Annotated in this window: 39 protein-coding genes and 1 pseudogene (1 of these 40 running past the window's edge); 32 read left to right on the top strand and 8 right to left on the bottom strand. The window is 67.4% G+C overall.

The features are described from left to right. The 16 genes from hpnI to U4Z64_RS26350 form a co-directional block, all read left to right on the top strand. Window positions 1-392 carry the end of a bacteriohopanetetrol glucosamine biosynthesis glycosyltransferase HpnI gene (gene hpnI, locus U4Z64_RS26425; protein WP_321812226.1) on the top strand. It extends 784 nt beyond the left edge of the window, so only the last 392 of its 1176 coding nucleotides appear in the window; its start codon lies beyond the left edge, outside the window; the stop codon is at window positions 390-392. Between the two features lie 167 nt (window positions 393-559). Then, window positions 560-2002 (top strand): hopanoid biosynthesis associated radical SAM protein HpnJ, encoded by a 1443-nt coding sequence (gene hpnJ / locus U4Z64_RS26420; RefSeq protein ID WP_308234889.1) that lies wholly within the window; start codon window positions 560-562, stop codon window positions 2000-2002. Between the two features lie 3 nt (window positions 2003-2005). Continuing rightward, window positions 2006-2890 carry a hopanoid biosynthesis-associated protein HpnK gene (hpnK, locus tag U4Z64_RS26415; protein ID WP_321798495.1) on the top strand — a complete coding sequence of 295 codons (885 nt, stop codon included), beginning with the start codon at window positions 2006-2008 and terminating at the stop codon, window positions 2888-2890. Continuing rightward, complete coding sequence (locus U4Z64_RS26410; protein ID WP_044849119.1) at window positions 2887-3927, top strand: lysylphosphatidylglycerol synthase domain-containing protein; 1041 nt, start codon at window positions 2887-2889, stop codon at window positions 3925-3927. Before hpnK ends, U4Z64_RS26410 begins: the two co-directional genes overlap by 4 nt. Window positions 3928-4015: 88 nt before the next feature. Next, a complete protein-coding gene (locus tag U4Z64_RS26405) occupies window positions 4016-4573 on the top strand; it encodes a lipoprotein (RefSeq protein ID WP_044849120.1) in 558 nt (185 codons plus the stop codon). 266 nt (window positions 4574-4839) lie between these two features. Further along, window positions 4840-5529: an ABC transporter permease gene (locus U4Z64_RS26400; protein WP_044849121.1), complete on the top strand. Its 690-nt coding sequence runs from the start codon at window positions 4840-4842 to the stop codon at window positions 5527-5529. Beyond that, on the top strand, window positions 5526-6239 hold the full coding sequence (locus U4Z64_RS26395) for an ABC transporter permease (RefSeq protein WP_044849122.1): 714 nt from the start codon (window positions 5526-5528) through the stop codon (window positions 6237-6239). Before U4Z64_RS26400 ends, U4Z64_RS26395 begins: the two co-directional genes overlap by 4 nt. A 20-nt stretch (window positions 6240-6259) precedes the next feature. Further along, window positions 6260-7060, top strand: coding sequence for an ABC transporter ATP-binding protein (locus U4Z64_RS26390; protein ID WP_321821511.1), 801 nt, complete (start codon window positions 6260-6262; stop codon window positions 7058-7060). A gap of 19 nt (window positions 7061-7079) precedes the next feature. Continuing rightward, window positions 7080-8123 carry a GlxA family transcriptional regulator gene (locus tag U4Z64_RS26385; protein WP_059815947.1) on the top strand — a complete coding sequence of 348 codons (1044 nt, stop codon included), beginning with the start codon at window positions 7080-7082 and terminating at the stop codon, window positions 8121-8123. Window positions 8124-9078: 955 nt separating this feature from the next. Continuing rightward, a complete protein-coding gene (locus U4Z64_RS26380) occupies window positions 9079-10311 on the top strand; it encodes an aspartate aminotransferase family protein (RefSeq protein WP_044849125.1) in 1233 nt (410 codons plus the stop codon). Between the two features lie 30 nt (window positions 10312-10341). Then, entirely contained in the window at window positions 10342-11394 is a 1053-nt protein-coding gene (gene aruF, locus U4Z64_RS26375) for an arginine/ornithine succinyltransferase subunit alpha (protein WP_044849126.1), read from the top strand. After that, complete coding sequence (gene astA / locus U4Z64_RS26370; RefSeq protein ID WP_321821510.1) at window positions 11391-12422, top strand: arginine N-succinyltransferase; 1032 nt, start codon at window positions 11391-11393, stop codon at window positions 12420-12422. The genes aruF and astA overlap by 4 nt, the downstream gene beginning before the upstream one ends. A gap of 7 nt (window positions 12423-12429) precedes the next feature. Then, window positions 12430-13893, top strand: coding sequence for a succinylglutamate-semialdehyde dehydrogenase (astD, locus tag U4Z64_RS26365; protein WP_321812228.1), 1464 nt, complete (start codon window positions 12430-12432; stop codon window positions 13891-13893). Between the two features lie 14 nt (window positions 13894-13907). After that, the gene (gene astB / locus U4Z64_RS26360; protein WP_044849129.1) at window positions 13908-15248 is read left to right on the top strand and encodes an N-succinylarginine dihydrolase; all 1341 of its coding nucleotides are present in this window, start codon (window positions 13908-13910) and stop codon (window positions 15246-15248) included. Next, on the top strand, window positions 15232-16281 hold the full coding sequence (astE, locus tag U4Z64_RS26355) for a succinylglutamate desuccinylase (RefSeq protein WP_321821509.1): 1050 nt from the start codon (window positions 15232-15234) through the stop codon (window positions 16279-16281). The genes astB and astE overlap by 17 nt, the downstream gene beginning before the upstream one ends. A 357-nt stretch (window positions 16282-16638) precedes the next feature. Beyond that, window positions 16639-17433 (top strand): ABC transporter substrate-binding protein, encoded by a 795-nt coding sequence (locus tag U4Z64_RS26350; RefSeq protein ID WP_044849131.1) that lies wholly within the window; start codon window positions 16639-16641, stop codon window positions 17431-17433. A 78-nt stretch (window positions 17434-17511) separates the two neighbouring features. Here U4Z64_RS26350 and U4Z64_RS26345 read toward each other — a convergent pair whose 3' ends face one another. Next, window positions 17512-19026 (bottom strand): HDOD domain-containing protein, encoded by a 1515-nt coding sequence (locus U4Z64_RS26345; protein ID WP_321821508.1) that lies wholly within the window; start codon window positions 19024-19026, stop codon window positions 17512-17514. Between the two features lie 27 nt (window positions 19027-19053). Beyond that, the gene (gene cdpA, locus U4Z64_RS26340; RefSeq protein ID WP_193759872.1) at window positions 19054-20793 is read right to left on the bottom strand and encodes a cyclic di-GMP phosphodiesterase CdpA; all 1740 of its coding nucleotides are present in this window, start codon (window positions 20791-20793) and stop codon (window positions 19054-19056) included. A 279-nt stretch (window positions 20794-21072) separates the two neighbouring features. On the opposite strand from cdpA, the gene U4Z64_RS26335 reads away from it, so the two are divergent. Beyond that, window positions 21073-21624 carry a peroxiredoxin gene (locus U4Z64_RS26335; RefSeq protein ID WP_321798511.1) on the top strand — a complete coding sequence of 184 codons (552 nt, stop codon included), beginning with the start codon at window positions 21073-21075 and terminating at the stop codon, window positions 21622-21624. A 107-nt stretch (window positions 21625-21731) separates the two neighbouring features. Here the strand turns inward: U4Z64_RS26335 and U4Z64_RS26330 are convergent, their stop codons facing one another. Next, window positions 21732-22361 (bottom strand): SDR family oxidoreductase, encoded by a 630-nt coding sequence (locus U4Z64_RS26330; RefSeq protein ID WP_124487395.1) that lies wholly within the window; start codon window positions 22359-22361, stop codon window positions 21732-21734. 252 nt (window positions 22362-22613) lie between these two features. Between U4Z64_RS26330 and U4Z64_RS26325 the strand changes: the two genes are divergently transcribed. Then, entirely contained in the window at window positions 22614-24134 is a 1521-nt protein-coding gene (locus U4Z64_RS26325) for an NYN domain-containing protein (protein WP_321821507.1), read from the top strand. 94 nt (window positions 24135-24228) lie between these two features. On the opposite strand, the gene U4Z64_RS26320 is transcribed toward U4Z64_RS26325, so the two are convergent. After that, the gene (locus U4Z64_RS26320) at window positions 24229-24612 is read right to left on the bottom strand and encodes a VOC family protein (RefSeq protein WP_415750597.1); all 384 of its coding nucleotides are present in this window, start codon (window positions 24610-24612) and stop codon (window positions 24229-24231) included. A gap of 276 nt (window positions 24613-24888) precedes the next feature. Between U4Z64_RS26320 and U4Z64_RS26315 the strand changes: the two genes are divergently transcribed. The 4 genes from U4Z64_RS26315 to U4Z64_RS26300 all read left to right on the top strand — a co-directional run bounded on the left by U4Z64_RS26315 (window position 24889) and on the right by U4Z64_RS26300 (window position 29694). Further along, entirely contained in the window at window positions 24889-25329 is a 441-nt protein-coding gene (locus U4Z64_RS26315; protein WP_321821505.1) for a (2Fe-2S)-binding protein, read from the top strand. After that, entirely contained in the window at window positions 25313-27517 is a 2205-nt protein-coding gene (locus U4Z64_RS26310; protein WP_321821504.1) for a xanthine dehydrogenase family protein molybdopterin-binding subunit, read from the top strand. The genes U4Z64_RS26315 and U4Z64_RS26310 overlap by 17 nt, the downstream gene beginning before the upstream one ends. Before the next feature lie 88 nt (window positions 27518-27605). Next, window positions 27606-28700, top strand: a complete 1095-nt coding sequence (locus tag U4Z64_RS26305) for a porin (protein ID WP_321821503.1) — start codon at window positions 27606-27608, stop codon at window positions 28698-28700. Window positions 28701-28731: 31 nt separating this feature from the next. Beyond that, window positions 28732-29694 (top strand): AraC family transcriptional regulator, encoded by a 963-nt coding sequence (locus U4Z64_RS26300; protein WP_321798525.1) that lies wholly within the window; start codon window positions 28732-28734, stop codon window positions 29692-29694. 69 nt (window positions 29695-29763) lie between these two features. Here U4Z64_RS26300 and U4Z64_RS26295 read toward each other — a convergent pair whose 3' ends face one another. The 4 genes from U4Z64_RS26295 to U4Z64_RS26280 form a co-directional block, all read right to left on the bottom strand. Further along, complete coding sequence (locus tag U4Z64_RS26295) at window positions 29764-33072, bottom strand: efflux RND transporter permease subunit (protein WP_321821502.1); 3309 nt, start codon at window positions 33070-33072, stop codon at window positions 29764-29766. 104 nt (window positions 33073-33176) lie between these two features. Next, window positions 33177-36290 (bottom strand): MdtB/MuxB family multidrug efflux RND transporter permease subunit, encoded by a 3114-nt coding sequence (locus tag U4Z64_RS26290; protein ID WP_321798529.1) that lies wholly within the window; start codon window positions 36288-36290, stop codon window positions 33177-33179. A 15-nt stretch (window positions 36291-36305) separates the two neighbouring features. After that, the gene (locus U4Z64_RS26285; protein ID WP_321821501.1) at window positions 36306-37673 is read right to left on the bottom strand and encodes an MdtA/MuxA family multidrug efflux RND transporter periplasmic adaptor subunit; all 1368 of its coding nucleotides are present in this window, start codon (window positions 37671-37673) and stop codon (window positions 36306-36308) included. 285 nt (window positions 37674-37958) lie between these two features. Then, window positions 37959-38783, bottom strand: coding sequence for an IclR family transcriptional regulator (locus tag U4Z64_RS26280; protein ID WP_124571054.1), 825 nt, complete (start codon window positions 38781-38783; stop codon window positions 37959-37961). A 729-nt stretch (window positions 38784-39512) separates the two neighbouring features. Here U4Z64_RS26280 and U4Z64_RS26275 point away from each other — a divergent pair. The 10 genes and pseudogenes from U4Z64_RS26275 to U4Z64_RS26230 all read left to right on the top strand — a co-directional run. Continuing rightward, complete coding sequence (locus tag U4Z64_RS26275; RefSeq protein WP_321812235.1) at window positions 39513-41081, top strand: multicopper oxidase family protein; 1569 nt, start codon at window positions 39513-39515, stop codon at window positions 41079-41081. A 43-nt stretch (window positions 41082-41124) separates the two neighbouring features. Continuing rightward, window positions 41125-42699 carry a multicopper oxidase family protein gene (locus U4Z64_RS26270; RefSeq protein ID WP_124487496.1) on the top strand — a complete coding sequence of 525 codons (1575 nt, stop codon included), beginning with the start codon at window positions 41125-41127 and terminating at the stop codon, window positions 42697-42699. 17 nt (window positions 42700-42716) lie between these two features. Then, on the top strand, window positions 42717-51005 hold the full coding sequence (locus tag U4Z64_RS26265) for an Ig-like domain-containing protein (protein ID WP_321821500.1): 8289 nt from the start codon (window positions 42717-42719) through the stop codon (window positions 51003-51005). A gap of 10 nt (window positions 51006-51015) precedes the next feature. After that, window positions 51016-51522, top strand: coding sequence for a hypothetical protein (locus U4Z64_RS26260; RefSeq protein ID WP_124571053.1), 507 nt, complete (start codon window positions 51016-51018; stop codon window positions 51520-51522). Between the two features lie 42 nt (window positions 51523-51564). Further along, complete coding sequence (locus U4Z64_RS26255; RefSeq protein ID WP_415750596.1) at window positions 51565-52389, top strand: outer membrane lipoprotein-sorting protein; 825 nt, start codon at window positions 51565-51567, stop codon at window positions 52387-52389. A gap of 27 nt (window positions 52390-52416) precedes the next feature. Continuing rightward, entirely contained in the window at window positions 52417-53235 is an 819-nt protein-coding gene (locus U4Z64_RS26250) for a hypothetical protein (RefSeq protein WP_321821499.1), read from the top strand. Further along, the gene (locus tag U4Z64_RS26245) at window positions 53232-54941 is read left to right on the top strand and encodes a c-type cytochrome (RefSeq protein WP_321821498.1); all 1710 of its coding nucleotides are present in this window, start codon (window positions 53232-53234) and stop codon (window positions 54939-54941) included. The genes U4Z64_RS26250 and U4Z64_RS26245 overlap by 4 nt, the downstream gene beginning before the upstream one ends. A 149-nt stretch (window positions 54942-55090) precedes the next feature. After that, a complete protein-coding gene (locus U4Z64_RS26240) occupies window positions 55091-56476 on the top strand; it encodes a cytochrome C (RefSeq protein WP_321812240.1) in 1386 nt (461 codons plus the stop codon). A 43-nt stretch (window positions 56477-56519) separates the two neighbouring features. Further along, window positions 56520-57200, top strand: coding sequence for a c-type cytochrome (locus U4Z64_RS26235; protein ID WP_321821497.1), 681 nt, complete (start codon window positions 56520-56522; stop codon window positions 57198-57200). Window positions 57201-57383: 183 nt separating this feature from the next. Next, window positions 57384-57671: pseudogene (locus U4Z64_RS26230) on the top strand (c-type cytochrome biogenesis protein CcsB); the annotation flags it as partial.

Raw genomic sequence — 57671 nt, 5'->3', positions numbered from 1 at the left:
GGCCGCTCTGGCACCGCGAGACGCGCTGGCTGCGCACGATCCGCTCGCTGAACCCGGCCGGCTTCGCGTTCCTGTTCATCACGTTTACCGCGCCGTGGCTCGCGATCGGCGCGGCGCTCGCGCTGCGTCTCGACGGCACCGTCGCCGGCACGCTGGCGGGTGGCGCGGCCGTGGTGGGCGCGTTCGGGCGGCTGGTGCTGCACGCGCGCGGCGAGGACGGCTGGCGCGCGTTCTGGCGCGACCTGCCGCTCGTCGCGGTGCGCGACACGCTGCTCGCGCTCGAATGGCTCGCGGCCGTGTTCGGCACGCACGTCGTGTGGCGCGGCGCGCGGATGACGGTCGTCGGCGGCGAACGCGCGACGGTGATCGTGGAGGGCGGGGACGGCCGCTGACGTACGTTCCCCGAAGGGAACCGGCGATGCGCCCGGTCCCGATCGAATCCGGCCCGAGGGCCGAGACGCGCCGCGCGGCCACGCCGCGCGACGCGACATGACAGAGAGGCGGGCGCCGGCAGGGCGGCCCGCGGTTGATTGACTGAATCGTTGAAACGAATCGAACTATGCAGGCTACCGGAGCATTCATGAAAACGCTGTTCTTGCAGGCCCCTTCGTATGACGGCTTCGACGGCGGAGCCGGCTCGCGCTATCAGGCGAAGCGCGAAATCCGTTCCTTCTGGTACCCGACGTGGCTCGCGCAGCCGGCCGCGCTCGTGCCGGGCAGCCGCGTCGTCGACGCGCCGGCCGACGGCCTGTCGGTCGAGGAAACGCTGAAGATCGCCAACGACTACGATCTCGTGATCATCCACACGAGCACGCCGTCGTTCCCGACCGACGCGATGTTCGCGCAGGATCTGAAGAAGATGAAGCCGTCGATGCTGGTCGGCATGGTGGGCGCGAAGGTGATGGTCGATCCGCACAACTCGCTCACGGCGAGCGACGCGATCGACTTCGTGTGCCGCGAGGAATTCGACTACACCTGCAAGGAAATCGCCGAAGGCAAGCCGTTCCCCGAGATCAAGGGCTTGAGCTGGCGCGCGAAGGACGGCTCGATCGAGCACAACGAAGCGCGTCCGATCCTCGAGAACATGGACGAACTGCCGTTCGTCGCGCCCGTCTACAAGCGCGACCTGAAGATCGACAACTACTTCATCGGCTACCTGAACTACCCGTACGTGTCGATCTACACGGGCCGCGGCTGCAAGTCGCGCTGCACGTTCTGCCTGTGGCCGCAGACGGTCAGCGGCCATCGCTACCGCACGCGCTCGGTCGAGAACGTGCTCGCGGAAGCGAAGTGGATCCGCGACAACATGCCGGAAGTGAAGGAACTGATGTTCGACGACGACACCTTCACCGACGACCTGCCGCGTGCCGAAGCGATCGCCATCGGCCTGGGCAAGCTCGGCATGACGTGGTCGTGCAACGCGAAGGCGAACGTGCCGTACAAGTCGCTGAAGATCATGAAGGAAAACGGCCTGCGCCTGCTGCTGGTCGGCTTCGAATCCGGCGACGACCAGATCCTCGTGAACATCAAGAAGGGCGTGCGCACCGATTTCGCGCGCCGCTTCAGCGCGGACTGCAAGAAGCTCGGCATCAAGATCCACGGCACCTTCATCCTCGGCCTGCCGGGCGAGACGCAGGACACCATCAAGAAGACGATCGAGTACGCGAAGGAAATCAATCCGCACACGATCCAGGTGTCGCTCGCCGCGCCGTATCCGGGCACGACGCTTTACAAGCAGGCCGTCGAGAACGGCTGGATGGAAGAGAACAAGACCATCAACCTGGTCAGCAAGGAAGGCGTGCAGCTCGCGGCGATCGGCTATCCGCACCTGTCGCGCGACGAGATCTATCACCATCTCGAGCAGTTCTATCGCCAGTTCTACTTCCGTCCGTCGAAGATCTGGGAGATCGTCCGCGAGATGCTGACGAGCTGGGACATGATGAAGCGTCGCTTGCGCGAAGGCGTCGAGTTCTTCCGCTTCCTGCGCGCGCACGAGGCCTGATTCGTGGCGACGCAGCGGGCGGCGCGGGCGCTGATCTTCACCGCGGACGACTTCGGGCTGCATCCGCGCGTCAACGCGGCGGTCGAGCGCGCGCATCGCGACGGCGTGCTGAACGCCGCGAGCCTGATGGTCGGTGCGCCCGCGGCGCAGGATGCGATCGAACGCGCGCGGCGCCTGCCGTCGCTCGCGGTCGGCCTGCATCTCGTCCTCGCGGACGGGCCGGCCACGCTGCCCGCGCATGACATACCCGCGCTCGTCGGCCCCGACGGGCGCTTCGGCGACGCGATGGCGAAGGATGGCTGCCGCTTCTTCTTCCTGCCGCACGTGCGTGCGCAGCTGCGCCGCGAGATCCGCGCGCAGTTCGACGCGTTCGCGGCGAGCGGCCTGCCGCTCGACCACGTGAACGCGCACAAGCATTTCCACCTGCATCCGACCGTGCTGTCGATGATCATCGAGATCGGCCGCGACTACGGGCTGCGTGCGGTGCGGCTGCCGTACGAAACGCGCGCGCCCGCGCTGCTCAAGCCGTGGATCGCGCTGGTGCGTGCCCGGCTCGACCGTGCGGGGCTCGCGCACAACGACTACGTGGTCGGGATCGAGCATACGGGCGCGATGGACGAGGCCGTGCTGCTCGACGCGCTCGCGGCATTGCCGCCCGGGGTCGGCGAGATTTACTGTCATCCGGCGGAAGCCGGCGACGGCCCGATCACGCCGACGATGGCCGCTTACCGGCCGGTCGACGAACTGGATGCGCTGCTGTCGCCGCGCGTCGCGGCCGCGCTGAAGGCCGCGGGCGTCGCGACCGGCGGTTTTGCCGACGTGTTCGGCCAGCCGGCGGCGCGGCGCGGCACGCGCGCGTCGCGCGAAGCGGGGGCGCAGCCGTCATGACCAAGTGGATCAAATGGCTCGGCTGGCCGATCGGCATCGGGATCCTGCTCGCGCTCGGGCTGCACGAAGGCATCGGCGACGTGACGCGGATGCTCGAGCGCGCCGGCTTCGCGCTGCTGTGGCTCGTGCCGTTCCATGCGCTGCCGCTGCTGCTCGACGCGTATGCGTGGCACCAGCTGCTCGACCGGCGCGCGTCGCTGTCGTTCCTGTGGTGGGTCGCGACCGTGCGTGAAGCGGTGAACCGGCTGCTGCCGGTGGTCGGGATCGGCGGCGAGTTGGTCGGGATCCGGATGGCGCGCTGGCAGGTGCCCGACGCGAGCCGCGTGACCGCGTCGGTGATCGTCGAGGTGCTGGTGACGATCGTCGTCCAGTATGCGTTCGCGGCGCTCGGCCTCGTGCTGCTGCTCGCGACGACGCACGACATGGGCGGCGGCACGATCGGCCTCGCGCTGCTGCTGACGCTGCCGCTGCCGGTGCTCGGCGTCGTGCTGATGCGGCGCGGCGGGATCTTCCATGCGATCGAGCGGTTCGCGGGGCGTCTGCTCGGCGATTCGCACCGGTTGCTGCAGGGCGTCGACGGCCGCCGCCTCGACGGCGACATCGACGCGCTGATGTCGCGCACGCCGCTGCTGTTCAGTGCGTTCTTCTGGCAGCTGTCCGGCTACGTGCTCGGCGCGCTCGAAATCTACTGGGCGCTCGCGCTGCTCGGTCATCCGGTCTCGATCGGCGGCGCGATCGCGATCGAGGCGATGACGCAGGCCGTGCGGCATGCGGCGTTCATGGTGCCGGGCGGTCTCGGCGTGCAGGAGGCGACCGTCGTGCTGCTCGCGCAGATGTTCGGCGTCGATCGCGAGACGGCGCTGTCGCTCGCGCTGGTCAAGCGCGGCCGCGAGGTGCTGTTCGGCTGTCTCGCGCTCGGGTCGTGGCAACTGGCCGAGCTGGTGCGCACGCGCCGCCGGATCAAGGCGGTGCCGGCCGGGCCGCGCGCCCCGCAAGCGGGCCGCGAGGCCCAGGTGCAAACCGAAACGACGCATTGATCACGAGACGGGCCGCGCGGTCCGTCTCGCGCTTTTGGCGTTGCGCGGGTATCCTTGCCGCGTGTTTTCTCGACGCGCATTTCTTCCGATGATCTTCCGTTTCCGGCTGCTTCCCGTCACGATGCTGGCCGCCGCGCTGGCGCTGACCGGCTGCGACGACAAGCAAGGCAATCTCGACGTGCAACGTATCAGGGACTTCTTCAACGCGATCAAGCCGGCGCCGCTGCTGCTCAAGGGGCTGAAGGCCGGCGTCTCGACCGAAGCCGACGTGCGCGCCACGATGGGCAAGCCCGAGACCGAGCGCGCGTTCACCGACGGCTCGAAGCGCCTCGAATACCCGCGTGGCCCGATGGGCAACCAGACCTGGTTCGTCGACCTCGACCCGGGCGGGTATTACACGGGCGCGACGCAGGTGCTGACCGCCGAGAACTTCGCGAAGGTGCGCCCGGGGATGACCGAGGACGAGGTGCGGCGCCTGCTCGGCAAGCCGGGCGACGTCGCGCAGTACCCGCTGAAGCCCGAGACCGTATGGAGCTGGCGCTGGCTCGAGGACGGCGTCAACACCGACGCGTTCTTCAACGTCCATTTCGGCCCGGACGGGCTTGTCTATACGACTTCGCGCTCCGACATCCTGAAAGGGCGCTGAACCCGCGTCCGGCGCTATATCGAAAAAGCGACCGGAAAATTGCAAAAAGTCCGCTTCCCTGCGTGTCATCCGACTGTCAGGAAGCGGCTTTTTTCCTTTTGAAACAGCGCGGTAGGCCGTGCCTGCAAATGGTGGGACGAATTGCTGCGACGCAGCAATCGCGCGCACGGTGATTTGAGGCAAACAATTTCGCTTGCGACTATCCGCGTCAGCCCGGCGCCGGACAGTGATGCGCGCCGGTGTTCACATCAACACTGGAGACGCGCGTGTTCCTTTACGGCTTTGGTCCTGTCCTCTGGGCCGGCACCGTGCAGACCATCGAGCTGTCGGTGCTGTCGCTCGCCGCTGCGGTGGCGCTGGGGCTGATCGGCGCGGTGGCGAAGCTGTCGCACAACCGGGTGCTGCGAGCGGTCGCGACCGGTTATACGACGCTGATCCGCTCGGTGCCCGATCTCGTCCTGATGCTGCTGTTGTTCTACAGCATCCAGATCTGGCTGAACCAGTTCACCGACCTCGTCGGCTGGGACCAGATCGACATCGACCCGTTCGTCGCCGGCGTGCTGACGCTCGGCTTCATCTACGGCGCATACTTCACCGAGACGTTCCGCGGTGCGTTCCTGTCGGTGCCGCGCGGCCAGCTCGAGGCCGGCTCGGCGTACGGGATGAGCGGGCTGCGCGTGTTCGTGCGGATCATGTTTCCGCAGATGATGCGCTTCGCGCTGCCTGGCATCGGCAACAACTGGCAGGTGCTCGTGAAGGCGACCGCGCTGGTGTCGATCATCGGCCTCGCCGACGTCGTGAAGGCGGCGCAGGACGCGGGCAAGAGCACGTTCAACATGTTCTTCTTCATCCTCGTTGCGGCGCTGATCTACCTCGCGATCACGACCGTTTCCAACCTCGTGCTGATCCAGCTCGAGAAACGTTATTCCACGGGCGTGCGCCACGCAGAATTATGATCGAGATCCTCCAGGAATTCGGCCAGGCGTTCCTTTACTGGGACGGCCAGCGCCTCTCCGGCCTTGCGGTGACGCTGTGGCTGCTCGTCGCGTCGATTTCGCTCGGCTTCGTGTGCGCGGTGCCGCTCGCGGTCGCACGCGTGTCGAAGAAGAAGTGGCTGTCGATGCCGGTGCGGTTCTACACGTACGTGTTCCGCGGCACGCCGCTCTACGTGCAGCTGCTGTTGCTGTACACGGGCATGTACAGCCTCGAGTTCGTGCGCTCGCACTCGCTGCTCGACGCGTTCTTCCGCAGCGGCTTCAACTGCGCGATCCTCGCGTTCGCGCTGAACACCTGCGCGTACACGACCGAGATCTTCGCGGGTGCGATTCGTGCGATTCCGCACGGCGAGGTCGAGGCGGCGCGTGCGTACGGGATGTCGCCGTTCACGATGTATCGCCGGGTGATCCTGCCGTCGGCGCTGCGCCGTGCGCTGCCGCTGTACAGCAACGAGGTGATCCTGATGCTGCACGCGACCACCGTTGCATTCACGGCGACCGTGCCCGACATCCTGAAGGTCGCGCGTGACGCCAATTCCGCGACCTACATGGCGTTCCAGTCGTTCGGGATCGCCGCACTGATCTATCTTGCGGTATCGTTCGCACTCGTCGCGGCATTTCGCCGGGCGGAGCGCCACTGGCTCGCGTATCTCGCGGCCGGCCGTCATTGATTTCATTCGAGGAGAGCCAGTTGGCCGAGATCACTCAAACGAGCGCGTCCGCTTCCGTCAAGCTTGCCGCGGTCGACATTCACAAGCGCTATGGCGACAACGAGGTGCTCAAGGGCGTGTCGCTGAACGCGAAGGCCGGCGACGTCATCAGCATCATCGGCGCCAGCGGTTCCGGCAAGAGCACGTTCCTGCGCTGCATCAATTTTCTCGAGCGGCCGAATGCGGGGCAGATCGTCGTCGACGGCGAGGCCGTGCGCACGAAGACCGACCGCGCCGGTGCGCTCGAGGTGGCCGATCACAAGCAGCTGCAGCGCATCCGCACCAAGCTCGCGATGGTGTTCCAGCACTTCAATCTGTGGGCGCACATGAACGTGCTCGAGAACGTGATGGAAGCGCCGGTGCACGTGCTCGGCATTGCGAAGAAGGAAGCCGAGGAGCGTGCGCGCGAGTACCTGGAGAAGGTCGGTTTGCCGCCGCGCGTCGAGAAGCAGTATCCGTCGCATTTGTCGGGTGGCCAGCAGCAGCGTGTCGCGATCGCGCGGGCGCTGGCGATGCATCCGGACGTGATGCTGTTCGACGAGCCGACGTCGGCGCTCGATCCGGAGCTCGTCGGTGAGGTACTGAAGGTGATGCAGAAGCTGGCCGAGGAAGGCCGCACGATGATCGTCGTCACGCACGAGATGGGTTTCGCGCGCAACGTGTCGAATCACGTGATGTTCCTGCATCAGGGGCGGACCGAGGAAGAGGGTGATCCGAAGGAGGTGCTGGTGCGTCCGCAGAGCGAGCGTCTGAAGCAGTTCCTGTCGGGTAGCCTCAAGTAACGCGAAGGGCGTTTCATACGTGGTACCGGTGTCTCGTCCCGCAGGCGCCACCCGCACGACGCAGGTGGCGATCGTTGCATTGCCGCCCGTGTCGATGTCGGGTGTGGGTCCGATCGTCGATGCGTTGCATCTCGCGAACGAGATCGACGGGCGCTTGCTGTATCGCTGGCAGGTGTGTTCGTGGGACGGGCGGCCGGTGCCGCTCGCCGGCGGCGCGCAGTGGCATGCCGATGCGGCGTTCAACGATGCGATCGCGTGCGACTGGCTGATTGTCGTGTCGGAGCGGTTTCAGCAGTTTGCCGACTATCGGTTGTTTCTCGCGAGTCTCGCGCGGGTCGGGCAGCGCACGCCGGTCGTCACGGGGATTCACCACGGCGTGTGGTGGCTTGCGATGGCCGGGCAGCTTTCCGGATATCGCGTGAGCGTGAACTGGGAGACGTATCAGCAGTTCGCCGAACAGTTCGAGCGCTCGATCGTCACGCAGCAGATCTTCGAGATCGATCGCGATCGGGCGACCTGTGCGGGCGGGCAGGCGACCGTCGATTTCATGCTGGCCATGATCGGCCGGGAACACGGGGCGGATCTGGGTGAGCGCATTGCCGATGCGCTCGGGGCCGGCACGCTGCGCAGCGGCGAGGAGCGGCAGCGGATTCCTTTTGTGACCGCGCCCGGTGAGCGGCATCCTCGGCTGAACGATGCGTTGCTTTTGATGGAAGCCAATGTCGAGGATCCTTTGACGACCGATGAGATCGCCGGGCTCGTCGGCGTGTCGCGGCGGCAGCTGGAGCGGCTCTTTCGGCAGTATCTCGGGGCGATGCCCTCCAAGTATTACCTCAATCTCCGGTTGCTCAAGGCTCGCACGCAGTTGCAGCGGACCAGCAAGTCGGTCGTTCAGGTCAGCCTCGCCTGTGGGTTTTCTTCTGCTGCGCACTTTTCCAATGCGTATCGCGAAAGGTTTGGGGTCACGCCTCGGGAGGATCGGAGAGCCTGGCTCGAGAAGCAGACCGGCGGTGGTAGTGAACCTCGCGGGGGCGCGCTTGTTGAGCGGGGGGCTAAGGATTGATTCTGTTTTTTTGATGGTGCGCTTGCGTTTGACGTGAAGCACCTGCGATCGTGTCGGTCTATCAGCGTCGCCCCTGCGCGGGGCGGCGGTTACTTTTCTTTGTCTTGCCAAAGAAAAGTAACCAAAAGAAAGGCGCTCGGATAACGCATGACTTCCCGGTGCCATGGCCACCGGAGTGGCCCTCGCCTAAGTGTCCGCGCCAGTCGGGAACCCGGAGTGGTTCGAGCAATGGTTCTGACACCACTCCCTACGCAACGGAGCGGTATACCGCCCGCTAGCTCCATCCTCGCTATGCTCGGCTGCAAGGTTCTTCGGCCGCAATTCATCCGCCCGCGCCACACATGGACACCCACTGATCAGTTCCCCAAATCAGTGGGGTGCCGCTGCACCGCAACGACGATTTCAATTTATTGAATTCATGCCCCACCCGCCGCAATTGTGGAAGCCAATCAATCGACAGCTTTCAAAGCGGGGCGTGTGGACCTGTCGACCGAGCGAAGCGAGGGCGGAGCTAGCGGGCGGTATACCACTCCGCGGGGTGGTGAGTGGTGTCAGAACCATTGCTCGAACCACTCCGGGTTCCCGACTGGCGCGGACACTTAGGCGAGGGCCACTTGGTTGACTACGGCACCGGGAAGTCATGCGTTATCCGGGCGCCTTTCTTTCGGTTACTTTTCTTTGGCAAGACAAAGAAAAGTAACCGCCGCCCCGCGCAGGGGCGACGCTAATAGACCGACACGATCGCAGGTGCTTCACGACAAACGGCGAGCGCACCGCCAAAAAACCGCGAAAACAGCAACCGAGCACAAAACGTTACGCCCCCCGCCGGGGAGAGGCAAAATAAAGCGCCCTATCCGCTTCCGATAGAACCCGTCGCAATTCCGCAAGACGCTTGCGTCACCCTTACCTAAACTTGATCCTGTTGAACCCTCTTACGAAACCGAAAGGAACGACCATGACGACCTCGACCGTGACCCGCCAGACATTCGACGAAGTGATGGTGCCGGTATTCTCCCCCGCGCCGTTCGTGCCGGACCGTGCAGAGGGCTCGCGCGTGTGGGACACGGCCGGCCGCGAATACGTGGATTTCGCCTGCGGCATCGCCGTCACGTCGCTCGGCCACGGCCACCCGGAACTGCTGAAGGTCCTGGACGAACAAGGCCGCAAGCTCTGGCACATCGGCAACGGCTACACGAACGAGCCGGTGCTGCGCCTCGCGAAGCGCCTCGAAGCGCTGACCTTCGCCGACCGTGCATTCTTCGCGAACTCGGGCGCGGAAGCGAACGAAGCCGCCCTCAAACTCGCACGCCGCGTCGCATTCGACCGCCACGGCGCCGACAAATACGAAATCGTGTCGTTCGTCCAGTCGTTCCACGGCCGCACGTTCTTCACGGTCAGCGTCGGCGGCCAGCCGAAATACTCGGAAGGCTTCGGTCCGGTGCCGGAAGGCATCAAGCACCTGCCGTTCAACGACATCGAAGCGGCCAAGGCCGCGATCGGCCCGCAAACCTGCGCGGTGATCGTCGAGCCGGTGCAGGGCGAAGGCGGCGTGATCCCGGCCGATCCGGCCTTCCTGAAGGCACTGCGCGAAGCGTGCGACGCCAACGACGCAGTGCTGATCTTCGACGAAGTGCAGACGGGCGTCGGCCGCACGGGCCAGTTCTACGCATACATGGACACGGGCGTCACGCCGGACATCCTCACGACCGCGAAGGCACTCGGCAACGGTTTCCCGATCGGCGCGATGCTGACGACGAACGAACTGGCCGCCCACTTCAAGGTCGGCGTGCACGGCACGACGTACGGCGGCAACCCGCTCGCGTCGGCGATCGCGGACAAGGTCGTCGAGCTGATCGGCGACCCGGCGCTGCTCGAAGGCGTGCGCGAACGCAGCGTGCGCCTGAAGGGCGCGCTGGAACGCATCAACGCACGCTTCGGCATCTTCAAGGACATCCGCGGCAAGGGCCTGCTGGTCGGCGCGGAACTCACCGCCGCATTCGACGGCCGCGCGAAGGACTTCGTCACCGCCGCCGCCGAGAACGGCCTGATCATGCTGATCGCGGGCCCGAACGTGCTGCGCTTCGTGCCGTCGCTCGTGATCCCGTTCGACCTGCTCGACGAAGGCGTGAAGCGCTTCGAGAAGGCAGTCGAGCAGGTGCTCGCGGCCCAGGAAGCCACCGCGCGCTGATCGGCGCGCCCATCGCAGACAGGAACGACGATGCTATTTGTTCGCCCCGGCAAACTCACGGATCTCGATGCGCTCGCGCACATGGCGCGCACCGCGCAGCCGGTCCTGCACTCGCTGCCGCACGATCGCGCGGCGCTCGAAGCGCGCGTGGCGCTCTCCGAGGATTCGTTTCGCGCGGACGTCGACTTCGCCGGCGAGGAGTTCTACCTCTTCGTGCTCGAGGATTCGTCGACGGGCAAGCTGCTCGGCACGGCGAGCATCGTGGCCGCGGCCGGCTACTCGGAACCGTTCTACGCATTCCGCAACGATGCACTGATCCACGCGTCGCGCGAGCTGCACGTGAACCGCAAGATCCATGCGCTCACGATGTCGCACGAGCTGACCGGCAAGAGCCGGCTGGCGGGCTTCTACGTCGATCCGTCGCTGCGCGGCGACGCGGCCGCGCACCTGATCTCGCGTGCGCGGATGATGTACATCGCCGCGAACCGCCGCCGCTTCACGCCGGAAGTGTTCACGCTGCTGCTCGGCGTGAGCGACAGCACGGGCGCATCGCCGTTCTGGGAAGCGGTGGGCCGCAAGTTCTTCGGCCGCAACTTCACCGACGTCGACATCGCGTCGGGCGGCCGCAGCCGCACGTTCATCGCGGAAGTGATGCCGGCGTATCCGCTCTACGTGCCGCTGCTGCCGGAAGCCGCGCAGCGCGTGCTCGGCGAGCCGAACGAAACGGCGCTGCTCGCGTACGACATCCATCTCGAGGAAGGCTTCGAGCCGGACCGCTTCGTCGACATCTTCGACGCGGGCCCCGTGCTGACCGCGCAGGTCGACCGCACCGCATGCGTGAAGCACGGCGCGGAGCGCACGGTGCGCGAAGCCGCGCATCAGCAGGGCGACGTCGCGTACATGGTGTCGACCGGCAGCGGCGAATCGTTCCGCTGCGTACTGGCCGACCTGCCGGGCGATACGGCCGACGCGCCGCTCGCCGGCGACGTGCGCGCGGCGCTCGATGTGAAGGATGGTGATGTCGTGCGCTGCGTGCCGCTGCACCGCCGCGACGATGAAGACATGAAGGGAGACGCAGCATGATCGTCGTTCGGGTCGTACAAACGGGCGACGTCGACGCGCTCGTGTCGCTCGCGAAGGAAACCGGGCCGGGCCTGACCACGTTCAAGCCCGATCGCGACGCGCTCGCCGCGCGCATCGAACGCACGCGCCGCACGCTCGACGGCGAGGCCGCACCGGGCGAGGCCGGCTACTTCTTCGTGATGGAAGAATCGAAGACGGGCGACATCGCGGGCGTGTGCGGGATCGAGACGCAGGTCGGCCTCGAACAGCCGTTCTACAACTATCGCGTGAGCACGGTCGTGCACGCGAGCCAGGAGCTCGGCGTGTGGACGCGGATGTCCGCGCTGAACATCTCGCACGACCTGACGGGCTACGCGGAAGTGTGCTCGCTGTTCCTGAGCCCGCGTTACCGCACGGGCGGCGTCGGCGGCCTGCTGTCGCGCTCGCGTTTCATGTTCATCGCGCAGTTCCGCGAACGCTTCCCGGAACGCATCTGCGCGGAACTGCGCGGCCACTTCGACGAGGACGGCACGTCGCCGTTCTGGCGCGCGGTCGGTTCGCACTTCTACCAGATCGATTTCAACGCGGCGGACTACCTCAGCTCGCACGGCCGCAAGTCGTTCCTCGCGGAACTGATGCCGCGCTATCCGGTGTACGTCGACCTGCTGCCGCAGGACGCGCAGGACGCGGTCGGCCTCACGCACCGCGACACGCTGCCGGCCCGCAAGATGCTCGAGGCCGAAGGGCTGCGCTACCAGAACCACGTCGACATCTTCGACGCGGGCCCGGTGCTCGAATGCCACATCAACGACCTGCGCACGGTGCGCGAGAGCGTCGTCGTGCCGGTCGCGATCGGCGTGCCCGATGCGCGGGAAGATATGCCGAAGTCGCTCGTATCGAACACGTCGCTCGGCGATTTCCGCGTCGGCGTCGCGCCGGGCGTGGTCGTGAACGGGTCGTTCGTGCTGTCGGCCGACGATGCCGCCGCGCTCGACGTGAAGGCCGGCGATCCGGTCCGCGTGCTGCCGCTCAAAGTCAAACAGGGATAAACGAATCATGACGGAACTCTTCATCGACGGCGCCTGGGTCGCAGGCTCGGGCCCCGTCTTCGCTTCGCGCAACCCGGGCACCGACGCGATCGCATGGCAGGGTGAAAGCGCGTCGGCGGCCGACGTCGACCGCGCGGTCGCGAGCGCGCGCCGCGCGTTCGCCGGCTGGTCGGCGCTCGACTTCGAAGCGCGCTGCGAAATCGTCAAGCGCTTCGCCGCGCTGCTCACCGAACGCAAGGAAGCGATCGCGACCGCGATCGGCCGCGAGACCGGCAAGCCGCTGTGGGAAGCCCGCACCGAAGTCGCGGCGATGGCCGCGAAGGTCGGCATCTCGATCCAGGCCTACCAGGAACGCACCGGCGAGAAGCGCCAGGACATGGCGGACGGCGTCGCGGTGCTGCGCCATCGTCCGCACGGTGTCGTCGCGGTGTTCGGTCCGTACAACTTCCCCGGCCATTTGCCGAACGGTCATATCGTGCCGGCGCTGATCGCGGGCAACGCGGTCGTGTTCAAGCCGTCGGAGCTCGCGCCGGGCGTTGCGCGCGCGACGGTCGAGGTGTGGCAGGAAGCCGGTCTGCCGGCCGGCGTGCTGAACCTCGTGCAGGGCGAGAAGGACACCGGCATCGCGCTCGCGAATCACCGGCAGATCGACGGGCTGTTCTTCACCGGCAGCTCGGATACCGGCACGCTGCTGCACAAGCAGTTCGGCGGCCGTCCGGAAATCGTGCTCGCGCTCGAGATGGGCGGCAACAACCCGCTCGTGATCGGCGAAGTCGAGGACGTCGACGCGGCCGTGCATCACACGATCCAGTCGGCGTTCCTGTCGGCCGGCCAGCGCTGCACGTGCGCACGCCGCATCTTCGTGCCGCAGGGCGCGTTCGGCGACCGCTTCCTCGCACGCTTCGCCGACGTCACGTCGAAGATCACGGCCGACGTGTTCGACGCCGATCCGCAGCCGTTCATGGGCGCGGTGATCTCGGCACGCGCGGCCGCCAAGCTCGTCGACGCGCAGTCGCGCCTGATCGAGCAGGGCGCGCAGCCGATCATCGCGATGACGCAGCGCGATCCGCGCCTCGGCTTCGTGAACGCGTCGATCATCGACGTGACCGGCGTGGCGAACCTGCCCGACGAAGAGCACTTCGGCCCGCTCGCGCAGATCGTCCGCTACGCGACGTTCGACGAAGCGATCGAGCGCGCGAACGACACGGCGTTCGGCCTGTCGGCCGGCCTGCTCGCCGACGACGCCAACGCATGGGACCACTTCCGCCGCACGATTCGTGCGGGGATCGTCAACTGGAACCGCCCGACCAACGGCGCATCGTCCGCCGCGCCGTTCGGCGGCACGGGCCGCTCGGGCAACCATCGGCCGAGCGCGTACTACGCGGCCGACTATTGCGCGTATCCGATGGCGTCGGTGGAAAGCACCCAACTGACCTTGCCCGCGAGCCTGTCGCCGGGCCTGCATTTCTGATCGAGGGAACGACGATGAACGCACAAGAAGCCAATTTCGACGGACTCGTCGGCCCGACCCACAACTACGCCGGGCTGTCGTTCGGCAACGTGGCGTCGCTCAACAACGAGAAGTCGGCCGCGAATCCGAAGGCCGCCGCGAAGCAGGGGCTGCGCAAGATGAAGCAGCTCGCGGATCTCGGCTTCGCGCAAGGCGTGCTGCCGCCGCAGGAGCGCCCGTCGCTGCGCCTGCTGCGCGAGCTCGGCTTCTCCGGCAAGGACGCGGACGTGATCGCGAAGGCCGCGAAGCAGGCGCCCGAACTGCTCGCAGCGGCGAGCTCGGCGTCGGCGATGTGGACTGCGAACGCGGCGACCGTCAGCCCGTCGGCCGACACGAGCGACGGCCGTGTGCACTTCACGCCGGCCAACCTGTGCAGCAAGCTGCATCGCGCGATCGAGCACGAAGCGACGCGCCGCACGCTGTCGACGCTGTTCGCCGATCCCGCGCACTTCGCGGTGCACGAGGCGCTGACGGGCACGCCGGCGCTCGGCGACGAGGGCGCGGCCAACCACACGCGCTTTTGCGCCGAATACGGCCTGCCGGGCGTCGAGTTCTTCGTGTACGGCCGCGCGGAATACCGCCGCGGCGTTGAGCCGAAGCGCTTCCCGGCGCGCCAGACCTTCGAGGCGAGCCGCGCGGTCGCGCATCGCCACGGTCTCGCCGAAACGGCGACGGTCTATGCGCAGCAGGATCCGGACGTGATCGATGCAGGCGTGTTCCACAACGACGTGATCTCGGTCGGCAACCGCGACACGCTGTTCACGCACGAGCGCGCGTTCGTCAACAAGCAGGCGATCTACGACACGCTGACCGCCACGCTCGACGCGCGCGGCGCGCGGCTGAACGTGATCGAGGTGCCCGATGCGGCCGTGAGCGTGAACGATGCGGTCACGTCGTACCTGTTCAACAGCCAGCTGCTGTCGCGCGCGGACGGCTCGCAGGTGCTCGTCGTGCCGCAGGAATGCCGCGAGAACGCGAACGTTGCCGCCTATCTCGACCAGCTCGCGGCCGGCAACGGCCCGATCCGCGACGTGCTCGTGTTCGACCTGCGCGAAAGCATGAAGAACGGCGGCGGGCCTGCGTGCCTGCGCCTGCGCGTCGTGCTGAACGACGCCGAGCGTGCGGCCGTCACGTCGAACGTGTGGATCAACGACACGCTGTTCGCGTCGCTCGATGCGTGGATCGAAAAGCACTACCGCGACCGTCTCGCACCGGAAGACCTCGCCGATCCGACGCTGCTCGACGAATCGCGCACGGCGCTCGACGAGCTCACGCAGATCCTGCGCGTCGGGTCGCTGTATGACTTCCAGCGCTGAGTCCCGCGTGCCGGCCGCCGTGCTGCTCGACGACTTCCTCGCGTTCACGCTCGCGGGCGACGCGCCGGCCGTGAAGGTCGGCACGTGCGCGAACGGCGCGGTGCGCTGGCATTGGCTCGGCGACGGGCTGCTCGAACTCGGGCCGGCCGACGGGGCCGCCGACGCGCCGAGCGTGCTCGTGTCGGCCGGCGTGCATGGCGACGAGACCGCGCCGATCGAGCTGCTGTCGATGCTCGTGCGCGATCTCGCGGCGGGCACGTTGCCGCTCGCGTGCCGCCTGCTCGTCGTGCTCGGCAACGTGCCGGCGATGCGCGCGGGCGCACGTTATCTCGACGACGACCTGAACCGCCTGTTCAGCGGCCGTCACGCACAAGTGCCCGCGAGCCGCGAAGCGCCGCGCGCGGTGCAGCTCGAAGCGGCGGCCGCCGCGTTCTTCGCGGCCGCGCCGGCAGGCAGTGCGCGCTGGCACGTCGACATGCACACGGCGATCCGCGCATCGGTGTTCGAACAGTTCGCGCTGCTGCCGCACACGGGCACGCCGCCTGCCCGCAAGATGGTCGAATGGCTCGGCGATGCGCGCATCGCGGCCGTGCTGCTGCATACCGCGAAGGGCAACACGTATTCGCATTACACGGCCGAGCACTGCGGCGCGCTCGCGTGCACGCTCGAACTCGGCAAGGTGCGGCCGTTCGGCCAGAACGACCTGTCGCGCTTCGCGCCGGCGGACCGTGCGGTGCGCAGGCTCGTGTCCGGTGCGCCGCGCGACGTCGACGCCGCGTTGCCGCGCGTGTTCACCGTGATCGACCAGATCACGAAGCAGAGCGATGCACTCGAGCTGTTCGTCGCGGCCGACGTCGCGAATTTCACCGCGTTCGCGCGCGGTACCGTGCTCGCGCAGGACGGCGACTACCGCTACACGGTGCAGCACGACGAGGAGCGCATCGTGTTTCCGAATCCGGCCGTGAAGCCGGGTTTGCGCGCGGGGCTGCTCGTGGTCGATACGACGCGCGAGACGCTGGCCGCACTCGTCTGATCCAAGGCCGATGGCGCGTGGCTGCGGGGGGGCCGCGGCCCGCGCATCGTCCGGCCGCATTTCCTTTTTTGCGATCGACGCCCGCATGCCGCGCGGATGGCCCGTGCGTCGCGCTTGCGTATTTGCGACATCGTCTTGCAAGTTCGACGGCGCATCCTGCCGTCATCGTGCACGCAGCGCAGCATCGCGGGCCGGCGGCCGCTTTGCCGTGCCGGGCCGCGCGGATTGGTACAATCGCGGCCTTGCGGCTGTTGCGCCGCATCAAGGCGCGGCATCGGCATTGGCGTCGTCATCCGACCCTGCGATGATGCATGCGCCCGTAGTTCCGGAACATTCGAGTATCGAGGAGAACACCTGATGAAGTTGGATTGGCGTAAAGTGGCCGCGCACGCGGTAGTGGCGGCATCGGCCGTGGCGGCAGGCAGCGCGATGGCAGCGGATCTGAAGGAGATCCGGTTCGGCGTCGAGGCCTCGTACGCGCCGTTCGAATACAAGACGCCCGACGGCAAGCTGACCGGCTTCGACATCGACATCGGCAACGCGGTGTGCGCGAAGCTGAAGACGAAGTGCGTGTGGGTCGAGAACGACTTCGATGGCCTGATCCCCGCGCTGCAGGCGCGCAAGTTCGACGCGATCAACTCGGACATGACGATCACCGACCAGCGCAAGCACGCGATCGCGTTCACCGATCCGATCTACACGATCCCGAACCAGCTGATCGCGAAGCAGGGCAGCGGCCTGCAGCCGACCCCGCAAGCACTGAAGGGCAAGCGCGTCGGCGTGCTGCAGGGCACGATCCAGGAAGCGTACGCGAAGAAGAAGTGGGCGCCGGCCGGCGTCGAAGTCGTGCCTTACCAGACGCAGGACCTGGCCTACGCCGACCTGAAGTCGGGCCGTCTCGACGCGGCGTTCCAGGATTCGGAGGCCGGCTCGAAGGGCTTCCTGTCGAAGCCGCAAGGCCAGGGCTTCGGCTTCGCCGGCGGCACGGTCAGCGATGCCGAGATCCTCGGTTCGGGCGTCGGCTTCGGCCTGCGCAAGAACGACGCGGCACTGAAGACCGCGCTCGATCAGGCGCTGAAGGAACTGAAGGCCGACGGCACGATCGACAACCTCGCGAAGAAGTACTTCAGCGTGCCGGTCACGCTCAAGTAAGCATTTCGATCCGTCGTACCTGCAGCCGGCCGCTTTTGCGGCCGGTTTGCTTTTGGGGCGCCGCCCGCATCACGCCGATTACGCGGGAAAGAACCGCCCCAGTTCGCGCGCGAGTTCGTTGAGCACGCTCATCTCCTGCTGCGTGATCTTGCGCGCCGGCTGCGCGCCGGCCCAGTCGCCGTACAGCAGGCCGACCGTTTTCGCGCCGACGCGCACCGGCAGCAGCACGAACGCGCGCGTGTCCGGAAGCGCGTCGAGATACCACGCGGGCAGGCGTTTCACCATCTTCGGGTCCTGCGCCTGCTCGATGAAGATGCCGACCGAGTTCGTGATCGCGAGATGGAACACGTCCGGCTCGAAGCGCTCGTCGAAGCACAGCCGGTCGAGCGCCGCATCGACGCCCGGGCCGAAGCCGAGACGCGCGGCGAACGCGCCGTCTTCCCGGCGCACGAACATCACGGTGCGCGTGAACGCGAGGCCCGCGAGCAGGCTTTCCGACGCGAGCGCGAGCACCGGCGTCAGCACGTGCTCGGACGGCAGCGCGCGCAGGTCCGCGAGACCGGCCTCGAGGCATGCCTCGGGATCGGGCTGCGCCCGCGCGATCGCGTCGGCGTTCGCGCGCAGCTCGACGATCTCGCGCATCACGGTGTCGCTGGCTTCCTCGGATGCAAGCCGGTCGGCGATCGCCACCAACGCGTCGGCGTCGATGTCCAGCTCCTGGCTGTAGTGCTGCGCGAGCACCGCGATGTGCGCGTCGCGCTGCGGCCCCGCGGGCATCGCGAGCGCACCGGCGACATCGGTCGAGCAGCGGCTCACCGCGCGCAGCCAGCGTACGCGGCCGGGGCTGTCGTCGGCGCACGCGTCGCGGGAGCGCTGGCGGTCGTCGGCGTCGTCATCGTCCTCGTCGAGGCTCGCGGCATGCGCGGTACGGCCGTCGTCGTCGGCCATCCCGGCGCGGATCACGTCGGGCAGCCGCCAGCTCGCGGCGGCCTCGAGGCCGATCTCGTCGAAGCCGACGCCGAGCACGTCGATGCACGCGGCCGCATCGTCGCCGTCCAGCTCGGCGGCGCGACGGCGGATCCGGTCCCATTCGCTGTCGAGATAGCAGACCACCAGCAGCTTGCCGACCTGGCGCATCAGCGTGCAGACGACGGCTTCCTCGCCGCCGCGCAGCTCCGCATGCTCGGTGAGCTTGCGGGCGACGCAGCCGGACAGCAGCGCGCGGTTCAGCTCGAGCTTCGCGTCGATGCGGCGCGGCGTGCTGTGGTGGAAGTGATCGACGAGCTTCAGCCCGACGACCAGATGGCCGACCGTGTCCATGCCGAGCACCATCAGCGCCCGCGTGACGGTCGTGATGTTGCCGCCGAACGCCATGTACATCGCGGAATTGGCGAGCCGCAGGACTTTCTGCGTGAGCGCGAAATCCGACAGCACGACGCGCACGAGCGCGGTGAAGTCGAGGTCGTCGTTCTTCATCGCGGCCATCGTCGCGCGCAGCGATTCCGACAGCAGCGGGAAGTCGCCCCGTTCGTTCATCCGGGCCCACAGCTTGTCGAGCAGCGCCGTGCGGGGCAGGTGTGCGGTGATTGACATACGGATCTATCCGGTTCGCCGCGCGTGTCAGGCGGCGTGCAGGCGCAGCTGCTGCGCCTCGAAGCGCCGTGCGAGTTCCTCGGACGGCAGCGCCTGGCACACGAGCCAGCCCTGGATGTGGTTGCAGCCCATCTCGGTCAGCAGTTCGCGCTGCGCCTCGGTCTCGACGCCTTCCGCGACAAGCTCGAGATCGAGCGTCTGCGCGAGGCCGACCACCGCCGACACGATCGCGCGGTCGTTGCGCGACGTCAGCAGGTTCTCGACGAAGCTGCGGTCGATCTTCAGCTTCGCGAGCGGGAAGCGCTGCAGGTAGGCGAGGCTCGAATAGCCGGTGCCGAAATCGTCGATCGCGAAGCGGATGCCGAGCTCGGTCAGCTCCTCGAGCAGCCCCTTCGCCTGCACGGGGTCGTGCATCAGCAGGCTTTCGGTGATTTCCAGCACGATGCGGCGCGGGTCGATGCCCGTCAGCGCGATCGCCTCGCGCACGCTCTGCGTGAAGCGCGGGTCGCGGAACTGCTGCGGCGACACGTTGACCGCCACGTACTGCAGCGCGAGCCCCTGGCGATCCCAGGCGACGAGCTGCATGCACGCGGCCTTGAGCACCCAGTTGCCGAGATAGTTGATCAGGCCGATCGATTCGGCGAGCGGAATGAAGGTCGCCGGCGGCACGAGGCCGTGCACCGGATGACGCCAGCGGATCAGCGCCTCGACGCCGTCCACCGCCCCCGACTGGCTGCGCGTGATCGGCTGGAAGTGGAGCGAGAACTCGCCGTTGCGCACGCCGTCGTACAGGTCGGCTTCGAGCTTGAGCCGCTCGGCGTCGGCCGGATCGTCGACCGGCGCGTGAAACGCGAGCGCGTTGCCGCCCGATGCCTTCGCCTGCGCGAGTGCGTGGTCGGCGCGGCGCAGCAGCGGGCTGTGATGCTGCGCGCGATGCGGCGCGGCCCGTTCGTCCGGGTACACGGCGATGCCAATGCTCGCGGACAGGTGGACGGTCTGCCCCTGGTACGCGTAAGGTTCGCGCACCGCGGCCTGCAGCCGGCGCGCGAGCGCGTCCGCGGCATTGCTCGCGTGCGCGCGGTCCGGTGCGGTGAGCACGACCGCGAACTTGTCGCTCGCGACACGCGCGAGCTGCTCGCCGGGCGCGACGAGCGCCTGCAGCCGCTGCGCGGTGTCGCGCAACAGCGTGTCGCCGGCGTCGTAGCCGAGCGCACGGTTGATGCGCTGGTAGTCGTCGAGGTCGAGCAGCAGCAGGGCGGCACAGGTGCCGCTTTCGTCGGCGGCCTGCTGCGCGCGCATCAGCGCCGGCACGAGTGCGGACAGGTTGCCGAGCCCCGTCATCGGGTCGTGGTGCATCTCGTACGTCAGGCGGGCCTCGAGCGCACGCCAGGCCGACACGTCGAACGCCGCGATCGCGAAGCCGTCGACGCCGTGGTGGCGGCTCTTGAACGCGCGGACCTCGACGTCGAGCGGATAGGTGAGCGACTTGACGATGCACATCGTCGCCTTCTCGACCTGGCCGGAGCGCGCGGCGCGTGCAAGCAGGCCTTCGAGCGTCGCGGTATCCTGTTCCGCGATCAGGTCGCGCAGCGTCAGCGTGTGCAGGTAGTCGCGGTGATAGCCGATGAAGCGCAGGCTCGCATCGGACACGTACAGGAAACGCAGCTCGCGGTCGACATGGGCGAGGAAGTCCACCGTGCCGACCGTCTGTTCCAGCCAGTTGCGCACGGTGTCGTCGCGGCGCGGCGCGCCGGCGCGCGCAGGCATCAGCGCGCCGCCCGACCAGGCGAAGCGGCGCAGCGTATGCAAGGCATTGCGCCAGGAGCCCTTGCGTGGCGTCTGTTTCCTGTTGGCTTCCATGTGTCTCGCTGACGTGAAGGGCTGGAACTGGTTGTCCGGAAGAAATAACGGCAGGCTGCGCGAAATCTTTAACCGGCCGGCCGCGGCTGGCACGGCCGCTGGACCGGGTCGCGCACATCGGCGTTCGACAGGCGAACGCCGATGCGGCCTACATCGAGGCTGACTTTATAAGAAATGAGGACGCAGATGAAGCGAAAACTATGGGTGGGCGCCGCGGCGGCGCTGCTGGTGGCCGGCCATGCGCGGGTCGCGCAGGCGGAACTGAAGCCGGGCGCCGCGGCGCCCGACTTCACGACGCAGGCGTCGCTGGGCGGCAAGACTTACACGTACTCGCTGGCCGATGCGCTGAAGCACGGACCGGTCGTGCTGTACTTCTACCCGGCCGCGTTCACGAAGGGCTGCACCATCGAGGCGCATGCGTTCGCGGATGCGGTCGATCGTTACAAGGCTTACGGCGCGACGGTGATCGGCGTATCCGCGGACAACATCGACACGCTGACGAAGTTCTCGGTGAGCGAGTGCCGCAGCAAGTTCCCGGTCGCGGCCGATCCGGATGCGAAGATCATCCGCGAATACGACGCGAAGCTGCCCGCGCTCGATCGCGCGAACCGCGTGTCCTACGTGATTTCGCCGGAAGGGAAGGTGTTGTACGAATATACGAGCCTGTCGCCCGACAAGCATGTCGAGAACACGCTCGGCGCGGTGAAGGCGTGGGCCGACGCGCATCCGAAGCCGTAAGCAGCCACGAGCAGGCGGTCAGCCCGCCGTAAAGCGGCCCGCTTCGCGGGCCGCAGGCGCGATGACACGCGGCCGCCCCGTGGCGGCGCGGGCAGGCCGGGCAAGCGTCAGGCGCGCAATGCCTGTTCGATCGGCACGCTGCCGCCGACGAAGCCGATGACCTTGCGCGAAATGCCCAGCTTGATCGCCTCGATCGCGGCCCACGCGACATCCTGGCGCGACACCGGCGGCGCTGCGTCGAGCGGCTCCTCGGTCAGCGCGATCTTGCCGACCCCCGGGCCGTCCGCGAGCGGGCCGGGGCGCAGGATCACGTAATCGATGCCCGACGCGATCACGCGGTCGTCGCCTTCGCGCTTCATCTGCGAGTAGTGACGCAGCGCGTCGCCGCTGCGCTCCGGCCAGTACGCGGTCAGCGAACTGATCACGACCAGCTTCTGCACGTTGTAGGCGAGCGCATGCTCGGCCGCGCGCGCGACCGCGTCGCGGTCGATCTGCTCCTCTTCGGCGGCGCCTTCCGATTCCGCCGAGCCGGCCGCGTAGATCACGTGCGTGATGCCCTGGAACGCGTGCGAGAAATCGCCCGTCAGATCGGCCTCGACGACCTTCGCGCCCGGCAGCGCATAGCCGTGCCGGCGCACCAGCGCAGTCACCTCGAATTCCGGCTGCTCCAGCAGCAGATCCGCGCAGGCCCGGCCGGTGCGGCCGGTCGCGCCAATCAGCAATACCTTCGTCGTCATGAAACCGCTCCTTGCTCGATGCGTCGTCCTTCCAGATAGGGACGGACGACCGATACTCAAGTGTATGTCGATCGGGGCGGCGGCGCTCGGGTAATTGGGGCTGTACCGCACCGAAACGGCCGGCGCGGCGCCCCGTCTCCGCGCGCTCGCGCGCACGGATCGCGGAATCGCCCCGCCGACCGGCTATCATGTGCGCGATGCATTTTTCGCCGCCAAGAAATACAACGCGGCGGCCAACCGGTTGGAGTACACATGGCATTACCCCTGGACAACGTCAGCATGGCCGTGTTCTGCGACTTCGAGAACGTCGCGCTCGGCGTGCGCGACGCGAAGTACGAGAAATTCGACATCAAGCCCGTGCTGGAGCGGCTGCTGCTGAAGGGCAGCATCGTCGTGAAGAAGGCGTATTGCGACTGGGAGCGCTACAAGGGCTTCAAGGCCTCGATGCACGAGGCGAGCTTCGAGCTGATCGAGATTCCGCACGTGCGCCAGTCGGGCAAGAATTCGGCCGACATCCGGCTCGTCGTGGACGCGCTCGATCTCTGCTACACGAAGTCGCACGTCGATACGTTCGTGATCATCAGCGGCGACTCGGATTTCTCGCCGCTCGTGTCGAAGCTGCGCGAGAACGCGAAGAAGGTGATCGGGGTCGGCGTGAAGAAGTCGACGTCGGACCTGCTGGTCGCGAACTGCGACGAATTCATTTTCTACGACGACCTGGTGCGCGAGCAGCAGCGCGCGCTGGCGAAGCGCGAACAGCAGCGCACCGGCAACGGCGGCGCGAAGCGCGCCGACGAGCCGTCGCGCAAGCCGGAACTGGAAGTGCGCCGCAGCGAGGCGATCGCGCTCGCGGTCGAGACGTTCGATGCGCTGGCGTCGGAGCGCGACGACGTCGGCAAGATCTGGGCGTCGGTGCTCAAGAGCGCGATCAAGCGCCGCAAGCCGGACTTCAACGAGTCGTATTACGGTTTCCGCGCATTCGGCAACCTGCTCGACGAAGCGCAGGCGCGCGGCCTGCTCGAGGTGGGTCGCGACGACAAGTCGGGCGCGTTCGTGTCGCGGCCGCGCCAGTCCGCGGCGGCGGCCGAGCCGGTGGCGGCGGCGCGCGATACGGGCGGCGCGCAGCACGGTCACGGCGGGCGCCACGGGGAAGCCGCAACGGCCGAGCGCGAGCCGCGGCGCCGCGGGCAGCGGGCGGAAGCGGCTGTCGGCGAAAGCGTGCGGGCCGATGCCGACGAGGCGGACGTCGTCGACGTCGTGAACGAAGCGGCGCTCGTGCCGGCCGCGACGGCCGACGCGAATGAGGCGGCCGACACGCACGGTGACGCGAAGGACGGCCGCAAGCGCGCGCGCAAGACCGCGGCGAAGAAGGCAGGGGCGAAGAAGGCCGGCGTGAAGCAGGCGGGCGATGCGAAGGGGGCCGGCCGTCACACGGCGGCGAATCCGGACGAGGCCGCGCACGGCGGTGCGAAGCACGGTGGCGACAAGCACGCGGACGGCAAGCACACCGAAGGCAAGCATGCAGAAGCGACGCATCGCGACGCGGACCACGGTGAGGACCGGCACGTCGCGGCGCAGCACGCGTCGCCGACGGCCGGCGAGTACGGTGCGTCGGCGGCTGCCGCGCAGCCGTCGCACGAAGCCGCACCGGCCGCCGAATCGACCGTTGAAGCGGCCGCCGACGCAGCAGCCGGCGCCAAGCCGAAGAAGCCGGCCCGCAAGACGGCGACCCGCGCGCGCCGTCCGCGCAAGACGGCTGCCGCCGCCGAGTAACGGAGTCAGCGGGCGTCAGGGCGGGGCGGCGTCCGACCGAGGGCGCTGCCCGCGCCGCCGCGTCGGCCGGTGCAACACCGGCCGACGCGCTTCGTTATCCGTTCAGCACGTACGGCCGCGTCATCACCTCGAGGAAGTGACCGTCCGGATCGTCGAAATACACACCCCGCCCGCCGTCATGGCGGTAGATCTCACCGGGCTGCCGCTTCGCCGGATCGGCCCAGTGCGGCAGGCCGCGCGCGCGAATGCGCGCGAACACGCGATCGAAGCCGGCCTCGTCGGTCAGGAACGCGTAGTGCTGGGCCGTGATCTCTCCCTCTTTTTCATAAAAATCGAGCGACACGCCGTTGTCGAGCTGGACGACCAGCATCGCGCCGAACGGCGTCGGCGCCGGCAGTTCCAGAAGCTCGGTGAGGAAGCGGCTCGATGCGTGCTTGTCGCGGCACCAGACGATCGTATGGTTCGGCTGGACGTTCATGGCGGGTCCCCGGGACGGGGCGCGAGGGTGGGCATGGACACACGATAGCTGATCGCCGCCGGCGTGCAAGCCGGATGGGCGGCGAGCGCGGCTGCCACGACGGCGGCTGGTGCGGCGGCCGTCAGCGAATCGTCGTCTGCAACGATCTGGACGATCGGCTACTTTTTCGGGAGCAAAGGTCATTGGCGTGGCTTTTTGCGCCGCCAAGAATCCCTGTCAACCATCGCCGCCATCCGCCGGATGACGAACCGGCGATGCGCAACAGGGAGACAGACGATGCGCTTCACGCTGAACGGCCAGCCGTTCGATTTCGACGGCGATCCCGATACGCCGCTGCTGTGGGTCATACGCGACGCGGCCCGGCTCACCGGCACCAAATATGGCTGCGGCATCGGCGTATGCGGTGCCTGCACCGTGCATCTCGACGGCGAGGCCGCACGCTCGTGCGTGCTGCCGGCCGCGAGCGTCGCGGGTCGCGCGGTCACGACGATCGAGGGGCTGTCGCACGATCGCTCACACCCGGTGCAGCGCGCGTGGATCGAGAAGGACGTGCCGCAGTGTGGCTACTGCCAGTCGGGGATGGTGATGGCCACCGCCGCGCTGCTCGCGCGGCATCGCAAGCCGACCGACGCGCAGATCGACCAGGCCGTCACGAACCTGTGCCGCTGCGCGACCTATCAACGCATTCGCGAGGCCATCCATGTCGCGGCCGGCTGACGCGGTGCGGGTGCGGCACACGCCGAATGCATCGCGGCGCGTATTCCTGAAGGGCGGCGTCGCGCTGGCGGGCAGCCTGCTGCTGCCGCTCGCGATCGGCGACGTCGTGCAGGCGGCCGGCGACGGCGCACGCTTTCGCGAGATCAACGACTGGGTGCGCGTCGACGCTGACGGCAGGACGATCATCGGCCTGTCGCAAGCCGAAGTCGGGCAGGGCGTCTACACGGGGCTGCCGCAGGTGCTCGCCGACGAGATGGATGCCGACTGGCGCAGCGTGACGATCGAATTCGTCACGGGGCGCGACGCGTACCGGATCGACGCCGCGAACGAGGCGCCGCAGCAGTTCGTCGGCGCATCGATGTCGGCGACGATGTTCTACACGCGGCTGCGCATCGCGGGCGCGCAGGCGCGCTCGGTGTTCCTGCGGGCCGGTGCCGCGCGGCTCGGCGTGCGCGACACGCAATGCGTGACGCGCGACGGCCGTGTCATCCATGCACCGAGCGGCCGGTCGCTGTCATATGGCGAACTCGTCGATGCCGCTGCGAAGCTGCCGCACGACCCGCAGCCGCGCCTGAAGCCGGAATCCGCGCACACGCTGATCGGTCGTCCGCTGCACAAGCTCGACGTGCCCGCGAAAGTCGACGGCAGCGCGATCTACGGCATCGACGTGCAGGTGCCCGATATGCTGGTCGGCGCGCTGGCGATGGCGCCGACGCTGAACGGCCGGCCGACGGCCGTGAACAATCGCGACGCGTTGCGTGCGATGCCCGGCGTCGCGGACGTCGTGCTCGCGAAGGACGCGGTGATCGTTGTCGCGCATACCTACTGGCAGGCGAAGAAGGCGTGCGATGCGGCGGACATCGTGTGGGATGCGGGCCCGACGCCGGCGTTCGACAGCGCGACGATTCTCGCGCAGTGCAAGGGCGCGCTGCAGGCGGAGCACGCGGCGGTCGCGACGACGATCGGCGAGCCCGCTCGCCGGCTCGCCGAGGCCGGCACGCTCGTCGAAGCCGACTACCACACGCCGTACATCGTTCACGCGACGATGGAGCCCGTCAACGCGACCGTGCACGTGCGGGCGGACGATATCGAGGTGTGGGGGCCGATCCAGGGGCAGGACAAAGTGCGCTGGACGCTGTCGTCGCTGTTCGGCATGCCGGCCGAGCGCATCATCGTCAACACGACGTTTCTTGGCGGCAGCTTCGGCCGCAAGTACGTGCCCGATTTCGTCGTGCATGCGGCCGTCGCGTCGAAGGCGGTCGGGCGGCCCGTGAAGGTGATCCGCTCGCGCGAGGACGACATCCGTCACGGCTTCTATCGGCCGTGCGCGTCCGCGCGGTTGCGCGCCGCGCTCGGCAGCGACGGGCTGCCGGTCGCGCTGCATGCGCGCGTCGCCGGCCACTCGCTGTATGCGGCGATCAAGCGCGACCGCTACGAGAAGGCGGGCGGCTGGGACGAGACGATGCTCGACGGCTTGTACGACCTTTGCTACGACGTGCCGAACCTGCTGGTCGACTCGGTCACGGTGATGCAGCCGATTCCGGTCAGCTTCATGCGCAGCGTCGGCAGCACGTCGACGGTGTTTTTCCTCGAGAGCTTTGTAAACGAACTCGCGCACACGGCGCGGGCCGACCCCGTGCGATACCGGCGCGCGTTGCTCAAGCACGACCCGCTCGCGCTGCGCGTGCTCGACGCGACGGCCGCGCGCGCGAACTGGTTCGGCCGCGCGCCGGCCGGCCTGTCGCGCGGCGTCGCGTATTCGTTGTACACGGGGCGCGGCGGCGCGTTCCGCACGTACGTCGCGACGATCGCCGAGGTGCGCGTGACGGGCGGCAACGTGAAGCTCGACCGGATCGTGTGCGGGATCGACTGCGGCCGCGCGATCAATCCGCTGCTGATTCGCGAGATGGTCGAAGGCGGCGTCGGCTTCGCGCTGACCAATACGTTCCGAAGCGAGATCACGTTCGCGCACGGCGCGGTCGTGCAGCGCAATTTCGCGGACTACCCGCTGCTCGGTCTGGCCGCGATGCCGAAGATCGACGTCGTGATCGTCGACAGCGATCGCGACCCGCAAGGCTGCGGCGAAGTCGCGTTGCCGCCGGTCGCACCGGCCGTCGCCGACGCGATCTGGCATGCGACCGGCGAGCGGCCGCGCTCGATGCCGTTCGCCACGCCGCTCGTGACCTGAGCTTTCCGGTGTTCCCCCAAGGCCGGCAGCGTGCGATGCGACGCCGGTCAATATCAAGCATAACTACACGACTGGTCTGGAGACTTCCATGAAAACCTTCCGCACGGCCGCAACGGCCGTTTCGTTCGCGGCGGCCGCCGCTGCCGTGTCGCCGGGCGCGCATGCGCAGAGCAGCGTGACGCTGTACGGCATCGTCGATACCGGCATCCAGTACTACAACAACGCGGCGGGCGGCGGCTCGGTCGCCGGCATGCCGTCGCTGACCGGCGAGGTGCCGTCGCGCTTCGGGTTGCGCGGCGTCGAGGATCTCGGCGGCGGCTATCGCGCGTTCTTCGTGCTCGAGAACGGCTTCGCGCTGAACTCGGGCGCGCTGAACTACGGCGGCCGGCTCTTCGGCCGGCAGGCGAACGTCGGCATCGAATCGCCGTACGGGGCGCTCACCCTCGGGCGGCAGATGAACATGTCGATGCTGGTGCTGCTGAACGCCGACGTGATCGGCCCGTCGATTCATTCGATGGCGAGCTTCGACAGCTATCTGCCGAATGCGCGCAGCGACAACGCGGCCGGCTATCTCGGCCACTTCGGCGGCCTGACGCTCGGCGGCACCTACAGCACCGGGCGCGACGGCGCGGGCCCGGCCGGCCCGTCGGCCACGAACTGCGCGGGCAACGTGGCGGGCGATCCGGTCGCCTGCCGCCAGTACACGATGATGGTCGCGTACGACGCGCCGCAGTTCGGCGCGGCCGCTTCGTACGACGTGATGCACGGCGGCGCGGGTGCGTCGGCGCCGCTGTCGAGCCCCGGCTATACGGACACGCGTACGATCGTCGACGCGTACGTGAAATTCGGCATCGCGAAACTCGGCGCGGGCTGGATCCGCCGTAACACGGCGGCCGCGACGCACAGCCAGTCGGACATCTTCTTCGCGGGCGGCACGGTCTACGCGACGCCGGCGCTATCGTTCGACGCACAGGCGCTGCGCTACCTGCTGCGCGGCCGCTACGACTCGAACCTGTTCGTCGCGCGCGCCAATTACAGCCTGTCGAAGCGTACGATGCTCTATACGTCGGTCGGCTACATGACGAACAGCGCACTCGGCACGTCGGCGGTGGCGGCCGGCGGCACCGTCGGCGCCGGCCGGAACCAGGTCGGCGTGATGGCGGGCATCCAGCAGCGCTTTTGAGCCGCCGGCACGCACCACGGAGACTCCGACGATGACGACCGATCTTCTCAGCGACGTGCTGGCCGATCTGCGGGCCGATGCGGTCGTCACCGGGCGCTTCACGTTGAGCGCACCGTGGGCGATCCGCAAGCCGGCCGTCGCGGGCGCACCGTTTCGCACCTGCGCGGGCAGCCCGTTCTTCCTCTCGGTCGCCGGTGCCGCGCCCGTGCATGTGGGGCCGGGCGACTTCGTGCTGCTGCCGCACGGCGACGAGCACGTGATGGCGTCGTCGCTCGACGAGCCACCGGTGCTGTTCGATACGTTGATGGCGGACAAGGGCATCCGGCCGCGCTTCGACACGCCGCTCGAATTCGCCGCAGGCGGTGGCGGCGCGACCAGCGACCTCTATACCGGGATCGTCATTTATCGCGACCTCGTGCGCAGCCCGCTGTTATCCGTGCTGCCGCCACTGATCCACGTCCGCGCGAACGACGCGGCCGTCGCGCCCTGGCTCGCGAGCACGCTGCAGAGCTTCATCGAGGAGTCGATGGCGTGCCAGCCCGGCTGGGCCGTCGCCGCGACGCGTCTCGCCGACGTGCTGTTCGTGCAGCTGTTGCGCGCGCACCTGCAGTCGTCGGCAAATCATACGGGCTGGCTGCGCGGCCTGACCGATCCGCAGATCGGCCGTGCGATGGCGCTGATGCACCGCGACCCGCGCCGCAACTGGCAGCTCGCGAGTCTCGCGGCCGAGGCCGGCATGTCGCGCTCGCGCTTTTGCGCGCGTTTCGCGGAACTGGTCGGCGAGACGCCGATCGTCCACCTGACCGCCTACCGGATGTATCTGGCGAGCGGCGAGCTCGCGCACGGCAAGCTGCGGCTGATCGAGGTTGCCGAGCGGGTCGGCTACACGTCGGAGAAGGCATTTGCGCGCGCGTTTCATCGCTGGTCGGGAATGGCGCCGCGCCGCTATGCGCGCAACGCAAAGGATCTGTATGACCTCGCGCGACATGGATGACGGCGCGTCGCGCTATCGCGAGCCCGCGCTTGCGCGCAGGCTCGCGATTCTCGAAGCGGCCGCGTGCCGTTACTCCCCGGCCACCGCCGGCCCGCCCGAATTGCCGCGGCGGTTGCGGCGCTTTTCGCCCCACACGCGGAACCGGTCCATGTACAGATAGACGACCGGCGTCGTATAGAGCGTCAGCACCTGCGACATGATCAGGCCGCCGGCGATCGCGATCCCGAGCGGCGCGCGCAGCTCGGCGCCGTCGCCGTGGCCGAACGCGAGCGGCAGCGCGCCGAGGAGTGCCGCCATCGTGGTCATCATGATCGGCCGGAAGCGCAGCAGGCACGCCTCGTGGATCGCATCGAACGACGATTTGTTGCCGTTGCGCGTCTGGTCGATCGCGAAGTCGACCATCATGATCGCGTTCTTCTTCACGATACCGATCAGCAGGATCACGCCGATCAGCGCGATGATGCTGAACTCGGTCTTGAACAGCAGCAGCGCGAGCAGGGCGCCGACGCCGGCCGACGGCAGCGTCGACAGGATCGTGATCGGGTGGATGTAGCTTTCGTACAGGATCCCGAGCACGATGTAGACGGCCAGCAGCGCCGCGAGAATCAGGATCGGCTGGTTGTTCAGCGACTGCTGGAACGCCTGCGCGGTGCCCTGGAAGCTGCCGACGATCGTTGGCGGCACGCCGATCTGCGCCATCGTCTGGTAGATCACCTGGGTCGCCTGCGACAGCGACACGCCCGGCGGCAGGTTGAACGAGATCGTCGTCGCGACGAACAGCCCCTGGTGATTGACCGACAGCGGCGTCGTGCTCGGGCCGAAGGTCGCGATCGCGGACAGCGGAATCATCGTCGACTTCGACGTCGACACCGCCGCGCCCGACGACGCGCTCGACTTGCCGCTCGACGCGATCGAGTTCAGCGCCTGGTTGCGCGCGGAATCGGACGCGATCGCCGCGGCGCTCGTCGCGGCCGTGCCGGCGCTCGACGTGCCGGCCGAGGTCGCGACGAAGGTGCCGGCCGCCGCGTTGGTGGTCTGCGAGCCGTTCGCGCTGCCGCCCGACGTGCTGATCCACACCTGGTTCAGCATCTCCGGGCTCTGCCAGTATTTCGGCGCGACCTCCATCACGACGTGGTACTGGTTCAGCGGGTTGTAGATCGTCGAGACCTGGCGCTGGCCGAACGCGTCGTACAGCGTGTTGTCGATCTGCGCGGGCTTGATGCCGAGCCGCGCGGCGCTCGCGCGGTCGATCGTCACCATCGCCTCGAGGCCGCCTTGCTGCTGGTCGGAGTTCACGTCGGTCAGCTCGGCGCGCTTCTGCAGCGCCTCGGTCAGGAGCGGCGCCCACTTGTACAGCTCGGCGCTCGAATCGCCGAGCAGCGTGAACTGGTACTGCGCGCTGCTTTGCCGGCCGCCGACGCGGATGTCCTGCGCGGCCTGCAGGAACGTGCGCGCGCCCGCGACGTCCGACAGCGGCCTGCGCAACTGCTGGATCACCTGGTCGGCCGACAGCTTGCGCTCGGTGCGGTCCTTCAGCGTGACGAACATGAAGCCCGAGTTGGTCTGGGTGCCGCCGGTGAAGCCCGCGACGCTCTTCACGTTCGGGTTCGCCTGCACGATCCGCATCATCTCGGCGAACTTCAGCTTCATCGCCTGGAACGAGGTCGACTGGTCGGCCTGGATGCCGCCGATCATCAGCCCGGTGTCCTGCTGCGGGAAGAAGCCCTTCGGCACGATGATGTACAGGTAGACGTTCAGCCCGATCGTCGCGAACAGGATCAGCAGCACCAGCAGCGGGCGGCGCAGCGCCCACGACAGCGAGCGCTCGTAGCCGCGCTGCATCCGCGTGAAGAAGCGCTCGAGGAAGCGGCCGAGGCGGCCTTCCTCCTGCACCTCGTGCGCTTCGCGCAGCAGCCGCGCGCACATCATCGGCGTGACGGTGAGCGACACCGCGAGCGACACGCCGATCGCGAGCGACAGCGTCAGTGCGAACTCGCGGAACAGCCGCCCGACGATGCCGCCCATCAGCAGGATCGGCAGGAACACCGCGACGAGCGAGATGCTCATCGACAGCACCGTGAAGCCGACCTCGCGCGCGCCGTCGAACGCGGCCTGCAACCTCGGCTTGCCGTTCTCGATGTGGCGCGTGATGTTCTCGAGCACGACGATCGCATCGTCGACGACGAAGCCGGTCGCGACGATCAGCGCCATCAGCGACAGGTTGTCGATCGAGAAGCCGAGCAGGTACATCGCGCCGAACGTGCCGACGATCGAGATCGGCACCGCGACGCTCGGGATCAGCGTCGCGCGCCAGTTGCGCAGGAACAGGAACACGACCATCACGACCAGGCTGACCGCGATCAGCAGCGTGTGCTCGGTGTCCTTCAGCGACGCACGGATCGTCGTCGAACGGTCGAGCACCGGCGTGACCGTGATGTCGGCCGGCAGCGACGCGGTGAGCTGCGGCAGCGCCGCGCGCACGCGGTCGATCGTCTCGATGATGTTCGCGCCGGGCGAGCGGTAGAGGATCACGAGCACCGCGCGCTTGCCGTTCGACAAACCGAGGTTGCGCAGGTCCTCGACGCCGTCCACGACCTCGGACAGGTCGGACAGCCGCACGGCCGCGCCTTTGCGGTAAGCGACGACGAGGTCGCTGTACTGCGACGCCTGCGACGCCTGGTCGTTCGTATAGAGCTGGTAGTGCTTCGGGCCGAACTCGATCGCGCCCTTCGGGCTGTTGGCGTTCGCGGACGCGAGCGCCGCGCGCACGTCCTCGAGACCGATCCCGTAGTGGAACAGCGCGTGCGGCTCGAGCTCGACGCGCACGGCCGGGTTCGCGGAGCCGCTCACCGACACCTGGCCGATCCCGTCGATCTGCGACAGCGACTGCTGCAGCACCGTCGATGCGGCGTCGTACAGTTTCGCGGGCGACGACGTTTCCGACGTGAGCGACACGATCATGATCGGCGAGTCGGCCGGGTTGACCTTGCGATACGTCGGGTTGCTCCTGAGCGACGCGGGCAGGTCGGCGCGCGCCGCGTTGATCGCGGCCTGCACGTCGCGCGCGGCGCCGTCGATGTCGCGGTTCAGCCCGAATTGCAGGATGATCCGCGCGTTGCCGACGGTGCTGGTCGACGTCATTTCGCTGACGTCGGCGATCGAGCCGAGGTGCCGCTCGAGCGGGCTCGTCACGCTGGTCGCGACCGTCTCGGGGCTCGCGCCGGGCAGCGACGCCTGCACCGAGATGGTCGGGAAGTCGACCTGCGGCAGCGGCGACACCGGCAGCCTGATGAACGCGAACAGGCCCGCGAGCGCGACGCCGAGCGCGAGCAGCGTCGTCGCGACGGGGCGGGTGATGAAGGGGCGCGACAGGTTCATGTCGGCACTCGCTGGGCCGCCGCGTGTTCCGACGGATGCGTTTTCGGGAGATGGGGGGGCTGCGCCCCCCCACGCGAACGAAGTGAGCGTGGGGGTCGTTTCATTTACACGTCCGTGCGCGTGCCGGCGCCGGGGCCGTGCCGCTCGAACCAGCCGCGCACGCGGCGCGCGAGGCTGTCGAAGCCGAGGTAGATCACCGGCGTCGTGAACAGCGTCAGCACCTGCGACACGATCAGGCCGCCCGCGATCGCGATTCCGAGCGGCTGGCGCAGCTCGGAGCCCGCGCCCGCGCCGACGATCAGCGGCACCGCGCCGAGCAGCGCGGCGAGCGTCGTCATCAGGATCGGCCGGAAGCGCAGCAGGCACGCCTGGTAGATCGCCTCGCGCGGCGGCTTGCCTTCGACCCGCTCGGCTTCGAGCGCGAAGTCGATCATCATGATCGCGTTCTTCTTCACGATGCCGATCAGCAGCACGATCCCGATGATCCCGATGATGTCGAGGTCGTGCCCGGTGATCATCAGCGCAAGCAGCGCGCCGACGCCGGCCGACGGCAGCGTCGACAGGATCGTGATCGGGTGGATGTAGCTCTCGTACAGCACGCCGAGCACGATGTACATCGTGATGACCGCCGCGAGGATCAGGAACAGCTGGTTCGACAGCGACGCCTGGAACGCGAGCGCGGCGCCCTGGAAGCGCGTCTGGAACGAGCCGGGCAGGCCGATGTCCTGCTCGGCGGCGCCGATCGCCTTCACGGCCTCGCCGAGCGACGCGCCCGGCGCGAGGTTGAACGAGATCGTCGTCGACGGGAACTGCGACAGGTGCGCGACGAGCAGCGGCGACGGCCGCTCGTGGAACGACGCGATCGACGACAGCGGCACCTGGCCGCCGCCCGCGGACGGCAGGTAGATGTCGCTCAGCGATTCGGCGTAATGCTGCTCCTTCGGCTCCGACTCGAGAATCACGCGGTACTGGTTCGACTGCGTGAAGATGGTCGACACGATGCGCTGGCCGAACGCGTCGTACAGCGCGTTGTCGACGGTCGCCGGCGTGATGCCGAAGCGCGCGGCGCTCGCGCGGTCGATCTCGATGTAGACCGACTGGCCGTTGCTCTGCAGGTCGGTCGCGACGTCGGCGAGCGACGGCTCCTTTTGCAGCCGCGTGACGAGCTTCGGCACCCAGGTCGCGAACTCGTCCGGGTTCGGGCTCGTCAGCATGAACTGGTACTGCGTCGGGCTCACGGTCGAGTCGATCGTCAGGTCCTGTACCGACTGCATGAACAGCGAGATGCCGGTCACGTTCGCGACGCGCTGCTGCAGGTCGCGGATGATCTGCGCGGACGATTCGGAGCGGGCGTCGCGCGCCTTCAGGTTGATCAGCATCCGGCCGCTGTTCAGCGTGATGTTGCTGCCGTCGACGCCGATGAACGACGTGAGGCTCGCGACGTTCGGATCCTTCAGGATCTCGGCCGCGAGCGCCTGCTGGCGTTCGGCCATCGCGCCGTACGAGATCGACTGCGGCGCCTGCGTGATCGCCTGGATCACGCCGGTGTCCTGCGCGGGGAAGAAGCCCTTCGGTATGAACACGTAGAGCAGGCCGGTCAGCACGAGCGTCAGCACCGCGACGACGAGCGTCGAGCGCTGGCGGTTCAGCACCCATTCGAGCGCGACCCCGTAGCGTGCGATCACCCAGTCGATCGCGCGGTGCACGCGCGCCTCGAAGCGGTGGCTCTCCGGCGGCGGCGAATGGCGCAGCAGCTTCGCGCACATCATCGGCACGAGCGTGAGCGACACGATCGCCGAGATCACGATCGTCACCGCGAGCGTGATCGCGAACTCGTGGAACAGGCGGCCGACCACGTCGCCCATGAACAGCAGCGGGATCAGCACCGCGATCAGCGACACCGTCAGCGAGATGATCGTGAAGCCGATCTGTCTCGAGCCCTTCAGCGCGGCCTCGAGGCCCGTGTCGCCTTCCTCGACGTAGCGCGCGATGTTCTCGATCATCACGATCGCGTCGTCGACGACGAAGCCGGTCGCGATGGTGAGCGCCATCAGCGACAGGTTGTTCAGCGAGAAGCCGGCCATGTACATCACCGCGAGCGTGCCGATCAGCGACAGCGGCACCGACAGGCTCGGGATGATGGTCGCGTAGACGTTCGCGAGGAACAGGTACATCACCAGCACGACCAGCGCGACCGCGAGCAGCAGCTCGAACTGCACGTCGCGCACGGCGGCGCGGATCATCGTCGTGCGGTCGGTGACGATCTGCACGTCGAGCGCGGCGGGCAGCGTCTCCTGCAGCTTCGGCAGCTGCGCCTTGATCGCGTCGACGGTCGCGATCACGTTCGCGCCCGGCTGGCGCTGCACGTTCAGGATGATCGCGGGCTCCGCATTGACCCACGCGCCGAGCTTGGTGTTCTCGGAGCCGGCGACGATCTTCGCGACGTCGGTCAGCATCACCGGGCGGCCGCTCTTGTAGGCGACGACCGCGTCGTTGTATTGATCGGCGCTGGTGAGCTGGTCGTTCGCGTTGATCGTGTACGCGCGCGTCGGGCCGTCGAAGTTGCCCTTCGGCGTGTTCACGTTCAGGTTCGAGATCGTCGTGCGCAGGTCGTCGAGGTTCATCCCGTACTGCGCGAGCGCGGTCGGGTTCGCCTGGATCCGCACGGCCGGCCGGTTGCCGCCCGACAGGCTGACGAGGCCGACGCCCGCGATCTGCGAGATCTTCATCGCGAGACGCGTGTCGGTCAGGTCCTGCACCTGGGTGAGCGGCAGGGTCTTCGACGTGATCGCGAGGGTCAGCACCGGCGCGTCGGCCGGATTGACCTTCGCATAGATCGGCGGGGCCGGGAGGTCGGACGGCAGCAGGTTGCCGGCCGCGTTGATCGCGGCCTGCACTTCCTGTTCGGCGATGTCGAGCGGCAGGTCGAGCGAGAACTGCAGCGTGATCACCGACGCGCCGGCCGAGCTTTGCGACGACATCTGGTTCAGCGACGGCATCTGGCCGAACTGCCGCTCCAGCGGCGCGGTGACCGCCGACGTCATCACCTCCGGGCTCGCGCCCGGATAGAAGGTCTGGACCTGGATCGTCGGGTAGTCGACCTCGGGCAGGGCGGCGAGCGGCAGGAAGCGCAGCGCGACGAGACCGGCCAGCATGATCGCCGCCATCAGGAGGGCGGTGCCGACCGGCCGGAGAATGAAGAGGCGGGATGGATTCATCGAGCGGCCCGCGCGTTACTGGGCCGCGGGGGCCGCTGCCTGCGACGCGCCGTGCTTGTGTCCGCCGCGGCGGGCGGCCGCGCCCGATGCGCCGGACGCCGCGCCGGCGCCGTGCGCGCCCGACGCGCCTTTCGGCTTGTCGGCCGGGATCGTGATCTTCGCGCCTTCGCGCAGCCGGTCGGAGCCGTCGGTGACCACGCGCTCGCCGAGCGCGACGCCGCTGACGATGCTCGTGCGCTCGCCGTCGACCGGGCCGATCGTGACCTTGCGCACCGTCACCGTGTTGTCGGGCTTCACGATGTACACGAACTGGCCGATCGAGCCCGTCAGCACGGCGGCCGTCGGCACGATCGTCGCATCGCGCATCACGTCGACCAGCAGCCGCGCGTTCACGAACTGATTCGGGAACAGCAGCCCTTCCTTGTTATCGAAGGTCGCACGCAGCTTGACCGTGCCGGTGCTGGTGTCGATCTGGTTGTCGAGCGTGGCGAGCGAACCCGTCTCGAGCGGTACCGTGTTGTTGCGGTTGTACGCGGTGACCGACAGTTTCCGGCCCGTGTTCACCTGCTTGACGATCTGCGGCAGGTTGTCTTCCGAAGTCGTGAAGATCACGCTCATCGGCTGCAGCTGTGTGATCACGACGATCCCGTTCGTGTCGCCCGGCGTCACGTAGTTGCCGGGGTCGACCTGGCGCAGGCCGACGCGGCCCGACACCGGCGCCGTGATGCGCGCGTACGCGAGGTTCAGCTTCGCGGAATCGATCGCCGCCTGGTCGGTCTTCACCGTTCCTTCATATTGCTTGACGAGCGACGCCTGGGTGTCGACCGTCTGCGATGCGATCGAATCCTGCGACAGCAGCGTCTGGTAGCGCTTCAGGTCGAGGCGGGCCGTCGCGAGCAGTGCCGAGTCGCGCGCGTGCGTGCCTTCGGCGTTCTCGAGCGCGACCTGGTACGGGCGCGGGTCGATCTGCGCGAGCAGGTCGCCCTTCCTGACGATCTGGCCTTCCTGGAACGCGACCGACTGCAGGTAGCCCGACAGCTGCGTCTTGACCGTCACGCTCGCGAGCGGCGTCACGGTGCCGAGCGCGGACAGCACGATCGGCATCTCGCCCTGCGTCGCGGTCGCGACCGATACGGGTTGCGGAACGTTCGCCATCGCGGCGGGGCCGCCGCGGCCGCGATGGCCGCCGCCTGCGCTCGCGCCGGAGGCCGCGCTGGCCGCCGCCTGCGCGTCGGCCTGCGTGCGGTTCCACGGGTGCCACCACAGCAGGCCGCCGATGACGACGACCGCGAGCGTCCCGATCACCAGCGTGCGGCGCGGGCGGCGCGCGGCGGGGGAGGCGGGATCCTTCGAAGGGGGCGTGGGCTTTTGTTGATTGTCCATCGGGTTCTGTCAGGAAGACGGCTCGGCAGGCCGGGAAACGGGCTCGAAACCGGGCTCGAAACCGGGCTGGAAAACGGGCCTGGGCGGCGCAGGGGCATGCGGTGCCGGAAGGCCGGCTCGGTACGGGCCCTTCCGGTCTGCGCGGAAAAAGAAAAGAGCGGTGCGCGCCGCGAATGCGGCGCGACGATGGGCATGATCCTACGTCCCGTCCCCGTTACAGTCCAGTCGTCTATCTTTCAACGGGTTACGGTCGTTACAGAACGCGACGGGGCGATGACGGATCGATTACACGGCGCTGCGCCGGGCCGGCGCGCCGCCGATCTCGCGGGTGATTTTCGCGATGCACTCGTGCAGCGCGGGCACCACGTGTTCCTGCAGCCATTCGGGCGGGCACTGACTCGATGCGCCGCCGCAGTTCACCGAATAGCGCTGGCCCGACGGGCCGACGAACCCGGCCGCGACCGCATTCAGCCCTTCGCGCCATTCGCCGATCGCGATCGCGTGGCCGGCGCGCATCGCGTCCTCGAGGCCGGGGGTCAGGCGCGCCGATACGTGCGGCCAGTCGTCGCCGGCCGTCGCGCGCAGCGCGTCAAGCAGCGTGCGGCGCTCGTCGTCCTCCAGCGCCGCAAGATACGCGCGGCCGACCGCGGTGCGCGCGATGTCCATCCGCGAGCCGATCTCGAGGCGCGTGACGAGCACGGCCGAGCGCGGCCGGATCACGTCGATCGCGACCATGTCGAGCCGGTCGCGCACCGCGAGGTGCACCGACAGCGACGTGCGCTCGGCGAGTTCGATCATGAACGGCCGCGAGCGCGCGCGGATGTCGAAGTTGCGCAGGAAGCCGTGGCTCAGCTCCAGCACCGACGCGGTCAGCACGAAGCGCTCGCTGTCGGGCAGCTGGAACAGGAAGCCGGCGCTGACGAGCGTCGCCGTGATGCGCGACACGGTCGGTTTCGGGATGCCCGTCAATTCGGTCAGCTCGCGGTTGCTGACCGGGGCGTCGGCGGCCGCGATGCGGCGCAGCACGGCGAGGCCGCGCGCGAGCGCGGTGATCTCGTCCGGCGACGATTCGCGGTCTCGGGGCGCGGAAGGCGTTACAGATGTCGACACGAGGGATTCTCTCTATTTCCGAAACTCGATTTCATTTTGTTGGTATTGTAGGATGATTGTCAAAAGATGCATGTTCCATGGGTGAATCGTTCATCGGATGAGATTTTACGGGTTCACCCTTGGTTTATTAGGAAAGTGCTCAAATGAGCCTTGCCGGAAAGTGAACAAACCGGTGCAAATACCGCTTGACTTGTCGGGCGGAAACGGAAAGAATGTCTCACGTTTTCGAAACATCGTTTCAGGAGTTTAACCGGCAACGGTGTTTCGCGCAGTCTCTCAGGTTCTAGCACGGCCCTCGGAATGGCTAGAACTTTTTTAGCGCCACGGTCTCCGTGGCGCTTTTTTTTGCCCGTCGTTTCCCGTTGCAGCCCGGCAAGCCCGCCATCAGGGCCCGAACGCCGCGGTTGCGCCACAGCGAAGTCTACCGCGTCGCCAGCCATCCTCCCCCGAATCGCCGCGTCGTTCGGCGCCGGACCCTCGTTTCCGTCATTTCGATCATCGGCTGGCCGCGCCGCCGGCATGCCCGCGCGGTGTGCGCCGATCGTGCGGCAAATGATGCTCCCCGTTCGCCGGGGACCCCCTATGCAAAAGTAGGAGGGTGACCCATCCCGGCCTTGCGCGCGCGTCCGCAGAATGCCGGTACGGGCCGTGAAAGCTTCGCGGCCCGCGTCTGCAGCAGAGCATGACGTCCAGCGCGTGTCGCTGGCGGACCCCTTGGATGGAGGTCATATGTTCAGTACCCGCGCGTGTTGCAGCAGTGTGGCGGCACTGTTGCTCCTGATGTGCGCCGTTCCCTCGTTTGCCCAAACGTTTCGCGTTCAATGTCCGTTCACCACGCCGTCCCATCCGACGGCGCTGCCGGCCGGCGGTGCGGAACCCGCCTACACCGGACCGTCCTTCACCGGGCTGAACTCCACGCCGACCGGTATCGTCAACGGCGCCATCAAGTGTCAGCAGATCTCGGGCGGTGACGGGTACGCCACCATGGCCGACGGCACGCAGACGTACCTGTTTGCCTTCGGCCCGTTGTCCGGCATTGCCGACATCCAGGCCGGCCGCGCCGGTACGGAATTCGCATCGGTGTTCAACACGGTCGGCGATCCGAGAACCGACCCGACCTACAACGGCGCGGTCGGCCTCGTGCCCGACCCGGAATCGTCGCCGCCGGGCCAGTTGACCGGCCATGTGGATCCGCGCCCGATCATGGACATCGGCGTGATGAACGGCAACATGCCGGCGCCCGAGATGGCGATCGACGAGGACGACGAGTTCTTCCTGACGCTCACGAACGTCGGCATGATCATGCGCCCCGACCTGTTCGAGCAGCACACGGTGCACTTCCACGGTTATCCGAATGCGTCGTCGTTCTATGACGGCGTGCCGGATGCGTCGGTGGCGATCAACATCGGCGCCAGCTTCACCTATTACTATCTCGCGCCCGATGCCGGCACCTACTTCTGGCACTGCCACATCACGCCGCCGGAGCACCTCCAGATGGGGATGGTCGGCCAGATCTTCGTGCGGCCGCGCCAGAACCGGGTGCCGTCCGGCCATTCGCTGTACGCCGCGCTGGTGGCGCAGCAAGGCGATCTTCGTACGCGGTGCGGCAACGACATTCTGTGCTCGACGCCGCTGCCGCCTTCGAATGGCGTGCGGCACGTCAACGACAAGAGCGGCAAGCCGACGCTCTACGCGTACAACGACGGCGACGGTTCGACTGCATACGACGTCGAGTATCCGGTGCAGATCCACGGCTTCGATCCGAACTTCCATTTCGTGGGGATGACGTTCAACCCGGAACCGTTCACCGACATGAAGGACAAGTACTTCATGCTGAACGGGCGCAGCTATCCGGACACGGTGACCCAGGGGCCGATGCAGACCCCGGTGGCCGACGGCACGGCCCATGTTTCCCAGCCGCTGCCGACCATCATCAATATCCCGGCCGGCGGCCGCGCGCTGCTCAGGATTTCCGATCTCGACGTCACCGAATTCCAGACGCTCGCGTCGCTGGGCGTGAGGATGCACGTGATCGGCGTCAACGCCCGGTTGCTGCGCGACATGGCCGGCAACGACATGACCTACTACACGAACTCGATCACGCTCGGCGGCGGCGAATCCATCGACGTGATTCTCGATGCGAGCGACACGACGAAGTACGCGCCGGGGTCGGTCTACTACCTCTACACGCCGAATCTCGATCACCTGTCGAACGACGCCGAGAACTTCGGGGGGCTGATGACGGAGGTCCGCATCTGCCCGGCCGCGCTCAACCCGGCTACGAAGTCCTGCATCTAGGAGAAATATCGTGGGCCACTTCACTCATGACATCCGGACCGCTATGTGCACGGGTGCCGGACGGCTCGTACGGCTCGCCGTGGCAATGCTTGCCGCATTGCTCTGCGGGCCGGTTCTGGCCGCCGCGCCGGGCATCACCGGCACGCATTTCGACCTGAGCGCGGAAGCGAGCCGCATCAGCCAGCCGGACGGCACGAGCGTCTATTCGTGGGGCTACGGCTGCCGCACGGCGCCGGCGGGATTCTCGCCGGCGGGCATCACGGGGGCGAACTGCCCGAGCATGCAGATTCCCGGGCCGACGCTGATCGTGCGGCAGGGCGACGTGATCACGGTGACGCTCACGAACAACCTGCCCGCGGCCGCGGGCAACACGTCGATTCTGTTTCAGGGATTCCAGGTGTGCGCGGCGGCGCTCAATCCCGACGGCTCGTGTCCGGCCGCGCTCACCGGCGTGCCTGGGCTGCTCACGCGCGAGGCGTCGCACGGCAACACGGTGACCTACAGTTTCGTCGCGGCGACGCCCGGCACGCATGCCTACTACAGCGGCACACGGGGCGACCTGCAGATCGAGATGGGCCTCTATGGCGCGATCATCGTATTGCCGACCTCGGCGCCGGGCGTGCTGGCCGTGCCGGCCGGATGCCGCGCAGTCGCCGCGACGCTGCCCGACGGCCAGCCGGACTACCGCAACGCGGCGGCGGCATACAACCATGTTTCAGCGTGCTACGACCGTGAGTATCTTTTTCAGTTCTCCGAAATGGATCCGCGCATCCATACGCAGGCCGAGCAGGAGGCCGCGAAGACGTGCACGCTGCCGACGGGCTGCATGACCGTCGAGACCGAGCCTTATCATCCCGCGTACTTCATGATCAATGGTCGTTCGATGCCGGACGACATGGATCCGAACTATGCGATGCAGTATCCGCACCAGCCCTACAACGGCAATCCGCACATGCACCCCGGCGAGCTGGTGCTGTTGCGGATCATCGGCACGGGCCGCTGGCAGCATCCGTTCCACGAGCACGGCAATCACGTCCGCGTGCTCGCGCGCGACGGCAACCTGCTGCTTGCCAAGACGGACGCGACCAAGGTCGCGGGCCCGCTGCTGTTCACCACGACCACGACGCCGGGCGAAACCCTGGACGGCATCTTCTACTGGACCGGCAAGGGGCTCAACTGGGACGTCTACGGGCACAAGCCCGGCGACGGCAGCGTCTGCATTCCCGATGCGAACGGCTACTACACCGCGGACCCGACGGCGCCGAACTACTACGAATGGTGCGCGGACCACAACAAGGCGCTCGAAGCGCATCCGTTCGGCAACGTCGGCAGCGGCGGACCGGTCACACTGCCCGATTCGCACATCCTGACGAACGGTGCGTGGTATGGCGGCAGTCCCTATCTCGGACCGGATGCGACGATTCGCGCGACCTCGCCGACCGGCACGACGCCGCCGAGCGGCACGATCGCGAATCCGCCGGGAAGCGAAGCGGGCTTTGCATTCATGTGGCATTCGCACAATGAACGCGAGATCACCACGAACAACATCTTCCCGGGCGGAATGATGATGATGATGCTCGTCGATCCACAAGTCTTCGTGATCAACGAAGGCAACTAGAGGCGGGGAGAACGGAAATGCGATTCATCCAGTTCAAGGCGACGTTTCTCCGCCTGGCCAAGGCGAGCCTCGCCGCGTCGATGCTGCTGGCAGCGAGCGAGGCATCGCTCGCCCAGACCGTGAACCTGACGGCGAAGGCCGTGACTGCCACGATGCCCGACGGCGAGATCGTGCCGATGTGGGGCTACACGTGCTCGGCGGCCGCCGTGGCGCCGGCCACCTGTGCGGCGGCCAATCCCGGCGCCGGAACGGGCTGGTCGCCGGTGGTGATCACCGTGCCGTCCGGCGCGACGCTGACGATCAACCTCACGAACAGTCTGCCGGCCTCCGTGCCGACGTCGCTCGTGATCGTCGGCCAGCTGGGCGGCGGTCTCGGCAAGACGGCGACGTCGACCCCGAGCCCCGTGCATCCGACCCAGACCTCGACGACCTGGCCGATCGCCGGCACCGGCAGCGGTGCGACGTTTACGCCGCCCGCGCAAGGGCCGCGGGTTCAGTCGTTCTCGACCGAGGTGGCGCACGGCGCGACGACGGCGCTGACGTGGAACAACCTGCGGCCCGGCACCTACCTGATCGAATCGGGCTCCCATCCGTCGATCCAGGGGCCGATGGGCCTCTACGGCGTGCTGGTGGTGCGCACGCCGCCGGCGTCCGCAACGTCGCGACCGGTCGCCTATCCGGGCGTGCCATACGACGCCGACATCCCGCTCGTGCTGAGCGAAATCGATCCGGTGCAGAACGCCGCGGTCGCCGCGGCCGTGGTGAAGAGCGGCTTCAGCGAAACCAAGGTATGGTCCGGCCTTTCCGGTGGCTGCGGGGATTCGCACTCCTCATCGTTCGGCACCTGCTATCCGCCGGCCGTGAACTACGATCCGCGTTATTACCTGATCAACGGCGTCGCTTTCGATCGTACGCATCCGGACCGCTCGTCGTTCCCCGCAAGGGCTTCCGTGTCGACCGGCCAGGTGCTCCTGCGCTTCGTCAACGCGGGCCTGCGGATGCACGTGCCGTCGGTGGTCGGCGCGCAAAGCGGGAACCCGTCGGTCTCCGGCTTCACGCTCGTCGCCGAGGACGGCAATCCGCTGCCCGGCAATCCGCGCGTGCAGTCGTCCGTGTTCCTGGCGGCCGGCAAGACTTACGACGTGGTGATGACCGCGCCGGGCCTGAATGCGCCCGCGCTGCCGGTGTTCGACCGGCAACTGAGCCTGTCCACCAACAACCAGCGCGACGGCGGCATGCAGGCGTATCTCAGCATCAACAACGGCGCGCTTCCGTCGGCAGGCGGAGGCGGCCAGAACGTCGTCGCCAATCCCGACAAGTACTTCCTCGTGGCGGGCAACACGCTGACCGTGGCGGACCCTGGGAAAGGGGTGATCGCCAATGACGTCGGCGTCTATGGCGTGCAGCTCGTGACCAAGCCGGCCAACGGCACGGTGACGCTGAACCCGGACGGCACGTTCAGCTACGTGCCCAATGCCGGTGCGACGTCGGACAGCTTTGTGTACCAGGCGAACGGTAATCCCGCGGTCACCGCGATGGTGACGCTGGCCGCGTGCACGCAAGCCGCCGGCTGCCTGTCCGGGCCGCCGGTCGCTCACGACGACAGCTACACGAGCAACATCGCGTCGCGGCTGCAGATCGGCGCGCCGGGCGTGCTCGTCAACGACACGGACCCGAGCGGCCTGCCGCTCACCGCGGCAGTGGTGCCGGGCAGCGTCAGCGGCGGCACCGTTACGCTGAATGCGGACGGTTCGTTCTCCGTGACGCCGAGCGCGCCGCCCGTCGGCGCCGCGACCGCGGGCGTGACCTTCAAGTATACGGCGGTCAACTCGCAGAACACGGCGAGCGCCCCGGCGAACGTTGCCGTCACGTTCAAGGGCGGCAGCGGGCTCGCCGTGAAGGTGCTGGACGGGCCGAGCACGGCACCGGGCAAGACGCCCGTGCAGCTCACCGACTACCGCTGGATCATCGAGGAAGACCGCACGTTCCAGATCGACCCGGCCTGCCAGGTGAACACGACACCGCGCCCCGCGAACTGTCCGCCGCTGCCGGTGCCGAGTCTCGGCACCAGCTTCCATACGAGCTACATGCCGGTGGTCGCGGCGGGTTGCGTCGGCACGGTGGCGTGCGAGTCGGGGCAGACGGTGTTCGATCCTGCCACCAACACGCACGTGCCCGCGGTGTGCGACATCGGCGACGGCGCATGCCGCACGAGTGCCGCGCAGCAGGTGCCGGTCGACCCGAGCCAGGTGTCGCTCGATCCAACCAAGCACTACTACATCTCGATCCTGCCGGGCGATGCCGGTAACAGTTTCTCGAATGGCGGCGGCGCCCCGAAACCCGTCGATCCGAACAACCCCACCGGCGCGATGCGGCAGTTCGACATTTCAAAGGATTGCCCGTCGGGCCCCGGCGGCGCGGATTTCGCGCCGGGCACGGGCACCTGCGGTCATACGATGGGCGGCGCGCCGATCGCACCGGCCCAGAAGAACGTCAACGTGCTCGTGCAGGAGACGCCGTTGCAGACCGCGAAGATCTCGGTATTCGTGTTCGAGGACGACGCGCCCGTCAACGGCGAAGTGGACGTGAGCGGCGGCAACGACGGCTTCGGCAGCGCGCATGAGCCGGGTCTCGGCGGGTTCGAGATCAAGCTGTTCGACGACGCCGGCGGCACCGGCGACGCCACCGGGCAGATGACCTACGACATGTTCAACATGCCGCTGTCGAACTCGCTGCAGGGCACCGTCGATCCTTCCACCGGCCTGAACGCGTGCCCGATTTCGACGACGTCGACCGACGGCCTCGTCGGCATGATCCCGACCTGCCCGAAGTACGAGTCCGACGGCAAGACGCTGTCGCCGCTGGTCGGCCAGGCGGTCATCGCGAACCTGATGCCGGGACGTTATGGCGTCGTTGCGACGCCGGGCGCCGACCGGACCGGCCGCGGCGAGGAATGGCTGCAGACCAACACGCTGGACGGACAGAAGGCTCACGATGCGTTCATCAAGGTCGGCGGCCCGTCGTACTTCCAGGAGTTCGGGCCCGCGGGCTTCCACGTGTCGATCGGCTTCGCGAATCCGAAGATCATCAACGACCGGCTGCCGGTGGTATGCGCCGGCGCGATCTGCAACAACTCGGTCGCCGGCCGGATCACGAATCTGCACTACAGCCGTCCGCCGAACGAGAACCTGTACGGCTCGGGCTCGCGCGATTCGCTGGGCTTCACGCAGTGCTACGTGAGCGTCGGCGACACCGACGGGGAGGACATCGCCTTTACCAAGTGCAATCCCGACGGCACGTTCAAGATCAGCGGCCTGCCCGACGGCACGTTCCGCATCACGGTCTTCGACCAATGGAACGACCAGATCGTCGACGGGCTGGCGACGGCGACGCAATTGAAGGGCGGACAGTCCAAGGACCTCGGCGATATCCCCGTGCTGCAGTGGCACACGAATCTGTACACGCGGACCTTCTTCGACCAGAACGGCGACGGCGTGTCGCAGGACAGCGAGCCCGGGCTCACGCTCGTGCCGACCAACATCCGTTTCCGCGACGGGAGCTATTCGAACTTCAACAACACGGACCTGAACGGCTTCGCCGGATTCAACGAAGTGTTCCCGCTGTTCAACTGGTACGTGGCCGAAGCCGACACGACGCGCTACAAACAGACGGGCGTGCACGTGGTGTATGACGCGGGCGGCCCGGTCGACGGCACGCCTGGCGGCGGCAACTCGAACATCGCGGCGAATTTCGCCAACACGATCGAATCCTCGACCGCGCATCTGCCGACGAACCTGCGCGTGCCGGGCGCCAAGTATTGCAACGACGCGGACTGCACCGACCAGTCCGGCACGAACCCGTCGACCGCGCGGATCGACCCGCCGTGGGTGACGACCGAAGGCTGGCAGGGCTTCTCCGGCCAGAATTCGTTCATCGAGTTCGGCAAGAAGCCGTTCGGCCCGACCGAGAACGGCGGCATCAAGGGCGAGGTGATCTACGCGTCGACGCGGCCGTTCGACGACCCGGCGCTGCTGATTCACACGAGCTGGACGCCGGACATTCCGAACGTGACGGTCAACCTGTACCGGGAGGATACGGCGACGGACGGTACGACGACGCTCGCGCTCGTCGACACGACGAAGACGAGCAGCTGGGACGACTGGGCGCAGGGCTTCCGCTCCGACGGCATTCCGAACATGAACTGCCCGGGGCAGGAGGCGAGCGACCCGTTCTTCTATACGTTGAAGAACAGCCCTCAGTGGCTCGACCCGACGCATCGCGCGTTGCCTGCGAATTCGCAGTTCAAGTGCTATGACGGCATGCATGCGTTCAACCAGGTGCAGCCGGCGCCCTACGACGGGATGTACCAGTTCCCGAGCGTGACGACGCGCGATCCGTCGACGGGCCTGCCGACGGGCACGAACTGCTCGATCTGTGTGGCGAATCCGTCGGGCGACGGCACCAAGATGCTGCCGACCGGGAAATACGTCGTCGAGGTGGTGGTGCCGCCGGGCTACGAGCTCGTGAAGGAGGAGGACAAGAACATCCTGATCGGCGACAACTACATCGCCCCGGTGACGCAGCAGTTCGGCGGCCTCGGCAACATCTTCATCCTGCCCGACCAGGCGGCGATGAATTCGACCTTCAACCCGAACAATGCGCAGAACCCGACGTCCGATCTCGGTTCGACACCGCGGCACGAAGGCGACACGGGCAGTGTCGAGACCTTCTGGCCGTGCGTCGGCGCGCTGCGCATCGTGCCGGACTACATCAGCCTGTTCCCGGGCTCGAAGGAGGTCGCGCCGTTCGCGGGTGCGTCGCGGCACCTGTGCGACCGCAAGGAAGTCACGCTCACGAACGAGATGTCGGTGCTCGCTAAGTTCTGGCTGTTCAGCTCGACGCATGTCGCCGCGCACTACACCGGCTTCATGCTCGACGACTTCTCGTCCGAGTTCGATCCGTACTCGCCGCAGTTCGGCGAGAAGTTCGCGGTGCCGAACGTGCCGATCTCGATGAAGGACTTCGCCGGCAATGAAGTGGCGCGTACGTATTCGGATTCGTGGGGCATCTTCAACGGGCTGAACTATTCGACGTGGCAGGTCAACCCGCCGAACCCGACCGGCTACGCGCCGACGATGATGGTCGCGTGCATGAACGATCCGGACATGCCCGACCCGGCGCATCCGGGGAAGACGATCCGTGATCCGATGTTCAACCCGGCGTACAGCCAGTTCTGCTACGAGATCCCGTTCATGCCCGGACAGACCCAGTACATGGACACGCCGGTGGTGCCGGTGCAGGCGTTTGCGTCCGGCTACAACCCGCCTGACTGTGCGTACCCGGACGGCACGCCCGCGATCGCCAGCGTGACCGGCGACTCGAGCGGCGGAGGGGCGGGCCCGTGGGTCAGCACGGTCGGTCACCAGCTGACGATCAAGGCGCTCGGCGACCAGGTCGTGCCGAACAACGCGTACAACGGGCCAGCCGCGACCGCCGCGCCGTTCAACCAGAAATTCGTCAAGCGCCACTATGGCTTCGGTGCGACGCAAGGGAAGGTCACGATCGGCGGCCACGTAGCTTCGGTGCAGTCGTGGACCGACTCGGAGATCCATGTCGTCGTCACGCCGCTGATCGGCTCGAGCTGCACCGTTGCCCAGCGCGGCGTGTTGACGCCGGCGTCGTGCGGCGAACTGGTCGTCACGACCGCCAGCGGCAAGAACACGATCGATACGGTCACCGTGACGGTGGGCGGCAAGGCGCCGACCTACGTGAACGGCGAGAACGCGACCAACGACGCGATCCAGACCGCGATCGACAACGCGACCCCGGGCGACATGATCATCGTCGGTCCGGGCACCTACAACGAAATGGTCGTGATGTGGAAGCCGGTGCGGCTGCAGGGCGTCGGCGCCCCGTCGGTCGTGATCAACGCGAACACGCATCCGTCGGGCAAGATGGACGCGTGGCGCAGGAAGGTCGACTGCCTGTTCGGTGTCGCAATGAACGGCGCGATGATCTCGGCATCGAACCCGTTCGATCCGACCGGTACGTACACGTGCCCGACGGCGATGCAGCGCAAGGTGGACCCGATCCCGTTCGAGCCGACCGTGGGGTGGGACTCGAACCTGAACGGCAACCTCGGCGAAATGCTGCTCGAGCCGACGCTGATGGGCGCGTACGAAGGCGCAGGCATCACGGTGCTCGGCAAGGGCGTGCGGGACGTGCTGGTGGGCGGCGTGCCGCAACCCGACCCGAACTGCACCGCGAACGGCATTTGCGTGCCGCTCACGGGCCCGACGCGGTTCCAGCCGAACCCGCCGGATTGCCGGAATAACCCGAGCAACTTCCTGTGCAATCCGTCGCGCATCGACGGCATCACGGTCACGAACAGTTCGCAAGGCGGCGGCGGGATTTTCCTGCACGGCTGGAACCATCTGATGGAGGTGTCGAACAACCGGGTGTTCGCGAACGCGGGCACGCTTTCCGGCGGTATCTCGGTCGGCCAGGTCGAGGTACCGGACGGCACGATCGCGGCCGACGGCATCACCCAGCTTCCGTTCGGCTTCAACAAGACCGTGAACGTGCATCACAACTCGGTGACGTCGAACGCGGCTTACGGCGACGAAATCAATTCGAGCACGCCGTCGTCGGCCGGCGGCGTGGTGTTCTGCTCGGGCGCCGACAACTATCACTTCAACTACAACTGGGTGTGCGGCAACATGAGCAGCGGCGACGGCGGAGGCGTCGCGCACTTCGGCTTCAGCTACGCCGGCGACATCTCGCACAACTGGGTGCTGTTCAACCAGAGCAACAACCCGACACTGCCCACCTACGGCGGCGGCATCATCGCCCAGGGCGTGCCGCCGGACGGCACCTTCTGCGAAAACTCGACGGTCGACGTGGACTGCGCGCCGCAACTGTCCGACGGTATCGGGCCGCGGCTCGTGATCGACGGCAACCTGATCATGGGCAACACGGCGGAGAGCGGCAAGGGCGGCGGGTTGCGGCTGCAGCAGGTGAACGGCACGGACGTGGAGCGCAGCCCCAACAATGCGGCGAATTGGTACACGGTTCGCGTGATCAACAACATCATTGCGAACAACGTGGCGGGCTGGGGCGGCGGCGGCGTGTCGTTGCAGGACGCGGTGCGCGTGAGCTTCGTCAACAACACCGTGATGTCGAACGACGCGACGGCGTCCGCCGGCGTGCTGTTCAACACGGATGCGGCCACCCAGGCGAACGTCGGGCCGCCGAACTGCACCACGGTCGGCGCGCAAACGACGTGCAATCCGATCACGACGTCGACGTACCAGCCGGCCGGACTCGAGACCGCGCGGCATACGGCGAACTTCATCGCCGCGTTCACCGCGCCCGGCGTCGCGTGTCCGGCGGGTCTGCCGAACTGCACGACGTTCTCGAACCCGATCCTGACCAACAACGTGTTCTGGCAGAACCGCACGTTCTTCATCACGGTGTCCGGAGTGAATCCGAACATCCCCGGGCTGCAGAACACGGTTGCGCTGAACCCGACGTTGAACCAGGCCGGGCATGCGACGGGTTATTGCGATCCGCACGCGGTCTATTGGGACATCGGTGCATATGGCGACACGGGCCCGGGCAACCATCAGTCTGGTCTCACGCTGAGCCCTCAGTACTCGATCCTGACCGATGCGGGCGACTACCCGGGCGCGAACAACAGCGGGGCCAACCCGTCGGTCGTGAGCCAGTACTGCAATGGCGCGCGCGTGCCGCCGGAAGGTGGCGGAAACGGCTTCGCGGTGCCGCCCGGCATCTCGGACACGGTGCTGCCGAACCCGCTGTTCAGCCTGTTGCCGTCGGCGGTGCCAGACGAGGGCAATCAGTGGATCAACATGTCGTACGGCCCGCTGTCGCTATTCAACATGTCGATCGTGTCAGGCGGCTCCGGGTATGGCGTGCTGCTCGGCAACTACTCGCCGCGCGCAGGTTCGCCCGCGATCAACGCGGGAACGCAGGCGGGCGCGCCGAATCATGATTTCTTCGGCACGACGCGTCCGCAACAGGGGAAGTACGACATCGGTGCGGTCGAGTTCCTGCCGTCCGGGCTCGTGGGCGGTCTGCCGATCGATCCGCTGGCGCTCGGCACGGTGCTGACCGACGTGGTGGGCGGCCTGCCGATCCCTCCGCTCGCGGTGCCGAACGTGCCGGCCGGCGCCGTGGGCGGTCTGCCGATCGCTCCGCTGGCGGTGCCGACCGCGCCGGCCGGTGTCGTGGGCGGCTTGCCGAACAAGCCGCTTGGGTTCGGCGCGGCGCTGAATCGACCTTGAAGGGGGGGCCATGAACCGTTCACGTTTGCCGTGCAGGCGAGCGGCGCTTTACGCCGTCGCCGCCTGTCTCGCCGCCGCAGCCGTCGCAGAGCCGGCCGCGGCGCAGCAGGGCGCGCCCGCTACGCCCGGCGCCGGTGCGAAGCATTCGCCATACCGGCCGGACCTCCCGCGGCGCGCGAGAACCTACTACATGATGACGAGGGGGATCGACAACCTGAAGGTGCACCGCATCACATCGGACAACCTGATCCGTTTCAGCTACCGCGTGACCGATCCGGCCGCGGCGAAGCGGCTCGCCGACAGGAGCGCGACTCCGTATCTGTACGGGCAGACGAGTCACGCGCTGCTCGAGGTGCCGGTGATGGACAAGGTCGGCCAGTTGCGGCAAAGCGGCCGGCTCGAAGCCGGCCGGGAATACTGGATGGTGTTTTCGAACAAGGGCAACGTCGTCAAGGTCGGCGAACGCGTGAACGTGATCATCGGATCGTTGCATATCGACGGGCTGCTGGTCGAATAACGATACGGCCGCGATGCGCGGCACGGGAACAGGAGAAGACTCATGACCCGGTTTCTTTCGGTAGCAATGGGGGCGGTCTCATTGGCGGGTTTGCTCGCGCTGGCGCCCGACTCGATCGCGGCCTCGGCGGCAGGCACCGCCCAGGCCAAGGCGGCATCGGCGGGGCAAGCGAGCGCCGCGCAGATCGTCGAGCGCAACGTGGCGGCGCGCGGCGGGCTGCAAGCGTGGCGCACGGTCAACACGCTGACGATGTCGGGGCTGATGGAGGCCGGCGGCAAGAAGAACACCGCGCTGCCGTTCGTGATGACGATGAAGCGTCCGCACAAGAGTCGCTTCGAAGTCCGCTTCAACGGGCAGACGGCGTTCCAGGTCTATGACGGTGCGCAGGGCTGGAAAGTCCGGCCGTTCCTCGGCCGTGACGAAGTCGAGCCCTATACGCCGGCCGAGGCGAAGTCGGCGGCGCAGTCCGCGGAACTGGACGGGCCGCTCGTCGATTACGCGAGCAAGGGCAGCACGGTTCAGCTGATCGGCTCGGAAACGGTGGAAGGGCATCGCGCCTACGTGTTGAAAGTGACGACGAAAGAGCACGCGGAGCGTCGCGTGTGGATCGATGCGGCCACGTTCCTCGAGCTGAAGATCGACGGCGAGCCGCGCGTGCTCGACGGCAGGACGCACGGCGTCTCCGTGTTCTTCCGCGACTTCCGCAAGGAGGGGGGAGTCGTCGTGCCGCACACGCTCGAGACGGCCGTTGCCGGCGTGAAGGGCACGCACAAGTTGACGATCGATCACGTGGCGGTGAATCAGCCGGTGGACGATGCGTCGTTCGGCAAGCCGCAGCTCGGGGCGGCCAGGGTGTCGAGCCGCTAGCCGGACGACCGGGCGAGGACCGAGGCCATGAAGCGAATCGAATCGTGGGTGCTCGCCGCCTGCATGGCGGCAGCCTTGTGCGCGTGCAAGCAAGTACCGGGGCAGGGTCTCACCGCGGACCAGATCGTCGAGAAGAATGTCGCCGCGCGGGGCGGGCTCGACGCATGGCGCAAGGTCCGGACGATGGTCTGGTTCGGCCATGTCGACAGCGCGAACGCCCCCGTGCGGGACATGCCGTTCGTCCTCGCGATGAAGCGGCCGAACAAGACGCGCTTCGAGCTGACGGTATTGAACGAGAAGAGTGTGCGTGTCTTCGACGGCAGGGAAGGCTGGAAGCTGGGCGCGAGTCCGCGGCCGTATTCGAGCGACGAGATCAGGTCGGCGCGTGACGAGCAGGTGATCGACGGGCCGCTGATCGATCACGACGCGAAGGGCGTCGGCGTGGCGCTGGAAGGGGTCGACCAGATCGGCGGCCACGATGCATACCGCCTCGCGGTGACGCTGCCTTCCGGCGCGGTTCGCCATGTGTGGATCGATGGCCGCACGTTCCTGGACGTGAAGTTCGACCGTCAGTTGCGCGGCCCGCGCGGCCTGGTCACCGTCGAAGTGAGCTACAGCGATTTCAAGGCCATCGACGGCCTGCAGATCCCGCTCAGGATCGAAAGCCATACGGCGGCTTCCCCGAACAGGGACACGCTGGTCATCGACAAGGTGTCGCTGAATCCGCCGCTCGACGATGCGATCTTCACGCGGCCCGCGTCGCCGGGCGGACGCCGTTCGGTCGCGATCGATGCGAGCGTGTCGCCGGCGCCGCCGCGTGCCGGCCTGCCGACGGCGCGGCCATGAACGGCATCCGGCGGCGGCTGCGCGCCCTCGTGGCGGCGCGTCCGCTTGCCGTGAGCCGGAGGCTGGCGCGCTGGATGTTGCTGGCCGCGCTGTGCGCGCCCGCCGGTTACGCGCGCTGCGACGAGGTGGTGGCCGCCGAGCCTGTCGCGCCCGTGCCCGTTGCGCGGGCGGACGCGGGCGAGGCGATCTACCAGCGCGGCGTCCTCGGTTCGGGCGCGCCGCTCGAAGCCGTGCATCCGGACGGCGTGCGCCTGCGCGGCGCGGCGGCCGCCTGCATCAATTGCCACCGGCGCAGCGGCCTCGGTTCGAAGGAAGGCAACAATACGGTCCCGCCGATCACGTGGCGCTATCTGGCGCATCCGCGCGCGCAAACCGCCGAGGATCTCGACATCCCGTACGTTGCCGGCATGCGCACCGATCGCGAACCGTACACGGAGGAACGGCTCGCGCGGGCCGTGCGCGACGGGACCGCCCCGGATGGCCAGCCGCTCGGCAGGCTGATGCCGCAGTACGCGCTCGGCGATGCCGACATGGCTGCGCTGACGGCCTATCTGAAGCGCCTCGATCGCCGCCGGCCGTCGGGCGTGACCGACACGGTGCTGCATTTCGCGACGATCGTCACGCCCGATGCGGACCCGGTGAAGCGGGCGGGCATGCTCGACGTCCTGCAGCACTACTTCGCGGACAAGAACGCGTTTCCGTTCGGCGCGACGCCGCCGCTGCGCTCGACGCGAAAAATGATGTTCATGGTCAATCGGCGCTGGGAGCTGCACGTCTGGTCGCTCACGGGCCCGCCCGACACATGGCATGAACAGCTCAGGCAGTATTTCGCGCGACAGCCGGTGCTGGCCGTCGTGTCGGGGCTCGGCGGCAGGAACTGGGCGCCCGTTCACGACTTCTGCGAACAGCAGGCCGTGCCGTGCCTGTTTCCGAACGTCGAGGTGCCCGTCGAGACCGATCACGATTTCTACTCCGTGTACTTTTCGCGCGGCGTGCTGCTCGAGTCGGACCTGATCGCGAAGCGCATCTTGGATGAAGCCGCGGCGCGGCCGGTGAAGACGGTCAGGCAGGTCTATCGCGCGGGCGACAACGGCGAGCGGGGCGCCCAGGCGCTGGCCGCCGCGCTGAAGGCGCACGGCATCGCGGTGTCGAATCGCGCGCTTGCGCCTCACGAGGATGTCGCACATGCGTTGCACGGGATGCCGCGCGACGATGCGCTCGTGCTGTGGCTGCGGCCGCCCGACCTCGCGGCGCTCGAGCATGTGCCGCCCGCGTCGGACACGGTGTTCATGTCGGGGCTGCTCGGCGGGCTCGACAGCACGCCGCTCCCGACGCGCTGGCGCGGCGTGACGCGCGTCGCCTATCCGTTCGACCTGCCCGAGGGGCGGCGCGTGCGCGTCGACTACGCATTCGGCTGGTTCACGATCCGGCACATCCCCATGGTCGCGCCGCAGGTGCAGGCCGACACGTATCTCGCATGCGGCCTGCTCGCCGAAACGCTGAGTCACATGGTCGATGCGTTCGTGGGCGAGTATCTCGTCGAGCGCATCGAGGACATGCTCGAACGTCGCATCCTGACCGGCTACTACCCGCGCCTGACGCTCGCGCCCGGGCAGCGCTTCGCGTCGAAGGGCGGTTATATCGTGCGGTTCGCCGGGCCGGATCGCGCGAAGCTTGCCGCCGACGGAGGCTGGATCGTTCCCTGAGCGGCCGCGCGCGTCGAGATGGAGTAGGAATCAGACCGCGAATGGAGGAAGTCTCCCCATGCCGGGTCTCGCGGGCGCTTCGCACAATGAAGGCATCGCGCGACGTTCCGGCGCAGCGCGGGCCACACGGCGTGAGGAGGGAAACCGCCATGACAACGTTTCTTGTCGGGCATGACACGCGTCATCGCTGGGCGCATCGCGGCGGGATGATCGTGATAGCGGCGCTCGCGCTGCTGCAGGCGTCCGTCGGGCACGCGCTGCCGATCTTCGCGCGCCAGACCGGGCAAAGTTGCGTCGCGTGCCATGCCGGCGGCCAGTTTCCCGAACTGACGCCGTACGGGCGCATGTTCAAGCTGAACGGTTATACGTTGGGCGAGCGCACGATTCCGCTCGCGGCGATGGCCGTCGCCGACATGAGCAAGACGCGAGCCAACAGCGACGCCAGCGGCAATCCGGTCACGCCGAAGAACGGCCTGCCGATCTTCGACTTCGCGAGCGTGTTCCTCGCCGGGAAGATCACCGACCATCTCGGCGGCTTCGCACAATTCACCTATGCGAATTACGATCATCAGGATGCCAACGGAAAATGGAAAGGCTGGTGGGCATCGGACAACACCGACTTTCGCTTCGTCGACCGGATCATGTCTCCGGCAAACGATCTGATCCTCGGCCTGACGCTGCACAACAACCCGACCGTGCAGGATGTATTCAATACCGCGCCGGCCTGGAGCTATCCGTATATCGGCTCCGCGATCAGCCCGGTGGCCGGCGTTCCGGTCACGCCGATCATCGAGGGCGGTCTCGCGATGCAGGTCGTCGGCATGGGCGGGTACCTGTACTGGAACAAGACGGTCTATGCGGAGCTGACCGCCTACAGCACGGCCGACGGCATCTGGTCGTTCCTGAGCAAGGGCAACCACGCGGGCAACCCGGATCACCCGCAGGTGTATTTGCGCGGCTACAACCCGTATGCGCGCATCGCGCTGACGCGCGAATGGGGGCCGCACAGCCTGATGGTCGGCGCGTTCGGGCTGAGCGTGAACGTCTATCCGAACGACCCGAACAGTTTCCCGATCTTCGGCACGGGCGTGACGCGCTATCGCGACTACGGTTTCGACACGCAGTACCAGTACCTGCTGGAGCCGCACACGATCACCGCGCAAGCGCGCTACGTGCGCGAGAACATTCACGATCCCAACAATTTCGTCGTGAGCGACAACACGGCCGCGAACCTGAATTCGTTGCGGCTCAAGGCGTCGTACATCTACCAGGCCAAGTACGGCGTCAGCCTGTCGTTCTTCAATACGACGGGGACCGCGGACAGCACCGCCTATGCGGCGAGCGCGAACTTCCATCCGAATACGCAGGGGTGGACGCCGGAAATATTCTGGATACCTGATCAGCACGTGCGAATCGGTATCCAGTACACGCACTTCACCAAGTTCCTCGGCGCGACGACCAACTACGACGGCAACGGACGCAATGCAAGGGACAACGACACGCTGTTCATCTATCTATGGCTGGCTTCATTCTGACACCCGGCGGGGCGACGGACATTGCGGCAGGGAGAGCGCTGACATGAACAAGGTGACCCATTTCGCTTGGCTTGCGCTGGTGCTGGCGGCATCGGGTTGTCACGACCTGGAGCGGTCGCGGGAAGTCGACAATCCGGCCGTGTCGGGCAAGACCATTGCATTGCAGGTGTGCTCGAACTGCCATGGGGCGAACGGCGTGTCGGTATCGCCGATGTTTCCGAAGCTCGCCGGGCAACGCAAGGAATACCTCGTCGATCAGTTGACCGACTTCAAGCATCACGCGCGCGCCGATCCGAATGCGAAGCGCTACATGTGGGGTTTCACGCATCTGACCGATGCGCAGATCGAGCAGCTCGCCGATTATTTCTCGAGCCAGCCGGCGGTGCTCGGCGAGGTCGGCGATCGCCTGCTGCTCGACGCGGGCAAGGCGATCTTCGTGTCGGGACTGCCGGACAAGGGTGTATCGGCCTGTGTCGGGTGTCATGGCCAGCATGGCGAGGGCATGACCGGGTTCCCCCGGCTCGCCGGCCAGCACGCGGACTACGTGATGAAGCAACTGAGGGTTTTCCGGGAAACCGATACGCGGCCACGCGGCGCGATCATGAAGTCCGTGTGCGCGAACATGACCGAACAGGACATGCGCGCGGTCGCGGCCTATGTCGAGGCCTTTCCGCCGGAAGCCGACGCACCGGCGAGCCCGGCGAGCCCGTCGGTCGAGCAATGAGCCGCCGGCGCCGAACCGGCGTCACATGCGGCAGGTGCCGCGGGGCGGGCAGACGAGCGGCGCCGGCGGCGATCGTTTAGGTGTCTCGTCTCCCCCGGGGCGGGGCGCCTCTTTTTATTTGCATCCGATGGTTCCATCCTGGTGACGCTCATGAAAGCCATTCAATCGTCCCGCGGCGGCATGATGTCCGTTGCCGCGTCGCTGTATCGGCTGCCTCGACGACTTCGCGCGCCGGCCGCGGTTCGCGCGTGCGGGCCGGGCGACGACCGTCCGTTCCTCGCACGCCTGTCGGTCATCGACTGGCTGTTCGCGCTGGCACTCGTGGCGGGCGCGGGCTATGCGTTCGTGCACTACAACGAACACATGAATGACTACGACAAGGCGGTGATGATCGGCACCGTGCCGGCGCTCGTCGTGCTCGGCTGGCGCTGGAAGCCCGCGCGGCTGATGATGGCGTCGATCGCCGTGCTG

It is taken from the genome of Burkholderia sp. BCC1996 (assembly GCF_905339955.1).
Classification (GTDB): Bacteria; Pseudomonadota; Gammaproteobacteria; order Burkholderiales; family Burkholderiaceae; genus Burkholderia.
Note: the sequence above shows the minus strand (reverse complement) of the source record. Positions and strands in the feature narration are given on the sequence as shown.

Coding starts and splice junctions, on each gene's coding strand:
- U4Z64_RS26295 (WP_321821502.1), bottom strand. CDS start 33,072: ATGAACCTGTCGCGCCCCTTCATCACCCGCCCCGTCGCGACGACGCTG.
- astD (WP_321812228.1), top strand. CDS start 12,430: ATGACGGAACTCTTCATCGACGGCGCCTGGGTCGCAGGCTCGGGCCCC.
- astB (WP_044849129.1), top strand. CDS start 13,908: ATGAACGCACAAGAAGCCAATTTCGACGGACTCGTCGGCCCGACCCAC.
- U4Z64_RS26345 (WP_321821508.1), bottom strand. CDS start 19,026: ATGTCAATCACCGCACACCTGCCCCGCACGGCGCTGCTCGACAAGCTG.
- U4Z64_RS26315 (WP_321821505.1), top strand. CDS start 24,889: ATGCGCTTCACGCTGAACGGCCAGCCGTTCGATTTCGACGGCGATCCC.
- hpnJ (WP_308234889.1), top strand. CDS start 560: ATGCAGGCTACCGGAGCATTCATGAAAACGCTGTTCTTGCAGGCCCCT.
- U4Z64_RS26235 (WP_321821497.1), top strand. CDS start 56,520: ATGAACAAGGTGACCCATTTCGCTTGGCTTGCGCTGGTGCTGGCGGCA.
- U4Z64_RS26330 (WP_124487395.1), bottom strand. CDS start 22,361: ATGACGACGAAGGTATTGCTGATTGGCGCGACCGGCCGCACCGGCCGG.
- U4Z64_RS26350 (WP_044849131.1), top strand. CDS start 16,639: ATGAAGTTGGATTGGCGTAAAGTGGCCGCGCACGCGGTAGTGGCGGCA.
- U4Z64_RS26300 (WP_321798525.1), top strand. CDS start 28,732: ATGACGACCGATCTTCTCAGCGACGTGCTGGCCGATCTGCGGGCCGAT.
- U4Z64_RS26285 (WP_321821501.1), bottom strand. CDS start 37,673: ATGGACAATCAACAAAAGCCCACGCCCCCTTCGAAGGATCCCGCCTCC.
- U4Z64_RS26320 (WP_415750597.1), bottom strand. CDS start 24,612: ATGAACGTCCAGCCGAACCATACGATCGTCTGGTGCCGCGACAAGCAC.
- U4Z64_RS26335 (WP_321798511.1), top strand. CDS start 21,073: ATGAAGCGAAAACTATGGGTGGGCGCCGCGGCGGCGCTGCTGGTGGCC.
- U4Z64_RS26380 (WP_044849125.1), top strand. CDS start 9,079: ATGACGACCTCGACCGTGACCCGCCAGACATTCGACGAAGTGATGGTG.
- U4Z64_RS26245 (WP_321821498.1), top strand. CDS start 53,232: ATGAACGGCATCCGGCGGCGGCTGCGCGCCCTCGTGGCGGCGCGTCCG.
- U4Z64_RS26240 (WP_321812240.1), top strand. CDS start 55,091: ATGACAACGTTTCTTGTCGGGCATGACACGCGTCATCGCTGGGCGCAT.
- U4Z64_RS26405 (WP_044849120.1), top strand. CDS start 4,016: ATGATCTTCCGTTTCCGGCTGCTTCCCGTCACGATGCTGGCCGCCGCG.
- cdpA (WP_193759872.1), bottom strand. CDS start 20,793: ATGCCTGCGCGCGCCGGCGCGCCGCGCCGCGACGACACCGTGCGCAAC.
- U4Z64_RS26255 (WP_415750596.1), top strand. CDS start 51,565: ATGACCCGGTTTCTTTCGGTAGCAATGGGGGCGGTCTCATTGGCGGGT.
- U4Z64_RS26325 (WP_321821507.1), top strand. CDS start 22,614: ATGGCATTACCCCTGGACAACGTCAGCATGGCCGTGTTCTGCGACTTC.
- U4Z64_RS26265 (WP_321821500.1), top strand. CDS start 42,717: ATGCGATTCATCCAGTTCAAGGCGACGTTTCTCCGCCTGGCCAAGGCG.
- U4Z64_RS26410 (WP_044849119.1), top strand. CDS start 2,887: ATGACCAAGTGGATCAAATGGCTCGGCTGGCCGATCGGCATCGGGATC.
- U4Z64_RS26395 (WP_044849122.1), top strand. CDS start 5,526: ATGATCGAGATCCTCCAGGAATTCGGCCAGGCGTTCCTTTACTGGGAC.
- astE (WP_321821509.1), top strand. CDS start 15,232: ATGACTTCCAGCGCTGAGTCCCGCGTGCCGGCCGCCGTGCTGCTCGAC.
- U4Z64_RS26260 (WP_124571053.1), top strand. CDS start 51,016: ATGAACCGTTCACGTTTGCCGTGCAGGCGAGCGGCGCTTTACGCCGTC.
- U4Z64_RS26310 (WP_321821504.1), top strand. CDS start 25,313: ATGTCGCGGCCGGCTGACGCGGTGCGGGTGCGGCACACGCCGAATGCA.
- U4Z64_RS26270 (WP_124487496.1), top strand. CDS start 41,125: ATGTGCACGGGTGCCGGACGGCTCGTACGGCTCGCCGTGGCAATGCTT.
- U4Z64_RS26275 (WP_321812235.1), top strand. CDS start 39,513: ATGTTCAGTACCCGCGCGTGTTGCAGCAGTGTGGCGGCACTGTTGCTC.
- U4Z64_RS26250 (WP_321821499.1), top strand. CDS start 52,417: ATGAAGCGAATCGAATCGTGGGTGCTCGCCGCCTGCATGGCGGCAGCC.
- U4Z64_RS26305 (WP_321821503.1), top strand. CDS start 27,606: ATGAAAACCTTCCGCACGGCCGCAACGGCCGTTTCGTTCGCGGCGGCC.
- U4Z64_RS26290 (WP_321798529.1), bottom strand. CDS start 36,290: ATGAATCCATCCCGCCTCTTCATTCTCCGGCCGGTCGGCACCGCCCTC.
- astA (WP_321821510.1), top strand. CDS start 11,391: ATGATCGTCGTTCGGGTCGTACAAACGGGCGACGTCGACGCGCTCGTG.
- aruF (WP_044849126.1), top strand. CDS start 10,342: ATGCTATTTGTTCGCCCCGGCAAACTCACGGATCTCGATGCGCTCGCG.